The following is a 56,318-nucleotide window of genomic DNA, read 5'->3' on the forward strand; positions in this document are numbered from 1 at the left end:
GGAGTTGTAGGGGGTGGACAGGCTCAGGGTGTCGTAGCCCGCACCGCCGTCGATGACGCTGCCTGCCTGCAGCTTGGTCGGAGCGCTAGCAGAGATCTGATCGCTCTCGTTCCCGCCCTGCAGCGTGACCCGGCCGGTGCCAAGGGCGACCGAGACCCCACCCGCGCTCGGGAAGGCCGTCGATCCACCTGGCGTGGTGGTGCCGTCGCTGAGAGTGACCTTGAGATCCACGCCGTCGCGCAGGGTCAGGCTGGCATAGCTGGAGGTGACGTTGGTGAAGCGCACCTCCTCGAAGCCGGTGAACTGGGCAAGCCCTGCRAGGTCGAAGCTGCCCGGGCCCGTCAGCGCGAGCACGTCGTAGCCAGCTCCGCCATCCAGCTGGTCGCCACCTCCTCGAAGCCGGTGAACTGGGCAAGCCCTGCRAGGTCGAAGCTGCCCGGGCCCGTCAGCGCGAGCACGTCGTAGCCAGCTCCGCCATCCAGCTGGTCGCCCCCGGTGTAGGTCGAGGTCATGCCGCTGTAGACGTAGGTGCTGGCGTTCAGCGTCGTTGCAGTGGCCTGAACGGTCTGGTCGCCAGCCGAGAGCAAGACCACGTCAGTTCCCGTGGTGAGGAGCGTGGTGCCTGCCGGAACAACAGGCTTCGTATGATCGGTCTGAAGGCACGCCNGTAGACGTAGGTGCTGGCGTTCAGCGTCGTTGCAGTGGCCTGAACGGTCTGGTCGCCAGCCGAGAGCAAGACCACGTCAGTTCCCGTGGTGAGGAGCGTCGCCCCCCGATCCATCGTATCGATGGCCGTAGTGACGCGACTGCCAGAACCTGCGTTTCCAGCAGCATCTGTGTAAAGACCAGACGCTAAAGAAATCTCAGCAGAGCCTGTATAGTTCGCGTCGGGCGTAAACACCGCCGTGTATTTCAGCGGATCGATCATTAAGAGACCGCTCAGCTGTCCGTGCGTGGCCGTCACATCGCTCAAGGCAAAGCCGGTCACGACCTCGCTGAACTGGAAAGTGACGATGCCGGATTCACCGGCCAGCAACTGTCCATCGTTGATCCAGACGCGTCCGTGAGGGTCTCGATGGAGCTGGCAAAGAGCTGCTCGCGCTGTGCGCTGGACAGCGTCGTGCCCTTCAGGATGACAGCATCCTGCCCAGTTCCGCCCATGATTTGGAGAGCGGTTTGGTGGCTGCCAACGGTGAAGGTGGTGCCCGTGCTGTTCAGGCTTGTGATGGTGCCGGTGCTGACGCTGGGATACAGGCCTGAAGAGACACTCTTGCCGCTAAGGTCGAGAGCCGCAGCCGTCGTGGCCAGCGTTCCGTTGTATCCCAAGCTGATGCTGGTGACGTCGGCCAAAGTGACAGCGTCCACCTTGACGATGGTCTTGCCGGCTCCTGTGATACCGCCCAACACATTCAAGCTCTCAACATGGCTGAGGCTGATGCTGGTCAGGTCGTAGACGGTGTCGACGCTAGAGGAGGTTCCCGTCGTGGGATTGTAGTTGTAGGGCGCAGACAGGTTCAGGGTGTCGTAGCCCGCACCACCGTCGATGACGCTGCCTGCCTGCAGCTTGGTCGAAGCGCTGGCAGAGATCTGGTCGCTCTCGTTCCCACCCTGCAGCGTGACCCGGCCGGTGCCGAGCGTAACCGAGAACCCACTCGCGCTTGGGAGGGCCGTGGACCCACCTGGCTTAGTGGTGGTCCCGTCGCTGAGGGTGACCTTGAGATCCACGCCATCGCGCAGGGTCAGGCTGGCACTGCTCGAGGTCACGTTGGTGAGACGCACCTCCTCGAAGCCGGTGAACTGGGCAAGCCCTGCGAGGTCGAAGCTGCCCGGGCCCGTCAGCGCGAGCACGTCGTAGCCAGCTCCGCCATCCAGGTGTAGGTGCCTGTAACCGGGCTGTAGACGGAAGAGCCAACGTTCAGCGTCGCTGCGGTGGCCTGAACGGTCTGGTCGCCAGCCGAGAGCGAGACCACGTCAGCTCCCGTGATGAGCAGTGTGGTGCCTGCCGGAAGTGGAGGCTTCGTGTAGGTGCCTGAGGCGTCGGTGACGGTCTCGACCGACCCGGTGAAGATCTGATCGCGCTGGGCCGCAGTGAGCGTCTGGCCTTTGACGACGACGGTGTCCTGCCCAGCCCCACCCTGCACCAGGTAAGCGGTGGCCGCGCTATCGACGGTGAAGGTGGTCCCCGCCGCGNTAGGTGCCTGAGGCGTCGGTGACGGTCTCGACCGACCCGGTGAAGATCTGATCGCGCTGGGCCGCAGTGAGCGTCTGGCCTTTGACGACGACGGTGTCCTGCCCAGCCCCACCCTGCACCAGGTAAGCGGTGGCCGCGCTATCGACGGTGAAGGTGGTCCCCGCCGCATTCGAGCTCTTGATGGTGCCAATGCTGCCGTAGATGCTTTTCGACGTCAGATCGAAGCTGGCAGCCGTGGTCGTGAGAGACGTGTTGGAGCCACTGAGATTGATCGATCTGACACTGCCCAGCGAATCGGCCCCCAGCTCCACGATGGAACCTGAACCAGAAAGGTTGATGCTGGTGACATCGGCCAGAGTAGCAGCGTCCACTTTGACGATGGTCTTGCCGGCTCCTGTGATACCGCCCGACACGCTCAGGCTCTCAACGTGGCTGAGGCTGATGCTGGTCAGGTCGTAGACCGTGTCGACGCTAGGAGAGGCGCCGGGCGTGGGGCCGAAGTTGTAAGGGGTGGACAGGCTCAGGGTGTCGTAGCCCGCACCACCGTCGATGACGCTGCCGGCCTGCAGCTTAGTCGAAGCGTTGGCGGAGATCTGATCGCTCTCGTTCCCGCCCTGCAGCGTGACCCGGCCGGTGCCAAGGGCGACCGAGACCCCACCCGCGCTCGGGAAGGCCGTCGATCCACCTGGCGTGGTGGTGCCGTCGCTGAGGACCTTGAGATCCACACCATCGCGCAGGGTTAGGCTGGCATAGCTCGAGGTGACGTTGGTGAGGCGCACCTCCTCAAAGCCGGTGAACTGGGCCAAGCCGGCAAGGTTGAAGCTGCCCGGGCCCGTCAGTGCGAGCACGTCGTAGCCGGCTCCGCCATCCAGCTGGTCGCCTCCCGTGAAGGCTGAGGTTGTGCCGTTGTAGACGTAAGTGTCAGCGTTCAGTGTTGCCGAGGTGGCCTGAACGGTCTGGTCGCCGGCCGAGAGCAAGACCACGTCAGTTCCCGTGGTGAGGAGCGTCGCCCCCCGATCGATCGTATCGATCGCCGTAGAGACACGACTGCCAGAACCAGCGTTTCCAGCAGTATCTGCATAGAGGCCCGCGGCGACAGAAATCTCGCCAGTGCCTGTATAGTTCGCGTCGGGGGTGAACACCGCCGTGTACTTCAGCGGACTGATCATTGCGAGATCGCTCAGCTGCCCATGGGTGGCCGTCACATCGCTCAAGGCAAAGCCGGTCACGACCTCGCTGAACTGGAAAGTGACGATGCCGGATTCACCGGCCAGCAACTGTCCATCGTTGATTGTCCGTGATGGTCTCGATGGAGCTGGCGAAGAGCTGCTCGCGCTGAGCGCTGGTCAGCGTCGTGCCCTTCAGGATGACAGTATCCTGTCCAGTTCCGCCCACGATCTGGAGAGCGGTCTGATAGCTGTCGACGGTGAAGCTGGTGCCCGTCGTGTTCAGGCTCGTGATGGTGCCAACGCCGGTACCGGGGCTCGGATACAGACCTGAAGAGGCAATCTTGCCGGTAAGATCGAGAGCTGCAGCCGTCGTGGCCAGCGTCCCATTGTAGCCCAAGCTGATGCTGGTGACGTCAGCCAGCGTAGCAGCATCCACCTTAACGATGGTCTTGCCAGTGCCCATGATGCTGCCTGACACGCTCAGGCTCTCAACGTGGCTGAGGCTGATGCCGGTCAGGTCGTAGGTCGTGTCGACGCTCGAGGACATTCCTGTCGCGGGATTGTAGTTGTAGGGTGCAGACAGGCTCAGGGTGTCGTAGCCCGCGCCACCGTCGATGACACTGCCGGCCTGCAGCTTGGTCGAGCCAGTGACGAAAATCTGGTCGCTCCCGTTCCCGCCCTGCAGCGTGACCCGGCCGGTGCCAAGCGTAACTGAGAACCCACCCGCGGTCGGGAATGCTGTCGATCCACTCGGCGTGGTGGTGGTGCCGTCGCTGAGGATGACCTTGAGGTCCACGCTGTCGCGGAGGGTCAGGCTGGCATAGCTCGAGGTGACGTTGGTGAGGCGCACCTCCTCGAAGCCGGTGAACTGGGCGAGGTTTGCAAGGTCGAAGCTGCCCGGGCCCGTCAGTGCGAGCACGTCGTAGCCAGCTCCGCCATCCAGCTGATCGCCGCCCGTGTAGGTATAGGAGCCTGTTGCCGGGCTGTAGACGGAAGAGCCAACGTTCAGCGTTGCCGAGGTGGCCTGAACGGTCTGGTCACCAGCCGATAGAAGGACCACGTCGGCTCCCGTCGTGAGCAGGGTGGTGCCCGCTGGCAGAGGTGGCTTCGTGTAGGTGCCCGAGGCGTCGGTGACGGTCTCGATGGAGCTGGCAAAGAGCTGATCGCGCTGAGCGCTGGTCAGCGTCGTGCCCTTCAGGATCATGGCATCCTGCCCAGTCCCACCCACGATCTGGAGAGCGGTCTGAAAGCTGCCGACAGTGAAGCTGGTGCCCGTGGTGTTCAGGCTCGTAATGGTACCGGTGCTGACGCTGGGATACAGGCCTGAGGAGACGATCTTGCTGGTAAGGTCGAGAGCCGTAGCCGTCGTGGCGAGCGTCCCGTTGTAGCCCAAGCTGATGCTGGTGACGTCGGCAAGACTGGCAGCATCCACCTTAACGATGGTCTTGCCCGCTCCCATGATGCTGCCTGACACGTTCAAGTTCTCAACATGGTTGAGGCTAATGCCGGTCAAGTCGTAGGTCGTGTCGACGCTGGGGGACGCTCCCGTCGTGGGATTGTAGTTGTAGGGCGCAGACAGGCTCAGGGTGTCGTAACCCGCACCACCGTCGATGACACTGCCGGCCTGCAGCTTGGTCGAGCCATTGACGTAGATCTGGTCGCTCCCGCTCCCGCCCTGCAGCGTGACTCGGCCGGTGCTGAGCGTGACTGAGAACCCACCCGCGGTCGGGAAGGCCGTCGATCCACCTGGCGTGGTGGTGCCGTCGCTGAGGGTGACCTTGAGATCCACGCCATCGCGCAGGGTCAGGCTGGCACTGCTGGAGGTGACGTTAGTGAGGTGCACCTCCTCGAAGCCGGTGAACTGGGCGAGGTTTGCAAGATCGAAGCTGCCTGGGCCCGTCAGCGCGAGCACGTCATAGCCAGCTCCGCCATCGAGTTGGTCGCCGCCTGTGTAAGTCGCGGTTCCTGTCGTCGGATTGAAGCTATAGGTACCAGCGTTCAGCGTCGCTGCGATGGCCTGAACGGTCTGGTCGCCATCCAGGGCTAACACCGTGTCCTGACCCGCCGTCAGAACATTTGTGCTGGACATACTTATTCTCCGGAAGCCTTCGACCGACCTCAAAGATGGCTAGCCGCCATCACCACCGGGACGTTCTGAGAGCGCCTAGTGAGGTTGTCGAGTGCCGAAAATGAGAACGGCATCTAAGATCCCATTTACCATACGATAGATGTTTAAAAGTCACGGGTCGTGAGCGCTCCTTGCAGGAGCCGCACCGAATTTAATGTAGATTAAAAGGCTACAGCCAGGGGAGCGGCATTCAGCCTTTGGGCGACTGCTGGTCTGCTCGAAGGCACTGCCCCAATCGCATCAGCCCATTCACTACCAACAACTACGAGAGCGATCAGCAGCTAGCACAAGTAGGAAATTACTGGTCGATCAAAGATAGCGCGATTAGGAGGCGATTAAATGCAGCAAGATCGAAGTAAAACCCGTTCAGCATCTATCAAAATCTGCCCCTTGCAACGATGAACTCAAGCTCAAACCTACAGCGCCAGCGTCCGCTTTGGGTAGTCCGCTTCCAGTCTTGAGCATCATGCATACGGCGACGTTCGCCTGCTCAACGCCCAAAAACCTCACACCTTGAGCTCGGCGAGCTAATGACGCGCGGCTCACGCGACGTGTTAACGGCCTCCACGAGCGATCAATAATAAAACTTTAGAAACGGAGCATCATTTATCATCTTAAAACTCGATAAAAGTACTAATGTAGATCCGCAATAGAGACTTTTTATTGTTGCAACTGGTATATGATATTTTGTGCATTCGAGGTCTAAGTAATTTCTCCCCAACACATGTCTTGAAATTATTCCTAGTTTTTAAGAGAAACTATAGAATCAATACTTATTATCTATATTTTACAGAATCTATCGTATTCAGGCTTCCGTACCATCGCGGCTTACGATTGGCACAAAACAACCGCAAATTAAGGTGTTTCTATATTCCGCATACGGCACGCCTGCATTTTCTTTTTGCGAGTCAGATTTCATAGAAGCGCGCGGAGGACCGTTTTGGCAGAACGAACCCAATTGAGGACGGAATGGTGGGTCTCGCAACCCGATGCAACGCGACGCCAAACGCACAAAGACTTTTCCCAGCATTCTGAAGCCGTTCGTCGCCAAATGTGAGAGGCAATGACTGCATCCGACGCGACCTGGTAGGAGACTGGGGTCGCGGCCGGTCCTGCGGCTTACCGAACAAAAAAAACGATGGTCCTGCACTGGAGCCGATCTGTCGGAGGTTTTCTGGTGAGGGGCTCTCCGCCTCCGTCTCGAGTATGATGATCCGAGTCAGCGCGATGACCGGAGGATGGATGTGAGGACCAACGAGTCCGTGGACGGTCTACGGATCCTGAACGCACCCCGCTGCCACCTCGGCGAGGGGCCTTGCTACGACCCGCGAACCGACACCGCTTGGTGGGTCGACATCCTTGAACGGCGCCTGTTCGAGGCGCCCTTGGCAGGGGGAGGGGCGGCCCGCGTACACGGCTTGCCTATCATGGTGAGCACCGTAGTCGCGGTGGACAAGACACGGCACCTTCTGGCGGCCGAGAACGGGCTCTACTTGCGCGGCCTCGATGATGGTGCGCTTGCGCTGCTCTGCCCTTTGGAGGCAGAGGATCACGGCACCCGCTCCAACGACGGCCGGGTCCACCCCAGCGGCGCCCTCTGGATCAGCACCATGGGGCGGGACGCCGAGTCGGGGCGCGGCGCGATCTACCACGTCGCCGGCACCCAGGTGACGCGCCTCTTCGGTGCTATGACCATCCCGAACGCCATCTGCTTCTCGCCCGACGGCAGAACCGGCTACTTCGCCGACACCAACGTGGGCCTGCTCCAGCGCGTGGCCCTCGATTCCCGCACCGGCCTGCCGACGGGGGAGCCAACGACGCTCTACGATCATCGCGGTGGGGAGGGGGGCCTGGATGGAGCCGCCGTCGATGCCGAAGGCCGGATCTGGTGCGCCCGCTGGGGCGCCGCTTGCATCGATGCCTACAGTCCGGAAGGCGTACGCGTGCGCACGATCCCCCTGCCGGTGACGCGTCCTTCGTGCCCCACCTTCGCAGGCCCCGACTTGGATCGCCTGCTCATCACCAGTGCCTACGAGGGCATGAGTCCCGAGGAGCGGGAAGCTGACCCGGAGCACGGACGCACCCTCGTGGTTGCAGCTGGATGTCGCGGACTGTTGGAGCCGGCTTTCCGGCTCTCGGTCTGAACGGCCACGCCGATCGGGCGGAATAGGCTGTCCGATTCCCGCCTCCTTCGATTCCGGGGGCGGGGACCGGCGCGTCGAGTCAGAGAAGCGGCGTCCCCACCAGTTCCACGGCGCCCGCTGGGCGCGCCCGGCGTCGTTCAATCCGCGCCCAGAGCTAGAGCGAGGCGTTCACGGGCCCGGCTGACGCGGCTCTTCACCGTGCCGGTCCGGCACCCCAGGACCCGGGCGGCCTCCTCGTAGAGCAGGCCGTCGACCATCACGAGGAGGAGGGTCTCGCGGTGGTCGGCCGTGAGGGTGTTCAGGGCGGCCTGGAGCTGGATCAGTTCGACGCGGCGCTCCTGCTCGGGCTCCAGGCTCAGGGTTGCGGCGAAAGCGCCGTCGACATCCTCGACTTCGCGCCGGAGGCGCTTGCGCTGGTTGAGGAACGCGTTGCGCAGAATCGTGAAGAGCCAGGCGATCAGCCGGGTCCCCGGCTCGAACCGCGACCGGTTTTCCCAGGCCCGCATCAGGGTCGTCTGGACGAGGTCGTCGGCCTCGGCGGCGTTCCGGCACTGCGCGAGCGCGTAGCGCCGGAGTTGCGGCACGGCGGCGAGCAGATCGGTCCGGAAGGAATCCGGAACCGGATTGCCCGCCGGCGCCGCCGCCAGGGCCTGCGCCAGCCGAAGCAGAACCTGACCGAGGCGCGAGGTGTCCGCAACAGCATCGGGACATGGGAAGACCGTGCTCAGTCGTCGGCCGATGCGATCCTGGATGTGCCGGGACAATCCCGCTTCATCCGAAACAGGATTTTGGTGTTGGAGATCTGACAGCACGAACGACCGCCCTTGTGTCTGGAGCACGATCCAGATCGCCTGTCGCTTTACGGGACAAGACCGCGTTCAGCTTGTGATTGGGCCATCACGTTCACGTCAATGATCCAGATATACCAGACATTCGGGCTTCGGATGCGGAACTGCGATCCCGCGTTCTTGTTACGAGCGGGACCATTGTGCGGGGCAGCGTCCCCAGGGAGCCACCGTGACCCTCGGCGTCGACAGGCATGAACTTCGGCAAATCATCGCCGGCCTCAGCGAGGGCGTGATCCTGGTCGAGCCCGACCAGACCATCGCGTATGCCAACGAGGCCGCGTTGGCGATGCATGGAGCCGAGACCGTCGGCGAGCTCGGCGAGACCGTGGACGCCTATCGTGAGCGCTTCGCCCTGCGCTACCGCAACAACCACGCTCCGAACCAGTATCCAATCGAGCGCGTGGTCTCGGGTGAGCGCTTCCATGACGTCATCGTCGAGGTGAAGCGCACCGATCGGCCGGACGTCGATTTCGTCCACTCGCTGCGCAGCCTGGTGGCCACCGACCGCGAGGGCAACCCGAGTTGCCTCGCGCTGATCCTCAAGGATGTTTCCGAGCAGTTCGAGGCCGAGGCGCGCTTCGAGGCCACCTTCAACGCCAACCCGGCCCCGGCGGTGATCTGCCGGCTTTCGGACCTGCGTCACGTCAAGGTGAATCTCGGTTTCCTCGAGATGACCGGCTACACCCGCGACGCCGTGATCGGCCGCAGCGTCTACGAGGTCGACGTCCTGGCCAATGCCCGCAGCCGGGATCTGGCGATCTCGCGGCTCAACGAGGGCGGCACCATTCCCCAGATGGAGGCCTGCCTCGACCTGCCGGATGGCGGAAGCCGCTACGTGATCGTGGCCGGCCAGCCCATGGATCTCGGCGACGAGCCGTGCATGCTCTTCACCTTCGCCGACCTCGACCTCCGGCGCAAAGCCGAGACGGCCCTGCGCCAGAGCGAGGAGCGCTTCGCCAAGGCGTTTCGCCTGACACCCGTGCCGACCCTCCTGGCGCGGGCGGAAGGCTTTGCCATCACGGGCGTCAACGAGGCCTTCGCGCGGGTCTTCGGCTACGGCAGCGACACGGTGAGCGGACGCTCGCCTGCGGATCTCGGCCTCTGGGTCCATGAGGCCGCCCGGATCCGGTTCGAGACGGCGGTGGCGCGCACCGGCTACGTGCTCGGACTGGAGGCCTGCCTCAAGCACGAGGACGGCACCAATCTCGACTGCCTGATCTCGGCCGAGCGGGTCGAGATCGGCGAGGAGGCCTTCGCGCTCCTCGTCCTGCAGGACATCACCGACCGCAAGCGCACGGAGCGCGACCTCTTCGAGGCCATCGAGGCGGTGATGGCCGACACCTCCTGGTTCAGCCGCGGGCTGATCGAAAAGCTGGCCAACCTGCGCCAGCCCGGCAGCGACCACCAGGATGCGGTCTCGCCCAACATGACGGTGCGGGAGCGCCAGATTCTGGACCTGATCTGCCAGGGCCTCAGCGACGACGTCATCGCCAAGCGTCTCAACCTGTCGAAGAACACGGTGCGCAATCACTCCGCCGCGCTCTACCGGAAACTCGATGTCCACAAGCGCTCCGAGGCCATCGTGTGGGGGCGGAACAATGGATTTCCAACAGCCGCACCTAGTTAAGAAAACTCATTATACTAGTACGGATAAACCATTGTCTGGCGTCATTCCGATGCCACCTGGGGTGCGGACGAGTGTCGCCCAGCCCGTCCAGGTCATCCCGCGTCAGGGGTCTCGATCCTGACAGTCCTTCAGGAGCGCGCCTTCATGAACGAGCCGAAATCCAGGACCGGGCCCAGGACTGGGACGGAGAAAGAGACTGGGACGGAGATAAAGACCGGGACCGAGAACAAGATTGGGGTGGGGCCGACCTCAGAGACGCTCAAGGGCTCGGTCAAGGAAGCCATCGGCAAGCTGATCGGCGACGGTCGGGTCGAGGCGGAAGGCAAGTCCCAGCAAGACTTCAAGTCCCAGCAAGACCTGACGACGCGGCATGAAGCCGAGCCTCGCCAGAAACCACCGAACTCCGACGTGAAAACAAAGACTGCCCCTAAGTCGTAGCTTTGCCGGAACGTCGCAGACCTTCACCCCATCCACCCGCATCACACACAGGAGACACATCATGGTCGATACCAACCGGATCACCGGCGCCGCACAGGAACTCGGCGGCAAGATCCAGGGCGCCGTCGGCGACCTGACCGGCTCGAACCGGGACTCGGTCGAGGGCCGCGCCCGCGAGGTTCAGGGCACGGCCGAGAACCTCTACGGCCAGGCCAAGGACGCCGTGCGCGATGCGGCCGACCGTGTCGCCGATACGGCGCGCGACGTGGGTGCGCGAGTCCGCGATGCCGTCGACGACGTTGCCGGGTCCGACGGACGCGCGATCAAGGATCGGGCCCGCCACGCACAGGACGCCGCCGGCGACACCTACGAGCGCGCCGAGCGTTCGGTCCGCAATGCCGGCCGCGAAGCCTACGATTACGCCGAGGACGCCTACGAGAACGGCGGCCACACCCTGCGCCAGAGCGGACGCGAAGCCGTTGCCCAGATCGGCGAGCACCCCGTCGCCGCCCTGCTCGTCGCCGGCCTCCTCGGCTACGGCCTCGGCCTCCTCATTCACGGCCGCGATTGATCCGCAGCGCCGCACCCGACCTTCACGGCCGCGCCTGACGCGCGGTCGTGCAGCCCTCCCACCCTCACGCCCCCCCTCGAACGACCGAACTTCTCGGACGACCGACCACCCGGAGTACCTCTACGTGTCCACTTCCCCCATCCTCGCCACCCCCGGCGCCTCGGCCGACACCCGCACCGTCCTGCTGAACCAGGTTTCCTGGGGCGCCATCTTCGCCGGCGCCGTCACCGCCCTGGTGACCCAGGTCATCCTCAACATGGTCGGCGTCGGCGTCGGCCTGTCCAGCGTCGGCCCGGTGGCTGCCGACAACCCGGCCGCCTCGACCCTGTCGATGAGCGCCGGCATCTGGTTCGTGGGCTCCGGCATCGTCGCCTCGCTCGCCGGCGGCTTCATCGCCGGCCGCCTCTCGGGCAAGCCCGTCACCGGTGCGGCTGGCCTGCACGGCCTCGTCTCCTGGGCGGTGACCACGCTCGTGGTGCTCTACCTGCTGACCTCGGCAGCCGGTGGCCTCATCGGCGGCGCCTTCTCGGGCGTGACCAGCACGCTCGGCGGCGCCGGCTCGCTCGTCGGCGGAACCGTGCAGACGGCGGCCCAGGCCGCAGCGCCCTCGCTGTCGAAGATCACGAACCCGCTCGACGGCATCGAGCAGTCGGTCCGCAACCAGACCGCCGGCCAGGACCCGCAGGCCGCCAAGGATGCGGCTGTGGCCGCCATCCGCGCCCTGTTCACGGGTGACCCGGCTCAGAAGGCCCAGGCCGAGAACCGCGCCGCCGACGCTCTCGCCAAGGCGCAGAACATCCCGGTCGATCAGGCCAAGGCCCAGATCCAGGACTACAAGAAGCAGTACGACGAGACCGTCGCCACCGCCAAGGTGAAGGCCGAGGCCGCCGCCGTGGCCGCCAAGTCCGCCGCGACCCAGGGTGCCTTCTACGGCGCGCTCGCCCTGATCCTCGGCGCGCTCGCCGGCTTCCTCGGCGGCCGGATCGGCGCCCCGAAGCTCCACACCCTCGCCGACGCTTACGACGCCCGCCGCGTCTGAGCCCGTCCCCGGCCGGTCCCCGCGACCGGCCGGCCCCTCTGCGAAGATCGCGATTCCTCACATCAAAGGAGCCATCCCATGAGCAGCACCACGGACAAGCTGAAGGGCCTCGCCAACGAAGCCGTCGGAAACCTGAAGGAAGGCGTTGGCAAGGTCACGGGCAACGACAAGCTCGTCGCCGAGGGCAAGGCCCAGGAACTCAAGGGCGAGGCCCAGCGCACCGTTGGAGAGGCCAAGGATGGCGTCGCTTCGGTCGTCGACAAGGTCACCGGCAAGCACTGAGGCGCAGGCAGGCGCCGACCGCACTCACTAAGCGGATTCCTCCGCGCTCCGATGGAGTGGCCTCGCCGCTCCATCCCATCCGAACGATCAGGAGAAACTCATGAATCGCGATCAGTTCCGCGGTGCTTCCCGCAACCTCAAGGGTCGCGCCCAGACTGCCCTCGGCGGCGTTACCGGCGATCCGGGCCGCCAGGTCCGCGGTGCCGTCAACCAAGTCGCGGGCGGCGCGCAATACGCCTATGGCCGCGCCCGCGACCGGGCCGAGGATCTGGCCGAGGACGGCCGTCACCTCGCCCACGAGGTCCGGGACCGGGCCGGAAACCTGATCGAGGACGGCCGCCACTTTGTCGGCGATGCGCGCGACCGGGCCGGAAACCTCATCGACGAGGGGCGCGACTACGCCCGTCAAGCCCGCAGCCGCGGCGCGACCTACGGCCGACAGGCGGCGCGCTACGCCGACGACAACCGGACCTCGGCCCTGCTCGGACTCGCCGCCGTCGCCTTCGCGGTCGGCTGGCTCGCCCGTCCGAAGCGCTGATCTCTAAGGCGCTGATCCCCGCCCGACGATCCTACCACCACGGAGACCATCCCATGATCCGCAAGCTCCTCACCGCCTTCCTGCTCCCGAAGGTCATCGCCTATGTCAGCCGCCGCTTCGGCGGCCGGGCCTCCACCCCGCCGAACCGTCGGGGCTACTGAGCGCCCGCGTTACTGGTCCGCCGCTTTCCCACGAAACCCAGCCTGGAAACCGATCCACGATGAAGCTGACCCTCGCCCTTGCCGCGACCGTCGTCGCCACCCTCGTCGGGCTGCCGGCCCAGGCTTCGCCCACCACGGCTGCGCCGGTCGAGGCGCTGGTACGCGGTGACCTTCCGACCGGCTACGCCCAATACCGTCGCTTCGGTCACCGCCACGGATGGCGCGGCGGACGGGGCTACGGCCGGGGCTACGGTTATCGTCGCGGCTACGGCTATCGCCGCGGACCCGGCGTCGGCGCGGCCGTCGGTGCCGGCGTCGCCGGTCTCGCCGCCGGGGCCATCATCGGCGGCGCCATCGCCAATTCGCAGGCCCAAGCCGCCCCGCGCGGAATCCCCGCCGAGGCGGTGGCCGCCTGCGCCCGCCGCTTCCGCTCGTACGACGCGGCCAGCGGTACCTACCTGGGCAATGACGGCGACCGCCACCCCTGCCCGTAGGCCGGCGCCGAGCACCTTTCGCCTGCCCATAAGGCTGGCGCGTCGCGCTTTGCGCCTGCCCGTTGGGCCGGTGCCTCGCATCCTGCACCTGTCCGGCAAGGTCCGGGCAGGTGGACCTGCCGGTCGCCGAGAGGGAGCGAACGCCGACCGATGAAGTTCGCCAAGTTCGTCCTGCGCCCGGAACTCGTGTTCCTGATGCTCACGGTATGTCTCTGCCTCGCGGCTGGGGTGGCCTACTGGGTCTCGCGAGCCACGGTGCTGACGGTCGCCGTCGCCCCGCGGGACGGCACCGAGCCCGCCTTGATCCATGCCTATGCGGATGCTTTGGCCAAGCGCCACAAGGAAATCCGGCTGAAGGTCCTGGACCTCGACGACGTGCGCGACAGCGCCGCCGCCCTCCAGGAGGGCCGCGCCGACCTTGCCGTGGTGCGTCCGGACGTCGATCTGCCCGATAACGGCCTGACCCTCGCGATCTTGCGCGACCAGGCCATGATCATCGCTTCGCCCGAAGGGTCCGGCCTGACCCGGTTCCCCCAGCTCGACCGCAAGCGCCTGGCCATCCTGGCCCACCGGGACGCCGACCAGGCGCTGATCCGGTCCATGGTCGAGCATTACGGTTTGGTGCTGCTCGACAAGGAGCCCGAGGGACCGGTTCCGCCGCGTCACGTCGTGCTGGTCGAAATGGCAGAGGCCGACCTCGGCGCGGCCTTCACCGCCAAGCGCATCGACGCGGTGGTGTCGGTGATCGCTCCGACCTCGCCGACCGCGCAACGCATCGTCGGGATCGTCCAGCGGGTCAGCCGTACCGGCAGGGTCGCCTTCGTCGATGTCGAGAACGCCGACGCCATCATCGCGCGCCTGCCACGCCTCCAGGCCGTGACAATGCCGGCCGAGACCTTCGGCGGCAGTCCCAAGGTCCCGGCCGAGGATGTCCATACGGTGGGGGCGTCTTATCGCCTGATGGCCCGCGCCAGCCTGTCCCGCCCGGTGGCGGCCGATGTGACCCAGCACCTGTTCGAGATGCGCAGCGGCATGGCCAACGTGACGCCGGCCGCCGACTACCTCCAGGCCCCGAGCTACGACAGCACGGCGGGTGCGACGAGCGCGCGGCTGCCCATCCATCCGGGGGCCGTCGACTTCTTCGAGCGTGAGCAGCAGGGCTTCATCGAACGCTACGAGACCTGGATCTACCTCGTTGCCTTTCTCGGCGGCGGCATCGGCTCGGCGCTCGCCTGGGTCGGCCAGCGCCTGTCGCGCCTGCGCCGCGAGCGCATTGAGGAGGCCACCGACCGCCTGCTGGAGATCCGGCAGGAAGCTCAGGACACCACCGACGCCCCGCGCCTGGAGCATCTGGCCCGCGAGATCGACGATCTGGCCGGCGAGATCGCCAAGCACGCGCTCGAGCGCCCGACCGAGGCCCGCACCCTGTCGGCGGCCGCGATCGCCATCGACGCGGCCCGCTCCACGGTCAAGCGTACCATCGCCGCCAGCCAGTACGCCGCCGAACCGAGCGATCTGGCCGGACGCACGACATCGACGGAAGCCGCCACGGCGGGCTGACGGCGAGACCCCGGGCGCCCCTGCCCGGACCGACCCCGAAACCAACCGATCCCGAAACCAAGTGTTACAGACCCGAAACGGAGACCGACGATGAGCAAGGGCTATCCTTCGATGACCGCGCTGCTGGGTCTGCTGGCCGTGGCCGGCTACCAGAACCGCGACAAGCTCGCCGAAATGCTGAAGGGTCACGACAGCACCCCGACGCAGGGCTCGATCCCGCACCTTCCGAACACCTCCTCGACCAGCACACAGTCCGGCAACACCGGCAGCGGCCTCGGCAATCTCGGCAGCCTCCTCGGCGGCGTCGGTACGGCTGGCATCGGCGGCCTGATCGCCAACGGCCTCAGCGAGTTGGTCGACCATTTCACCAAGGGCGGCCACGGCGAGACGGCGACCTCCTGGGTCAATCACGGCCCCAACCACGACATCCCCGAGGCCGATCTCGAGCGCGCCATCGGCCCGGACACCCTCGACCATCTCACCCAGCAGACCGGCCTGAGCCGTCCGGCCCTGCTGGCGCGCCTCTCGCGGGAACTTCCCTCGGCCATCGACCGCTACGCCGCCGAAGGCCGCAAGCCCGCCTGACGCTTCCCTCCCGACCCGGCCGGCGCCGCGCGGCGCCGGCCGGAAGGGGGCGGATCCACCTCTCATCCCCTCCGATACGTGCGAACGGCCCAGGAGGGGACGCCTCCCGGGCCATGCCCGCCTTCGATGAACGGATCTCCGAACGTGACCAAATTCATGAAGGGCCTGTCCTACGCCCTGGCCGCGGCCGCCCTCTGCACCCTCGTCTTCGTCATGTTCCAGTCGGCGAGCCTTCTCGTCGGCTCGTAATCCGGCCATGGCGTGCTTTGCAGTGGACGGCGCCACAGCCCGGGGAACGGGGGCCCGGCCTCAAGCGACCGGGCCGGCGATCCCGTCGAGGGCCGCACGGGCGCTGTCCGGCAACGTCAGCCCGGCCGCCGCCAGATTCTCGCGGAGGTGCCCACGCGACGCGGTGCCCGGGATCAGCAGGATGTTGGGCGCGCGGGCGAGCAGCCAGGCGAGCGCCACCTGCATCCGGGTCGCGCCGAGATCGGCCGCGACCGCGTCCAGGGTCGCCGACTGGAGCAGCGTGAAGCCGCCGAGCGGAAAGAACGGTACGTAGGCCGTGCCCGAGGCGGCGAGGTCGTCGATCAGCGCGTCGTCGGCCCGGTGCGTGAGATTGTACTGGTTCTGGACGCACACGATCTCCGCGATGGTCCGCCCCTCGGCGACCTGCCGGGCGGTGGCGTTGCTGAGCCCGATCCGGCGGACGAGGCCCTGGCGCTGAAGCTCGGCCAGGGTGGCGAGGGGCGCCGCGATGGAGCCTTCGGCCGGACCGTGGACGTCGAACATGAGACGCAGGTTCACCACGTCGAGGGCCTCGACACCGAGGTTGCGCAGGTTGTCATGGACCGCGCGCGTCAGCGCCTCGGGCGAAAAGGCCGGGTTCCACGAAGCGTCGTCGCCGCGCATCGCCCCGATCTTGGTGACGATCACGAGGTCGTCCGGATACGGATGGAGAGCCTCGCGGATGATCTCGTTGGTGACGTGCGGGCCGTAGAAGTCGCTGGTATCGATGTGGTCGACGCCCGAAGCCACGGCCTCGCGCAGAAGCGCGATGGCCTCGGCCCGGTCTTTCGACGGCCCGAACACCTGCGGGCCGGCCAGCTGCATGGCGCCATAGCCCAGGCGCTTCACGGTGCAGTCCCCCAGGGCATAGGTCCCGGCGCGTGCGATGTCGGTCATGGTCTCTCTCCGTCGTGGTGACGGCGGATGTAGGCCGATGGGGGTTGCGTGATAACATGCCCCAATCGGCACGGGCTGTGCGAAAGGGCGAACAATGGCGGCCGATCTCGGTGACCTCGCGGCCTTCGTGGCGGTCGCCCGTGCCGGTGGCTTCCGCGAAGGCGCCAGGGCGAGCGGCCTCAGTGCCTCCGGCCTCAGCGAAGCCGTGCGCCGCCTGGAAGCCCGGCTGGGCGTCCGACTACTCCATCGCACCACCCGCAGCGTCGCGCCGACCGAGGCGGGCGCGCGCCTCCTCGAGCGGCTGACCCCAGCACTCGGTGAGATCGAAGCGGCCCTCGACGTCGTCAACGGGCTTCGGGATCGCCCGGCCGGCACCCTCAGGCTGAACGTGCCGGTGAGCGCGGCCCGCCTCGTCCTGCCCGGGATCGTGCCTGCCTTCCTCGCCGCCTATCCGGAGATCCGCCTCGACGTGGTGGCGGAGGACAGCTTCGTCGACGTTATGGCGGCCGGGTGCGATGCGGGCATTCGCTACGACGACCGGCTCGAGCAGGACATGATCGCCATCCCGATCGGCCCGCGTCGGCAGCGCTTCGCCACGGCGGCCGCGCCGGCCTATCTCGATCGCCACGGTCGTCCGGCCCACCCGCGCGACCTCCTGGCCCATGCCTGCCTGCGCGGGCGCTTCGCCAGCGGCGCGATGACGGACTGGGAGTTCGAGCGCGACGGAGAGGTGGTGCGCGTCGAACCCGGCGGACCGCTCATCGTCCGGGCCGGGGCCGCCACCGACCTGGCGGTATCTGCGGCGATCGCCGGGACCGGGATCATCACCCTGTTCGAGGACTGGCTGCGCCCGCATCTCGCCAGCGGGACGCTGGAGCCCGTACTCGAATCCTGGTGGCAGCCCTTCCCGGGGCCGTTCCTGTACTATCCGGGCCGTCGCCACCTGCCGGCGCCGCTGAGGGCCTTCGTGGATTTCATCGCCCGGCCTCGCGATCGCCCGTGAGTGGAGCCTTCGAACGCCCGCCGCCGCCGGGTGGTTGCGCTCCGCCAGACCCGGCGGAGCCGGAGGGTCACGGATGTGCGTCGGGATCGCGGGGGCGGCCCCCCGGAACGGTCCGGTCCAGCCGAGCCCTCCCGGCGGAGGGGTCGTGGAGCCGGACGGTGCGTCAGCGGATGCGGGCCAGGAGCGTCGTCACCTGTCCCCGGCGCATCCAGGCCAGGAGGGCGGCGAGACCGAGCAGCACGAGGGCCGGGGCGACCGGTGTCGGCAGGACGAGGATATGGGCCAGCACGGCGCCCACCATAGTGATTCCAAGCCAGATCGCCGCAATGGCGGCCAGGCCGGGGACCAGCAGGGCGACCGCGCCGACGACCTCGACGAGGCCGCTGACGATGCGGAACCCCTGTCCGAGGCCGATCTGATCGAAGATCTGCACCATCATCGGCGCGCCCGCGAGCTTGGCGCCGCCCGCAGCGAGGAACACGAGGGCGAGGAGGACCTGGAGCGACCAGGCGAGGATGTTGCGGCCGCCTGACAGGGGCGTGGCGTGGGCGCTGAGAGTCTAGGACACGGGGGAACTCCGGGAGGCATCGGGGCAGGCCCCAGGGACGAACGGGGCCGGTGGCAATGATCTAGACCCGATAGATCCATCGTTGGAGCCACTCTGATGCGATGCATTCCAACGGCCACGCCGATGGGTCGCGGGAGATCATCGGCCTGGTCCATGCCGTCTTCTGACCGAGGACCTCGCGTGGCGCGCCGTGCAACCATCCGAATCAGCCTGATGGAGCGCCCGAGCGGCGGCGGCGTGGCCGGCGTTGTGGCTGGGCGGGGGCAACGGTCGGACGGAAGAGGCGAGCGCGATGCGCGCGGCCTATCCCGACGTGTGCGGAACCGGGAGGGGCGCGTCGCCCGTCTCGTCCCGGGCGCCGACGAAGCGGCCGAAGATCCGCCCGAGCAGGGCGCCGAGGCTGTCCATCAACAGGAACACCGCCGGCACGAACACCAGAGACAGCAGGGTCGAGACGATCAGGCCCGAGATCACCGCCACCGCCATCGGCGCCCGGAACTCGCCGCCGATGCCGAGCGCCATGACGGAGGGCACCATGCCGGCCGCCATCGCGATGGTGGTCATCACGATCGGCCGGGCGCGCTTGCGGCCCGCATCGACGATCGCGGTGACGCGGTCGACGCCGCGGGCCATCTCCTCGACGGCGAAGTCCACCAGCATGATGGCGTTCTTGGTCACCAGCCCCATCAACATCAGGATGCCGATCACCACCGGCATCGAGATCGGCATGTTCAGGATCAGCAGGCCCAGGATGGCGCCGCCGATGGAGAGCGGCAGCGAGAACAGGATGGTCAGCGGCTGCAGGAACGAGCCGAACAGCAGCACGAGCACCGCGTAGACCATCATGATGCCGGCGCCCATCGCCATCAGGAAGCCCGAGAAGACCTCGCCCATGATCTCGGCGTCGCCGGTCTGCCGGATGGTTACGCCCGGCGGCAGGTTTTTCGCGGTGGGGGTCTCCAGCGCCTGCTGGATCAGGGACCCGAGCGCGTCCGACCCTTCCATGTTGGCCTCGACGGCGACGCGCACCACGCGGTCGTAGCGCTCGATGGCGCCGGGGCCCTGGTCGAGCTCGATGTCGGCGACAGCCGCCAGCGGCACGGCGGCCCCGTTCTTGGCCGGCACCTTGAGGTTCTCGAGACGCGAGACCGCAGCGCGGGCGCTCTCCGGCAATTGCACCCGGATCGGCACCTGCCGGTCGGGCGCGTTGAACTTCGCGAGGTTGAGACCGATGTCGCCGATGGTGCCGACCCGGACGGTCTCCGCGATGGCGTCGGTGGAGACGCCGAGATCGGCGGCCGCACTCTCCTTCGGACGGATGCGGACCTCCGTGCGGTTGAGGGGTGCCGTCGACATCACCGAGACGAGGTGGGGGATCGCCGCCATATCGCGCTGGAGCCGGGCGGCGACCTCGGTGACCACATCGACATCGGGACCGCCGACGACGAGAGCGAGATCGCGCTGGCCGCCGTCGCGCAGGGTCCACGACCGGATGTCGGGTTCCTGCGCCAGGAGGCCGGCGATCTCGGTCTCGATGGCGGCCTGTTTACGGGTACGCTGGTTCTTCGGCGTCAGGTTGACGATGAGGGTGGCAAGCCGAGTCTCCCGCTTGCCGCCGGCCTGGCGACCGCCGTCGACGAAGACCGAGACCACCTCGGGCAGGGCGCGGATGCGGGCTACCACCCGGTCGGAGACCGCGACGGTGTCGGGGAGCCGGGCGCCGGGGGCGAGTTCCACCATGAACAGCGTGCGGGCATTGTCCTGCTTGGGCACGAAGCCCGACGGCAGCAAGCCGGTGGAGGCCAGCGAGCCCGCGAACAGCGCAAGCCCGACGATGAGCGTGATGACGCGGTGGCGCACCGACCAGCCGACGAGGCGGCCATAGGCGCGCATCACCGGGCCGTCCTGCCCCTCCTCGTGGCCGTGGTCGCGTAGAAAGTAGGCGGCCAGCATCGGGGTGATCAGGCGCGCCACCAGCAGCGACATGAAGACCGAGACCGCGATGGTCAGCCCGAACTGCATGAAGTAGCGGCCGGCGATGCCGCCCATGAACGAAACCGGCGCGAACACCGCGATCAGGGTCGCCGTGATGGCGATGACCGCGAGCCCGATCTCGTCGGCGCCCTCGATGGCGGCGCGGTAGGGCGACTTGCCGAGCCGCATGTGGCGGACGATGTTCTCGATCTCCACGATGGCGTCGTCCACCAGGATGCCGGTCACCAGCGTGATGGCAAGCAGGCTGATGCCGTTGAGCGTGAAGCCCATGGCCTCCATGGCCCAGAAGGTCGGGAAGACCGAGAGCGGCAGCGCGAGGGCCGCGATCAGGGTCGCGCGCCAGTCGCGCAGGAACAGGAACACCACCAGCACCGCCAGGGCCGCCCCCTCGATCAGGGTGTGCATGGCCGAATCGTACGAGCCGATGGTGGCGGCGACCGAAGAGTCGATGGTCTCGAACTGGATGTCCGGGTAGGCGGCCTGGAACGTGGCGATGCGTTTCTCGACGCCTTCCGCGACCTCGGCATCGCTGGCCCCCGAGCCACGCGAGACCGCGAAGGCGACCACCGGCTCACCGTTGAAGCGCGCGAAGGTGCGGGGCTCCTCGACGGAATCCTCCAGGGTGGCGAGTTCGTCGAGGCGGACCTTGCGGCCGCCGGGCAGGATGATCGAGGTGGCCTTGAGGTCGCGCAGAGAGCGCGACGCGGCCAGCGTCCGGATCGACTGCTCGCGCCCGCCGACTTCGCCGCGCCCGCCCGCCATGTCGGCGGAGGTGAGGCGGAGCTGCCGGTTGACGTCGGCGGCGGTGATGCCGAGCGCCAGCAGCCGGTCGGGCAGCAGGGTGACGCGCATCTCGCGGGCGACGCCGCCGACGCGCTCGACGCCGCCGACCCCCTTCACGCCCTGGAGCGAGCGGGCGACCTTGTCCTCCACGAACCAGGACAATTCGGCCGGCGTCATGCCGGGCGACCTCACGCCGTAGATCAGGATCGGCAGACCGGTGATCTCGACGCGCTGGATCACCGGCTCGTCGATGGTGCGGGGCAGGTTGATGCGGATCTTCGAGATCGCATCCTTGACGTCGTTGACGGCCCGGTCGGTGTTCACCTCCAGGCGGAACTCCACCGTGGTCACGGACGAGCCTTCCGTGATCGCCGAGGTGATGTGCTTGACCCCGCGCACGCCGGCGATCGAATCCTCGACCCACTTCGTCACCTGGGTCTGCAGCTCGGCGGGGGCCGACCCGCTCTGCGTGATCGTCACCGACACGATGGGCACGTCGACATTCGGCATCCGCGTCACCGCGAGGCTGCGGAAGCTGACGAGGCCGAGCACGATCAGCACCATGAACAGCACGAGGGGGGCGATCGGATTGCGGATCGCCCAGGCGGAAAGGTTCAGGCGCATGGGGCGGCTCGGTGCGGGTTGGGTTCAGGGTTCATGGGCCGGCCGGCGGGAGCGCAACGGACTTCCCGCCTCGGGAAACAGGGCACTCTGAAGAATGGACCCGGCATGGCGGAGCACCGCGAGAGAAATTCGGGCGAGCGGTTGGCGACACGCCCGCCCGATCAGGGCGTGCCCGCCTCAGCGGTCGCGCGCGGGGAGGGGCCCGAAGCCAGGGCGGGCTCCGGCACCGCCAGGGCCACCGGGTGGACCCGGTCGCCGTCGCGCAGGAAGCTGCCGGCCCGGGCCACGACGCGCTCACCGTCGGCGAGCCCGGCGCGGATCTCGATGTCGTCGTCGTCGGACAGCCCGGTGCGGACGGCCCGGGCCTCCACCACGTCGTCCGCGACAACGAGGACGGTGCTGCGCTGAGCCCCTCCATAGAGCACGGAGGCCTGCGGCACGGTCACGCCGCGGGTGCGGGCAAGTTCGACGGCGCCGCGCGCGAAGGTGCCGATGCGCAGGCGCGGGTCCGGATCGAGGCGGACGCGGACCTTGCCGAGGCGCGTCGCCTTGTCGACCTCGGGGTACACGGTGCGCACGCTGCCCGAGACACGGGAGCCGTCGCCGAGTTCGATCCAGGCCGGGGCGTTTTCGCGGAGCTGCGGCAGCTTGGTCTCGAGCACCTCGCCCTCCAGCTCGATCTCGCCCCGGGCGATCAGGCGGAACAGGGGCTCGGCCGAGGCCGAAGCCGCGAGGCCGACGCGGGCGCTGCGGCGGTTGACGATACCGGCCTCCGGCGCGCGGATCTCGGTGCGGGCCAGACGCAGGTTCAGTTCGTCGAGAACGGCGCGGGCCTGGGCGAGGTCGGCCCGTGCGATGCGCAGGCCGTTGCGGGCGAAGGCGCGCTTGCCCTCGGCTTGGCGCAGGGTCGCAGTGCGTCCTTCCATCACGGCGGCGGTGGCGTTGCCGGTCCTCAGGAGCTGTTGCGCCCGCTCGAAGGCAAGGCGTGCCTCGGTCTCGGCGGCCTCCGCCTGTTCGATGCTGCTTTGGGCCTGGGGCACGGCGGCCTCGGCCTTCTCCACCAGGGCGGCCTGCTGGGCGAGTTGCCGGTCGATGAGGTCGTGCGAGAGGCGGGCCAGCACCTGGCCCCGGGCCACGCGCGCGCCTTCCTCCACCAGCACCTCGGTGACCCGGTAGCCCTCGATTTCCGGCGTCACCAGGATCTCGTCGCGCGGGACCAGGGTGCCGGTGACGACCACCGACTCGACGATCTCCCGCCGTCGGGCCTCGACCACGCTGATGGTCGGCACGAGCGTGGATTTCGGCTGCACAGCCCCCGCCGGCGCAGGGCCGGCGAGGGCCGCCGAAGCCGGCAGCGCCAGGGCGAGAAGGGCGAAGCCGAGGCGGGCGAAGTTCATCAGCGGGACTCCATGGCGGGGCATGAGCGGGGCTCCCCGGCTGGGAGAGGCGCGCAGCCGGCGAGCCCTGCCTCGATCAGGGCCTGGAGTTGCGCCACGGCCATGCCCGTATCGAAATCGGGCAGGATGGCGCGGCTCAGGACGATGCCCTTCAGCTGGGGCGCCAGCAGGGCGTAGAGGCCGGACGGGTCGCAGTCCGAAGCGGTGGCGAGGTCGGCGAAGGTCTCCTCGAACCAAGCCCGCGCCTCCGCCTCCGTCTCCGCCGTCAGGGCCGCGATTGCGGGATTGCGGGTTCCCTCGGACCAGATCTCCAGGCGCAGCACCGCCGCCTCGCGGGTCAGCGACCCGAAATACTGTCCGAGTACCCCGAACAGGGCACTGCGCCGGTCGCCCTCCTGCTGGAGGCGCGTCACCAGGAGGGCGCCGCTCTCACGCTCGCGCTCGACCAAGCCGAGGACCAGGGCCTCCTTCGAGCGAAAATAGTGATAGAAATTGCCCGCCGTCATCCCGGCCTCGCGGGCGAGATCCTGCATGGTGGTGCGATGGAACCCGTTGCGCACGAAGCAGGCGCAGGCGGCGTCGAGGATCTGTTCCCGACGCGCGGCCTGTCCGGCGCGGGCATCGATGAGGGTGCCGACCGGCGAGGCCATGCTCAGGAGACCCGTCCGTCCGCAGACGGCGCGACCATCCGGCAGGCGGTGACCGAGGCATCCGCATCGGCGCAGAGACGGGCCTGCCAGCCGACCGAGCCGTTGCCGGTCCAGGCAATCAGGGCGGCCCAGCCGAGCACCAGCACGGCCCCGAGCAGCAGGTGCTCCGGCGCGACGAGTGTCCGCACCCGCCGCACCAGCGCCTGAAACCGGGCATCCTCGTGGGTCCGCTGCATCGCATCCTCCATCCGACCCCATCGTCGTATTGAATGTTCATTCACTGGTCAATGAGCGTTCATTCTGGTCGTACGGAAGGGTACGGCGATGCGGCCTCCAGGCCACAGGCGGGGCCTCTCACGCGCACTGCCGTGTCAACATGCAGCAAGTCCGGGCCGGAACGGCCGATGACGGCGCGGGTTCGACCAGGTCTCCGCGGAGGCTTCCGGTCGGCTTGGTTCGGACATTCGCGACGCGCACGCACTGCCCGTGGCGGCGCGCCTGCCTCCGACCCGTGCCGTCCGCTTCCCCACCAAGGGTATCCGTACCGTGCTGAAGCCTTTTCCCCGCGAAGGTGGTGCCGTCACCCGCACCGACGGCTACCTCCCACTCGAAGCCTACGCGGCCATCGGTGAGGGCCGCTCGGTGGCACTCTCGGGGGCGGATGGCTCCATCGACTGGTGGTGCTGCCCCAATCTCGACTCGCCGCCGCTGTTCGACCGCCTGCTGAGCCCAGACGAAGGCGGCTACTTCGCGATCACCCCGGAGGAGCCGTTCACGGCTGAGATCGGCTATCGCGAAGGCAGCAACGTCCACGAGACCGTCTTCACCACGAAGACCGGGCGCGCGCGGCTCACCGAGAGCCTGAACAGCGGCCCGGCCGGACGCCTGCCCTGGGCGGAGCTGGCCCGCCGGATCGAGGGCCTGGAGGGGCACGTGCGCTTCCGGGTGGCGCTGGTGTTCGGCACCCGGGGCGACACGGCCGCCCCGTACCTGTCGGGCAACAGCAACGGCACCGCCTTCCACGTCGCCGGCATGATGGGCCTGTTCCGGACCAGCGACGGCATCCGGATCGAGGCGGAGAACGACCACGCCATCTTGAGCTTCGTGGAGGTGCGCGCAGGCCAGCGCGAAGTCGTCGCCATCGTGGCGGCCGAGGACCAGCCCCTGGTGGTGGCGCCCATCGAAGAGATCGACCGGCGCATCGACGTGTCGTGCGGGGAGTGGCGGGACTGGACCGAACGGCTCGCCTATCGGGGTCGCTACGCCGAGCAGGTCGAGCGCAGCGCCCTGGCGCTGAAGCTGCTGCTCTACTCGCCCACCGGCGCCATCGCGGCGGCGGCCACGACGTCCCTGCCCGAGGGCATCGGCGGCTCCAAGAACTACGATTACCGCTACGCCTGGATCCGCGATGCCGGCTACGTCATCAAGGCCTTCCTGCGCCTGGGCGCGCAGGCCGAGGCCAACGCCGCCCTGTCCTGGCTGATGCGCCACATCGGCGAGCACGGGGCACAGGTGCTCTACACCCTCGACGGCGGGCGCGTGCCCGGCGAGCGGGAGATCGACCTTCCGGGTTATCGCGGCTCGCGTCCCGTGCGGACCGGAAACCTGGCGACGGGTCAGCACCAGCACGGCATCTACGGCGACATCTTCGAGACCGCAGAGCGCTTCGTCGCCGACGGCAACATGCTCGACCTGCGCACCGGGGCGCTGCTCGCCGAACTCGCCGACCAATGCGCCGAGTCCTGGAAGCTCAAGGATGCGGGCATCTGGGAACTGCCGGATGCCGAACACTACACCGGCTCCAAGATCAGCTGCTGGCAGGCCCTCGCCCGGGCGGTGGAACTCGCCGATGGCGGACACCTTCCGGGGGCGTGCCGGGAGCGCTGGGCGCGTGCCCGCGACCGGGTCGCCGAGTGGATCGATCAGCATTGCTGGTCCGAGGCGCAGCAATCCTACGTCATGCATCCGGGCACCGAAAAGCTCGATGCCTCCCTGACCCTTGCGGTACGATTCCGCTTCGGCAATCCCGTCCGCCTCGCCGCCACCTGCCGGGCCATCGACCGAGCGTTGGGGCGCGGTCCCTACCACTACCGCTACACCGGCGCGGAGGCGGAAGAGGGCTGCTTCCTCGCCTGCACGTTCTGGCTGATCGAGGCCAAGGCCCTGCTCGGGGAGCAGGCGGAGGCGGAAGCCGCCTTCGAGGCCCTGGTGGCGGCTCTCGATCGGAATTCCGGCACCTATGCCGAGATGGCCGACCCCGTCAGTGGAACCTATCTCGGCAACCTGCCGCAGGGGTTGACCCACCTCGCCCTGATCCAGGCCGCCGCCACCCTATCGGGACAGGGTCTGTAGGCCTCGGGACCGAGCGAGAGCTTTGGTCGCAGATCCGCCCCAGGCTCTGCCGCGTTGCCCGGGACCACAGCAGGAGACGGCAGCATGGCCAAGACGGCAGATAAGACGGCGGACAAGACGGCAGACGTCACGACCTACATTCTCAAGCAGGCCCTAGCCGCCCGCGTCGACGACCACGTGGAAATCGCGGTCGAGGCCGAGGACGGCACCACCTTCAAGATCCGGGCGACGGCCGACCAGCTCGATGCCCTCACGGGCGACCTCGAGACGATCCTGGAAGCCGACGACGCGAGCGCCTGACCGATCCCGGGAGCCCGCCCCCGCGGGCTCCCGGTCCCTTGCGACAGCCTCGCTCCCGATAAAGCCTCGCTCCCAAGACAGCCCTGGAAGGCCCGAAAGCCGATGACCATCGACCCCCGTGACGCCGGCCCGCGGCCGCCCTTTCCCGGCGACCAGCAGCAGGAGCGGCCGGGTCTGAGCTCGCGCATGGATCCGGCGCCCGATCACGGCGAAACGAGCTACGTCGGCAAAGGCCTGCTAACCGGCCGCGTCGCCCTGGTGACCGGCGGTGACTCCGGCATCGGCCGGGCCGTGGCGATCGCGTATGCCCGCGAGGGCGCCGACGTGGCGATCTCCTACCTGCCCGTCGAGCAGTCGGACGCCGAAGATACCGCGGACTGGGTCCGCAAAGCCGGGCGCCGCGTCCTTCTGCTGCCCGGTGATTTACGCGATGCGGCCCATTGCCGGACGCTGGTCGAGTGCACCGTGGCGGAACTCGGGGGCCTCGACATCCTGGTCAACAACGCTGCCGCCCAGGTGGTGAACGAAGAACTCGACGATGTGACGCCGGAGGATCTCGAAGGCTCGTTCCGCGCCAACGTGTTCGCGATGCTGTACCTCGCCCAGGCCGCCGTGCCGCACATGAAGCCGGGCTCGGCCATCGTGAATTCCACGAGCCAGCAGGCCAAGATCGCCGACAAGACCATGCTGGTCTACGCCTCCACCAAGGGCGCCATCGCCAGCCTGACCATCGGCCTGTCGAACCTGCTCGCGCCCAAGGGCATCCGGGTCAATTGCGTCGCGCCCGGCCCTGTCTGGACCCCGATCCAGCCCATCGTAAAGAGTCCCGAGCAGATCGCATCCCTCGGCGCCGACACGCCCCTCGGCCGGGCCGGCCAGCCGGCCGAACTGGCCCCCGCCTACGTGCTGCTCGCCTCGCGGGAGGGCAGCTACATGACGGGCGCGCTGGTGCCGGTCACCGGCGGGACCCCGATGTATTGAGGGGAATGGGAAACACGAGTGAAGAACGCGCCGATTGCGCTCTCGGCTGATCCGGCCGACGACCAGGACTTCGACGCGACGGCCGAAGACCTGGACCGGAGACAGCGTACCCGCCTGATGGGTTGGACGCGGACCAGCCTCGGACTGTCGCAGTCGGAGTTCGCCAACCGCTTTCGGGTTCCTGTCGGGACCTTGCGCGACTGGGAGCAGGCGCGGGCGACAGCGCCGGATTTCAGCATTGCCGATGTCCGGCTCATTGGACGCTACCCCGACATCGTGGCCCAGGCGGTGGCCTGAGCCACCGCCCGAATCCATCAGCCCAGAGTTTGTCAGGGATAAGCGGAAACCGGTTATCCCTGACACGACAAACGAAAACCAAAGACTTTAGCGTCCGTCCGCCAGGAACGCTTCGGCGCTCCGCAGACTCATGGCCATGATGGTTAGGGCCGGGTTGGCGGCGAGCGAACTCGGGAAGGTCGAGCCGTCGCAGATCCACAGGTTCGGCACCTCGAAGCTGCGGCCATAGGGATCGACCACCGCGGTGTCGCCGTCGCGGCCCATGCGGCAGGTGCCGATGGTGTGGGCGACGCGCTCCAGGGTCCAGAGATCCGTCGCGCCGGCCGCTTCCCAGACCTGGTTCAGGAATCGGGTGGCGTGCGCGTTGAGGCGCTTTTCATTCTGGCTGTAGCCGAAGCTGATCGCCGCCTTGCGCATCCCCAACGCGTCGACCTCATCGGAGAGCGTCAGCACGTTGGCGTCGCAGGGCAGGGTCTCGCCGTTGATGCCGATGCCGGCCATGTGGTTGTAGCGCGCGAGCTGGTCGGCCAACGCCCGTCCCCAGAGCTTTCGCCCCCGCGCCAGGGAATTGGCGAAGGTGAGCGGGACCACGCCGAGGCTTTGCACGAGATAGCCACCAGCGAAGTCCGCGTCGGCCGGGCGGATCATATCCTCGGTGATGAGCGAGGAGGGATAGCCCTTGTTCATCCGCATCTCGGGCTCGAAGGTGCCCCAGACCTGGGTGGCGACGTGGCCCATGTAGTTGCGGCCGACCTGACCGCTGCCGTTGCAGAGGTCGAGGTGCAGGAGGAGGCGTGCGGATTCCACCGAGCCGGCGCACAGGAAGACGTTGCGGCAGGGCTGGCGACGGTCGACGCCGCCCTGGCGGTAAATCACAGCGGTGACGCGGCCGTCCTTCGACCGCTCGATGCCGTGAACCCGGGCCTCGGCCCGGATCTCGGCGCCGTGATGCACGGCGAGCGGCAGGTAGGTGACGTCCATGCTGGTCTTGGCGCCGGTGCGACAGCCCTGGTGGCAATACCCACAGTTGATGCAGCCGGGCCGGGTCGGGCCATGCTCCTGAGGGAAGGCGCGCGACACGACCGCCGCTGGGGCATCGGCGAATCGCACCCCGAGCGCCGTGCAGGCGTTGGCCATGGCCTGGGCCGGTGCGTTGCGGGCGACGGGGCCGAGCGGGTAGGCACGGGTCTCGTCCCAGGGATAGGAGGCCGGACCGGACACGCCGATGAAGGCTTCGACACGCTCGTAGAACGGCCGCAGCTCGGCATAGTCCAAGGGCCAGTCGACGCCCTCACCGGTCTCGGTGTGGAGGCGCAGATCGCGGGCATCGGCCCGGGGCGTAAAGGCGCCCCAATGCAAGGTCGAGCCGCCGACGCCGGTGCCACTATTGTTGCCGCCGAAGGCTTCGGGCGTCGAGCCGCCGCTGATCCGCTCCTCGGTCCAATAGATCTCGTCGGCCAGTGTCTCGTCGAAGGCGAACCCCTTCGGATCGAAGTTCGGCCCGGCCTCCAGGGCGACGCAGGAGAGGCCGGCCTGGGCGAGGCGTGCCAGCAGGGGCGCACCGCCGGCGCCGGTGCCGATCACCACCGCGTCGACGGTCTCGTGGATTGCATGGCGATGCATCGCATCGAGGTTCATCGGGTGGTCTCCGGAAGCGTGCAGGGTTCCCATGCTTCGCGCTGGCCGATACCGATGTCGCGGAAGCCCGGGAGGGGGTCGGTGTCGCCGCCCGCACCGATGCCGCTGAAATCCATGCGGGCCAGCGCCAATGGGTGGGCCAGATAGGTGCGCGCCACGTCGGCGCGAAGATCCTCGAACCAGAACCCCATCTGTTCGGCATCGAGATCGCCCGAGACCGTGCCGGTCTCCAGGCTTTCCAGCAGAGCATCCTGCTCATTGGCGTCGAGAACCACGAAGGGTTTCGCGTGGGCCGCGCGGGCGGCGGCGTCCAGGGTCCGCAGCGCGAGGCTGTAGGCCTCCGCGTCCGGCGGCAGTTTGGCGAAGCGCCAGCCGTCACCGGCCCCGCTCGCCAGCCGCGCATCGATGCGGGCGGCCAGATCGATGCGGGCCGGCCCATCCTGTGGCAGCACCCGGTCACAGGCGGCCCGCAGGATCGACAGACCGACCGGATCGAGGGCGCGGGGCTGATAGGCCGGGTCGTCCGGCTCCGCCCGCGCCAGCAGTGCCTCGCGCAGGCGGCCGTTCACGCGTTCCGACCGAATCAGGTCCGCATAGGCCTGCGGCAAGGTGGGGGCAGGGGCGGGCGCTTCCTGCCAGGCCGATTCGACCAGGAGCGTACCCACGGCCAGGGCTACGGCCTGTGGGCGCTCAAGAGGAATGAGGTGCCCGGCGCCCTCCAGGGTGACGAGACGGGCCTGGGCAAGGTGCGGAGCCGTCAGGGCAGCCTGGGCGGTCGCGCCGAGATCGGCATCCTCCGAACCGGCCAGGATGACCGCCGGGCTGCGCAGGATACCGATCCGCGCGCACCAATCCTCACGGCTGCCGTGAGCGAGCCAGGCTTTCCAGGCTTCGGGGCTGGCGCGCAGGACATCCGCCACGGTCCGGTCCATCAGGGCCTGATCGAGGGGAGCGCCGACATTCTGAGCGACGAAGGCGTCCGCCTCCCGCGCGCGCGTGGCTGAATCAGCATCGATCCAGGCGATCATCGCGGCGCGCTTGTCCTCGGACATCGGCTCGGGGGAGGGCGGCGAACCGGCCATCAGCACGAGGCCTCCGAGGCCTTCGAGACCGGGTGCGCCATCCTCCGCGTGCCGGGCGACCGCGAGAGCGACCTTGGCGCCCATGCTGTTGCCGGCCAGCAGCCATCGGGCCGGGGCGTCTGCCTGGATCCGGGCCGCCACGCCGTCGGCCATCGCGCCGACGTCTCGGCCGGGACCGCTCCCGTCGGCGCCGAAGCCGGGCAAGTCCAGGGCGACGCAGTCCACCGCACCCGCGAGGTGCTCCGCCACCGCGTCGAAGGTTGCGGCGCTGCCGCCGAGATAGTGAAGGCAATAGAGAACCGGCCGGCCGGATGATGTGTTAGACATGCGCTGCAAAGAGCGCACGACGTCGTCCCTTCAAGTCAGCCGGGACGCGGCGTTCGGCAGCATCCCCCGGTTGGAACGAACCTCGGCCGGACGTAAAGCTCCCGCCAAGAGCGCATGGGCTGAAGACAGAGACGGAGCGCAGGGCGGGGCAACCCCTCGCGCATCACCGGATGCAGGAGGCCTGCAGCGACGCGAACACCCGCAGGCTCGCTTCGAGATCGGCGGTGCTGACCTCGGAAAAGATTTCGGCCCGCAGGCGCACGAGATCGGCTTCCATGCGGGCGACCACGGCCGTCCCGGCGGTGGTGAGGCTGAGCACCTTAGCCCGGCGGTCGGTGGGATCCTCTCGGCGGACCGCGAGGCCCGCTTCGCAGAGTTGGTCGAGGAGGCGCACCAGGGATGGCCCCTCAATGCCGACGGCCTCCGCTAGGGCGTTCTGACGCGGCGCGCCATTGAGGCGACCGATCATGATCAGCGGAACCGCCGTGGCGTCGGAGAGACCATGCGCCTCCATGACCGTGTTGGCCGCGCGGCGCCAGTGCCGGCCCGTCAGCAGAAGCGTGTGGGTGTAGGCGAGGCGGAGCTGGTCCAGAGTTCTGACGGGCGGCTTTCGGGCAGACACGCGCGAGGCTCCTGTGCGCACCGACCGTGGACGATCCGGCCCTCTTTTCGTTTGCGTATTATTAGGATGCAAGCCGTTTGATCGCAAGCGGACATCGTCGTATCAGAGCAGCAGCACACGTCCCGTCGCCCGGATGCTGCCGTCGCCCGGATGCTGCCGCCGTCCGGATGCCCCCGGCGGCCCCCGCCGTGGCCGGCGCCGCACCGGCTCTTGATTGATCCGACGAGACGTAAGTAAGGACTGACGATGAGCGCCCCCGACGATCTTCCCTTCGCCACCCAGCCGCATGCCTCGCCCGTCTCGCCGGAACGCCGGGCCGAGCTTCTGGTCGATCCCGGCTTCGGGCGGGTGTTCACCGACCACATGGTGACGATCCGCTACGTCGAGGGACGCGGCTGGCACGACGCACGGGTGGAGGCGCGTGCCCCGATCCAACTCGATCCTGCGGCGGCGGTGCTGCACTACGCCCAGGAGATCTTCGAGGGCCTGAAGGCCTATCGTACGGCGGATGGCGGCGCGGCCTTGTTCCGACCGGAGGCCAATGCCCTGCGCTTCCGCCGCTCGGCCGAGCGCCTGGCGATGCCGGCGCTGCCCGATTTGGTCTTCGTCGAGTCGGTCAAGCAGCTCGTCAGCGCCGACCGCGACTGGATCCCGTCGAGCGAGGGCGGCAGCCTCTACCTCCGCCCCTTCATGATTGCCAGCGAGGTCTTCCTCGGCGTCAAGCCGTCCTCGGAATACCTCTACCTCGTCATCGCCTCGGCGGTGGGCGCCTACTTCAAGGGCGGATCCGAAACTGTGACGGTGTGGGTCTCGCAGGACCAGACCCGCGCGGCCCCCGGCGGGACGGGTGCCGCCAAGTGCGGCGGCAACTACGCCGCCAGCCTGCGCGCCCAGGCTGCGGCGGTGGAGCACGGCTGCGCCCAGGTGGTGTTCCTCGACGCGGTCGAGCGCCGCTGGGTCGAGGAGCTCGGAGGCATGAACATCTTCTTCGTCTTCGACGACGGCTCGATGGTGACCCCGCCGCTGAGCGACACCATCCTGTCGGGCATCACCCGCGACTCGATCCTGACGCTGGCAAAGGCCGACGGCATCGCGGTCGCCGAGCGGCCCTATTCCATCGACGACTGGAAGGCCGATGCTGCCAGCGGCCGCCTGCGCGAGGTTTTCGCCTGCGGCACCGCCGCAGTGATCACGCCGATCGGTACCGTGCGCAGCCCGGACGGCGAATTCTCCGTCTCGGACAACGTCGCCGGTCCGGTGACGAAGCGCCTGCGCTCGGCCCTGGTCGACATCCAGCGCGGCAACGCTCCCGATCCCCATGGCTGGGTCACGCGGGTCTACTGAGCCACGGACGGGAAACGGGTCTCGGCGCCACGCCGAGGCCTCTTGCCCCTTGGGGAAGAGGCGGGCCGGGCGGGCGCCGTGAGCGTCAGGGCAGCGCGGCCCGCTTGCGCAGGATCAGATCGCCCCGGAACAGGAATTTCTGGGCGCGCTTACCGGTGTCCACCTCCGTGGTGAAGACGTTGCCGCGGCTGTCGACCGCGAGGTTGTGGACCCAGTGGAAATCGCCCGCCATGCGGCCGTTGCGGCCGAAGGCGCCGAGCACCTCGCCGGTGTCGCGGCTGAGCGTCCGGACCTCGTTGTTGGCCCCGTCCGCGTTGAGGAGGTAGCTCTGCTCGGCATCGGGCCAGAGCGCCAGCTCCCAGACCGAGCCGTTGGCGCGGGTGCTCTTCTCGACGAAGAACTCCTTCACGAAGCTGCCGTCGCGGCGGAAGACCTGGACCCGGTCGTTGGTGCGGTCGCAGACGTAGACCAGCCCGTCCCGGGCGATCTGGACGCAGTGGACGGGGTTGCGGAACTGCTGCGTGGGCGCGGCGGCCGGGTCGTAGGCCGGGAGAGTCTCGTCGGTGGGCGGCTTCCCGTAGGCGCCCCACATCCGCTTGAACGCGCCGGTCTCGGCATCGAACACGATGACCCGGTGGTTGAAGTAGCCGTCGGCGACGAAGAGTTCGTTGGTCTCAGGGTCGACCTGCATCGCCGCGGGCTTGCCGAGGCGGCTGGTGTCGAGGCTGTTGGTCTGCGGCCCCTGCTTGCCGATCTGCAGCACGAACGTCCCGTTGGGCGTGAACTTCAGGATCTGCCCGTCGGTGTCGCCATTGCCGGCGAGCCAGACGAAGCCCTTGTGGTCGATGTGGATGCCGTGCTCGTTCTGGGGCCAGTCGTAGCCTTCGCCGGGGCCGCCCCAGCTGCGGATCAGGGTGCCGGCCTGATCGAACACCAGCACCGGGGGCGCGGGATGGCAGCACTTGGTGCGGGGCGGATTGAGGCTCGCGGCCTTCTCGTCGTCGGTGAGGCTGCGCGGGCGCTGAACCACCCAGACGTTGTCCTGTGCGTCGACGGCCACGCCCGAAGCCTGCCCCATGATCCAGTTGTTGGGCAGCGGTTTCGGCCAGGCCGGATCGACCTGGAAGGTTAGCGGGTCCGCGAGCGCGCTCCCCGCCCACGCGAATGCCAGCGCGGCCAGACCAAGCCGAAGCCTCATGCCATCCTCCCGATGTGATCTCTTCTTGCACACAGTATTCGCCGCCGTCCGAGCGGCGTCCAGTGGCGGCGCGGCCGCGGGTTGTGGCGGACCGAATTCTGTCACGGGTGTCCGTAGGCCTGGATACCGGGGTGATCAGGCGCCCCGAGCGGGCGGCATTCCGGGTGGGTCTCGCAGGACGGCTTCCCACAGGATCGCGGCCCGCTCCCAGGTCAAAGCGTGCCGCTGCAGGAGGGCGCCGGCACTGAGCTCCGACCACAGGTCGTCGTTGACCGCGAGAGCGACGACGGCGTCGGCGAAGTCCGCATCGCTCGCCGCGATCCACCCGTTCACCCCGTGCTGCACCCGCTCGGCCAGCGCTCCGATGCCGGCGGTCACCACGGGCAGCCCCATGGCCTGCGCTTCGGCGGCGGCGAGGCAGAAGGTTTCGTCGGGGGAGCCGGGACAGACCATGGCCCGCGCCCCGGCATAGAACGCGGCCAGGGCGGCGGCTCCGACCCGCGGGTGGAACACGACCGGACCACTTTCCTCAGGTGAATCGGGCTGTTCCGACCCGAAAAGCCCTTCCGATCCAAAAACATGCAACGTCGCGCCCGAGGCGACCAGGGGCGCGGCGTTGCGCCAGAGCCGGAGCATCCGGTCGAGGCCGCGTTGGGGCTGCGAGGCGTAGACGAAATCGCGGCTGTGCCCGCGGGTCGGCTCGGGCGTGCGGAAGACCGGGGAGACCCCGTGCGGGATGACGTGGCGACGCCGGAACGGGTAGAGCGGCGACATCGTCCGGGCTGCCAGGCTGCCGACGAAGACCGCCTCGGGCCGCAGGGCCAGGAAGGGCCGGAGGTATCCCTTGCGGATGGATTTCTCGACGTTCAGGGGATTGTGAACCCAGACGATGCCTCGCCGCCCGGGGAAGGCCCTGAGGGGACGCGGATCGTTGCTGGTGACGATCGCGTCCGCCGCGCAGTCCGCTGCCGCCTCCAGGGGGATGTTGCGGATGCCGTCGCGCACCACCGTCCCGATCCGGCGCGTAGCCAGGGTCACGGCCCACCCGCGCCGGGCGAGCGCCTCGGCGAGGGCGATGTTCGTACTCTCGATGCCGCCGAGACCGACCTCCGCGGGGGTGTCGAGCCCGAAGGCGACCGGCGTCGCGCAGATGAACAGGATCCGGCGCATCGACATCTCCAGGGGACGGGTTCCGGACCGGTTTCGAGGCGGTTGAGGGGAAACTCCCGGACGGATCAGAGCCCGAGGTCCCGGCACCGCTGCCCGAGCCATGAGGCGGCGGGCGGCGGGGCATCCCGGCCGATCGACCACAGCTTGCCGCGCCACGCATGCACCACCACGGTCTCGGGCAGGATCCGCGCGCGCGCCGCCCGGTCGTCCGCCTCGGCGAGGAGATGGGCGTCGTCGTCGCCGAGGGGATAGAAGACTGCGCGCGGCTGGGCATGGCCCTCGAGGCCGAGCTGGCGCACGAAGTAGGTGAGGGCGCGCGGACCGATCGCCAGGCGCTCCGGATGGACCGGGATGCGCTTGCCGATCAGGAGTTCGAGGCTGCGCTTGACCCGGATATGGCCGGTCGCCCACGGGGCCCGGATCGGCACCGTGGAAATGGCGTCCCAGTAGCGGGCGACGAGCTCCGAGTTGGGCGGCGCCGACAGGATCGCGTTGTTGAGGCGGCTCCGGTTGAGCCACCCGAACAGGTAGCCGGCCTCGCCGCTGGACGGGTCGAGGGGACGCTGGAATACGCAGTCGAGGTCCGACCAGACACCCTTGCCATCGCGGATCAGGCTGAGGCGCAGGTAATCGGCGTAGAAGGCGAGGACGCCGCGGCGGCGGTAGAGGTCCGCCATGACGTTCGGGCCGATCCCCTCGCGGGCATCGATCACCGTGCCGGGAAGCCCCTGCCGCCGCAGGCCCGCCACGTCGTGCGAGTAGATGTGCAGCGGGTGCCCGGCCGCGACGATCGAAGCCGCGCTGAGCCGTTCGAGCCAGGTCACCGGCCCTTCCCAGTAGGTCACGACGGTCTGTCGGGGGGTGCCAGGCGCGACGGTGGCTCGACTCATTTCCGCTCGCCCTCCCGGCCTCGCGCCGCATCCCGGAACCTGGATGCCGGGCGCTGCTCTATCGCGACCCCCGCGGCGCGACCACCGCTAAATCGGCCGGTGTGTCAGGGAAGGGCCAGGATCCGCTCGCGCAAGGGCGCGTCGGCGTAGCCGTCGGGCGTCAGGCCGTGCGCGGCCTGAAAGGCCCGGACCGCCGCGCGGGTTCGCGGGCCGATCTTGCCGTCGGGGGTTCCGGCGGGGAAGCCCCGCTCCGCCAGGCGGGCCTGAAGCGCCTGCACGTCGGCGGGGGTCGGCATCGAATCGCCGCGGGGCCAGTCCCGGGTGAAGCCGGGAGCGCCGCGCAGGCGGTCCGCCAGATGGGCGACGGTGAGGCCATACGCCAGCGCCGTGTTGTAGCGCAGGATGATCCGGAAGTTGGGCTGGAGCAGGAAGGCCGGGCCGCGCGCACCGGCGGGCAGGATCAGGGTTGCCGGCACGATGTCGTCCGGGAGGGGCTGGACCGGGTCGACCCCGAGCCGGCGCCACGCCGCGAGGCTGCGTTCGGTGGTCTCGTCCGCGAGAGCATAGTCGAAGGTGTCCGGCAGGCGCGCCTCGCTGCCCCAGCGTTCTCCGGAGCGCCAGCCCATGGCCTTGAGGTAATTGGCCGTCGACGCGAGGGCATCCGGGACCGAGGTCCAGATGTCGCGCCGGCCGTCACCGTCGAAATCCACCGCGTAAGCTTGATACACCGTCGGCATGAACTGCGTGTGGCCCATGGCGCCGGCCCAGGACCCGGTGAGCGGCTCGGGCGGAAGATGATCCTGCGCATGGATCTGCAAGGCCGCGATCAATTCCGAGCGCCAGTAGGGCGCGCGCGGCGTCTCGGCACAGGCCAGCGTCGCCAGGGAGCGCAGGACCGAACGGACGATGCCGGGGTTGTCGAGGACGCGGCCGTAGGTCGATTCCACCCCCCAGAACGCCGCGAGGGTGAAGCGGTCGACCCCGTAGCGGGCCTCGATGGCCGCGAAGGTGGCGGCCCAGTCTGCCAGCTTGCGCTGGCCCTCGGCGATGTGCGCCTCGGTGACGGCGGCATCGAGGTAGGACCAGATCGGCGTGACGAATTCCGACTGGTTTCCGGTGGCGGCCGCCACCGCGGGGTCGGGAGCGAGTGTGCGCAGTCGGGCCGCCACGGCCGGGGGGACGCCGCGCGTTTCGGCCTCGGCCGCGATCGCATCCGTGCAGGCGGTATACGCCGGAGGTCGCGTCACGGTCACAGGGGTTTGCCCCGCATCCGGCGCCCCGGCCTCGCCCGACGCGGCACGCGTCGCCAGGACCAGCGAGAGGACCAGCGAGAGGACGAGCGAGAGGCCCGGCCCGGGGGTCGGCCGAGACGCAGGTCCGGAGCGTTGCCGGCGACACCGCATGCAGGGGTTCCTTCGATGCCGGAGTGGGCCGCCAGGGTAGCGGCGCGGGCCCGGGGGCGGAAGACCGGAACCGGGAGAGATTGACCGGCGCCATCAACCGGCCGTTTCGATTTGGGGCGCTAGGGTCGGACGATCGGTGACGCGCGGATCACCGCCCGGCGACGGATTGGTCCGGGATCGCCGCGATGGTTCGGATTGGTGAAGGGTACCCGAATGCCGAAGGATGCTTGACCGCGATCCGACCCGCCGCGCCAGGAGTCGCCGATGCTGGTCGCCCTGATCCTGTTCCTCGGCGGCCTGGCGGTCGGCCTCGCTGGCAGCATCCGCCTGATCTTCGGGATCTCGGCGGTGGTGCTCGCCCTGTCGGGGCTGGTCTGGCTGGCCCGGGGCGAGGTCGGCGTCGTCGGCGCCCTCGTGCTGTTCGCCCATCTCACCGCGCTGCAGGCGGGCTACCTGACGGGCGCCTATCGTCGCTACGGCGACGAGGAGCCGTGAGCCGCTCTGGAGAAGACCTGAGGCTCACCAGAACCAGATCGGCGCCGGGCTGAGCGCAAGGATCGGCACCCACAGCAGCGCGGCGGTGACGCAGGCGATCAGGACCACGGCCAGGGAAGGGCGCCGGCCCGATGTGGAACGGCCTGTATTGGAATGGGACATGATCGTTGCGGCCCAGGACAGGAGACGGTTTGTCTTGGTCGAAACTGCAGGGGGTGGGCCGTCCCGCGGGAGAAACCGGCCGAATGCCGGATCGCATCGCCGGACACCGTCACGTAACCAAGCGCGGCGAAGTGATGCCGCCGGTCCGGATCGCAGGCAAAATTGCCGCAATGTGTCTCGACTTCCCGACCGGTTTGTCGCCTTGCTCCGCGCAAGGGGAAGTCATCGTGCCTGCGAGTCCGGCATCCGGAGGCGCAGGGCCAGGGAGTTTTGACATGATCGGACGTGGGTATCGGACGCCGTGGATCGCGGCGGCCTTCACGGCGCTCGTCTGCGCGACGGGTGGGGCGAACGCGGCCCAGTGCGGCAACACCGCCGCCGGCTTCGAGGCCTGGAAGCGGGAATTCTCCGAGGAGGCGCGCGGCCGGGCCAGCGCCGCCAGCCTCGCTACCCTGATGGGCACGTCCTACTCGACGGCGACGATCTCGGCCGATCGCGGCCAGAAGAGCTTCAAGCTCTCGCTCGACCAGTTCCTGGCCAAGCGCGGCGGTAACACCATCGTGTCGCGCGGCCGCGCCCTGAAGGCGCAGAACGCCGCCCTGTTCGCGTCGATCGAGCAGCGCTACGGCGTGCCGCCCGGTCCGCTCCTGGCGATCTGGGGCATGGAGACCGGCTTCGGCGCGGTAAAGGGCAACGTGAACACCCTCTCGGCGGTCGCGACCCTCGCCTACGATTGCCGCCGCTCGGCCTACTTCACCGACCAGCTCTACGCCGCCCTGACCCTGGTCGATCGCGGCGTCCTCAACGCCGGCACCCGGGGCGCGGCCCATGGCGAGGTCGGCCACACCCAGTTCCTGCCCAAGAACGTGCTGAACTACGGCGTCGGCGGCAGCCTCGACAACTCGTCCAACGCCCTGAACTCCACGGCGAACTTCCTCAAGGGCCATGGCTGGCGTGCCGGCGCCGGCTACCAGCCGGGCGAGCCCAACTTCGCCGCGATCCAGGGCTGGAACGCCGCCTCGGTCTACCAGCGCGCCATCGCGCTGCTCGGCCAGCGCATCGACGGGAACTGAGCGCGCGCCGGTTCATTCGGCCGGCGACCTGCCGCGGTGCAGGGACCATCCGGAGCGGTCGCCCCCTCTCCCGCCCGGCAGAGGGTAAAGAGGGAAGACCCCGCGCCCCGATGAGACCTGCTGCAGGGCACCCGGGAGCGATCCGGGTGTCGCGCCGTCGAGGGTGGCGGGGGCCGCCGCCGGCCTCCGGCCTCGAGGCGTCCGCTTCAGTGGCCCAGCCCCGCGACGTCGTCGGTGCAGAGCATCAGGTCGCTGGCTCCGGCGACCACGCCGGCCAGGGCGCGGAGATCCTGTGGTTCGCGCGGGCTCGCGGCCACGCGGCCGGCATCGCGCTTGAGGGCGCGGTTGCAGCCGCAGGAGGGCAGGCCGCCGTCGGGCGTGCAGGCATCGTGCTTGCGGCAGGCGGCATCCAGGGCGTCGATCGGCGTGACCTCCATGCCGTCGTTGCCGGGGCCGCAATAATGCCCGTGGATCAGCAGGGTCGGGCGTGGGGTCTGCCGGGGCAGGGGCGCGTCCGGCGGGACGGGCACTCCCGGCCGCTCCAGTCCGCGTCCGCTCGGTCCCGGCTCCTCCGATTGCAAGCCGTTCGATCCGGGATGTTGCGGGACGATCAGGTCCTGTGCGGCGGCGGGGGATGGAGCGAGGGCGAAGGACGGTGCGAAGGACGGGGCAAAACAGGGGGCGAGCGTCAGCGCTCCGAGGAGCAGGGCAAGCGTCAGGGTCCGCATGGCGGGTCTCCGGTCGTCGGATCGGGGGAGGGCGAGCGTCGGATTCGGGCGCGGCGCGATCAGCGGCCGGGCGCGTGGTCAGGCGTCGGGAGCGTGGGGGGCGGATCAAGTCGGCCGCCGCGGCGAGCGGATGCGCCCGTCAGGCCGGCGTGGCGCCCCGGATACGCGTCTCGGCCCGGACCCGGCCGGACGGGATCGCGAATCTGCTCACGCTGGAGCCGGCCGCGTGCGGAAGGATGGTCATGGAAACGGTCTCGCATGTCGGCGGGATGGGTCGGGTGCGCGCAGCCCGCATCCGCCATCCGGTAGTCCCCTCGGACGGGACAACCCTATCGGAACCGCTCCGTTCCATATGTCTGGCACCGAACGCGAGCGAGACCGTCCCGACGCGATCCGGCCCCGCTGTACTCCGGATCTTGCCCCCAGATCTCGCCGCCAGATCTTGCCCCCAGATCAAGCGCTGAATCGGACCGATCGCCGGACCAACCCGGGCCGGATACGAGTCAGCGGGAGCGGACCGAGCCTGTGATCGGGAGCGAAACGGGAAACGCATCCGTTCCCTTTGTCCGGGACGGCCGCCCCTCAGCAGGCCGCGACGTTGACCGCGAGGCCCCCCAGCGAGGTCTCCTTGTACTTGGCCTGCATGTCGTGGCCGGTCTGGCGCATGGTCTCGATGACCTCGTCGAGGGTGACGCGGTGGATGCCGTCGCCGCGCAGGGCCAGGGAGGCCGCCACCACCGCCTTGTTGGCCCCGAAGGCGTTGCGCTCGATGCAGGGGATCTGCACCAGGCCGCCGATGGGGTCGCAGGTCATGCCGAGATGGTGCTCCATCGCGATCTCGGCGGCGTTCTCCACCTGGGCCGCATGGCCGCCGAGGAAGGCCGCCAGCCCCGCCGCCGCCATGGCGGCGGCCGAGCCGACCTCCCCCTGGCAGCCGACCTCGGCGCCCGAGATCGAGGCCCGGGTCTTGATCAGGCCCCCCACCGCCGCCGCGGTGAGCAGGAATTCCCGCGACCGCGCATCCGACCAGTCGGGGCAGAAATCGCGGGCGTAGCGCAGCACCGCCGGGATGATGCCGGCGGCGCCGTTGGTCGGCGCCGTCACCACCCGGCCGCCGGCCGCGTTCTCCTCGTTCACCGCCAGGGCGTAGAGGCTGATCCAATCGACGATCTCGTGGGCGGCGCGGGTGTTGCGCAGGCGCCCCTCCGTCAGGTCGTCGTGCAGGCGCCGGGCTCGCCGGCGCACCTTGAGGCCGCCGGGCAACTCGCCGTCCTGGCGCAGGCCCCGGTCGATGCAGGCGAACATCGCGTCGCGGATGGCATCGAGGCCGGCCTCCACGGCCGCGGGGGTGCGGGCGCCGCATTCGTTGGCGAACTGCACCTCGGCGATGGTGCGGCCCTCGGCGACGCAGAGGGCGAGGAGGCCGGCCGCGCTGGCATAGGGCACGGGGCAGGCCGCCTCCGCATTGGGGGCCGCCTCGGCCTCGGTCACCACGAAGCCGCCGCCGACGGAATAGTATTCCTCGCTGTCGAGGACGGCCCCGTCGCCATCGAGCGCGCAGAAGCGCAGGCCGTTGGTGTGCAGGGGCAGCAGATCGGTGAAATTGAAGGTGAGGTCGGCAGCCGGGTCGAAGGCCGGCCCCCCGGGTCCGAGCCGCTTCTCGGCGTCGAGCACCGCCACGTGGCCGGCGACCCCGTCCGGGTCGACGGTGTGGGGCTCGTGATCGAGGAGCCCGAGGAAGATGGCGGTGTCGGTGCCGTGCCCGCGCCCGGTCCAGGCCAGGGAGCCGAAGATCTCGGCCCGGATGCGGGCGAGGCCGGGCAACCCGCGCGTCCGCGTGCGGAACCGGCGCGCCGCCACCATCGGGCCGATGGTGTGGGAGCTCGACGGGCCGATTCCGATCTTGAAGAGGTCGAAGGCGCTGATCATCGGCTCTCGCGGTGCGCTGGGGCCCGACAGCCGGGCACGATCCGCGCCAGCGCGCGCCGCCGGCGGGCCGGTGGGCGGTCACGTCGCAGGGCAGGGCGGGGCAGGGCGGGAACCGCCTGATACACCGCCCGGCGCCGGACGGACAGGCGGGTTGGACATTGGGGGTTGGCGACCGGGGGCGGGCGCCTGGGCCGGTGCGTCGGGGACGGGCACGCTCCCTCTCCGCGGGCTCCTGGATTCACGGCATCTCACCACGACGCGGCCCTGCTCCCCAGCGGATCTCGGGCCCGCCCGCGATCCGTCGAGCCTGTGGGGCGGCGTTGGAGCTGGGGGTGGCCCCGCCAGCCTCCGCCGGCTGAGGGTCACCCAACCACCGCCACGCCGAACCTCTCCCCACCACACGGGGGAGAGGGACGCGGTCTGCCGGCAAGATCAGGTGTGTGAATCGAGACGCGCAGAGGCGGACGGGCAACGGGCGGGTGGAATCGGCGCGGTGCGAAACGGGCAGGCGGTCGGGGGCGCAGCCCCCCCCGACTCACGCGGCCGCGCGGGCCTGCTCGCGTCGATTGGCCGGGCTGGCCAGGAGGTCGGTGATCAGGGCGACGAGCTGGTGGCCGTGATAGGGCGTGCGCAGGCGCAGGGCGCCCGGCTCCAGGGCCTCGCCGTCGAGGCGGCGCGGCGAGCGGACGGTGTAGATCACCCCCACGGTCGGATCGAGGCAGCGGGCCACGCCCGCCAGGGACAGCCCGTCCACCGTGTCGCGCACGTCGGCATCGGTCACCAGCACGTCGACCCGGCCCTCGTCCGGCCGGGCGAGCAGCAGGCTCTCGACCTCGCCGGCGGTGCGGGCGCCGAGCACGTCGTAGCCCGACATCTCAAGGCAACTCGTGGTGATGGAACGGGTCAGCTCGTCTCCGGCAAGGAGAACCACGAGCGGTCGTCGGGACGCGGCCAGCATGGACGGTGTTCCTGGATGAAAGTCCTGGGTGAACCGAGATCGGAGACTTCGGCGATCCCTTGGAGATGGAGCCAAACGTAAGGGGCGATGAATTAACGCGTGCTTAAACGACCGGTTTCGCGAAGCAATGTCATTTTGAAGGACAAGCTTACAAGATCGGCAAATTTTCGATATTGCCCACCTTATCAGCATTCAGCTGCCCAGAAAGGCGCCGGAACAAGCAATCCGGCCCCGGCAACTGAATTCGGCATCCCGGCAGCGCCCGCAATCCGGGCATCGTCGGCGCCGGATCAGCCCTGTCCCGCGCCCCGGACCTGCCCGGAAGGCGCGCGCATGACCGGGCCGCAGCGGCGCGCCGGTCCCCGAACAGCCCCACGACACAAACCTTCGGCGCCGGTCGCGTTCGGGGGAACGGGTTTTCGCCGGAGGCCTGAAAAAAGCCGTTTGCTTCCTTTGACGCGGACACGCGTCCGGGCAATTCTAGACGAGGAACAGCAAGCACCAACAAAGACCAAGTCCAGGCCTCGGCGTCACGGAGACGTGAGGCAATCATGTCGACGCCTCGTCTTTTGTATTCAATTCGAAAACCCAACCTGCCGGGCCGCCGACCTTGCGCGCCCGCTGAAAACGCATGGATCCGAACATGAGCTTCCAACCGCCGCACCACGACGACAGCGATCCGATCCGCTTCGCCTACTGGGTGCCCAACGTCTCGGGCGGCCTCGTCATCAGCAAGATTCCCCAGCGCACGAGCTGGGACGGCCCCTACAACCGCCGCCTCGCGCAGATCGCCGAGGCCGCCGGGTTCGACTACGCCCTGACGCAGATCCGCTTCACCGCCGGATACGGCGCCGAGTATCAGCATGAATCCGTCGCCTTCAGCCACGCGCTGCTGGCCGCCACCAGCACGCTGAAGGTCATAGCCGCGCTGCTGCCCGGCCCGTGGAACCCGACGCTGGCCGCCAAGCAGATCGCCACGATCAGCCAGCTTTCGGAAGGCCGCATCGCCGTCAACGTGGTCTCGGGCTGGTTCTCGGGCGAGTTCCGCGCCATCGGCGAACCGTGGCTCGACCACGACGAGCGCTACCGCCGCTCGGAGGAGTTCATCCGCTCCCTGCGGGGGATCTGGACCCAGGACAACTTCACCTTCCGGGGCGATTTCTACCGCTACAGCGACTACACCCTGCGGCCGAAGCCGGCCGACCCGCAGCCGGAGATCTTCCAGGGCGGCTCCTCGCGCGCCGCCCGCGACATGGCCGCCCGCGTCTCCGACTGGTACTTCACCAACGGCAACACGCCGGAGGGCCTGCGGGCCCAGGTCGACGACCTCCAGGCCAAGGCGAAGGCCAACGGGCATGCGGTGAAGGTGGGCGTCAACGCCTTCGTCATCGCGCGCGACACCGAGGAAGAGGCACAGGCCGTCCTGCGGGAGATCATCGACCAGGCCGATCCGGACGCCGTGAAGGCCTTCGGCCACGAGGCGAAGAACGCCGGCAAGGCCTCGCCGGAAGGGGAGGGCAACTGGGCGAAATCGAGCTTCGAGGACCTCGTCCAGTACAATGACGGCTTCAAGACCAACCTGATCGGCACGCCGGACCAGATCGCCGCGCGCATCGTGGCGCTCAAGGATGCCGGGGCCGACCTGGCGCTGCTGGCCTTCCTGCACTTCCAGGAGGACGTGGCCTATTTCGGCGAACATGTGATCCCGCGGGTGCGCGCCCTGGAGGCGGCCCGCCGCGAACGGGCGCGGGCCGCCTGACGCGCGGCCCTCCGCCGAACCGCCCCCGATCCGGAGACACGCCATGACCATCGCCGTCAGCCCGAACATCGCCGCCAGCCAGACATCACGGGAGACCCATCGCTGGCCCACCGGGGCGCCCGGTCCCGAGCGCCCCGCCGCCCCGGCCCACATCGTCCGCGACGACGCCGAGGCCCTGCGGATCGCCCACGCGCTGGCGGAGGGGTTCCGGGCCGGCGCTTCGGAGCGCGACCGCACCGGGCGCCGCCCCCTGGCCGAACTCGACGCGTTCTCGCAGAGCGGCCTGTGGTCGATCAACGTGCCGCGGGCGCAGGGCGGGCCGGGGCTGTCGTACCGGACCGTGGCCCAGGTCATCGCCATCGTGTCGGCGGCCGACCCGTCGATCGGCCAGATCGCCCAGAACCACCTCGGCATCGTGGCGGCGATCGACACGGTGTCGGACGCGGACCAGAAGGCGCTGCTGTTCGGGCTGGTGCTGGCCGGCACCCGCTTCGGCAACGCCTTCTCGGAAATGGGCACGCCGCGTGCCGCCGACTTCAAGACGCATTTCGTCGAGGACGGCGACCACGTCGTGGTCCAGGGCACCAAGTTCTACGCCACCGGCGCGCTGCTGGCCCATCTCGTGCCCATCGTGGCCCTCGATGACGCGGGCCGAGCCTGGTACGCCATCGCCGAACGCAACGCCCCGGGCCTCACCGTGATCGACGACTGGTCGAGCTTCGGCCAGCGCACCACCGCCAGCGGCACGGTGCGGATCGACGGCGTGCGGGTGCCCAAGACCCATCTGGTGCCGGCCTGGAAGGGCTACGCCGCCCCGAGCGCCGACGGGGCCATCTTCCAGATCATCCAGGCGGCCGTGGATGCGGGCATCGCCCGGGCGGCGCTCGCCGAGACCATCGAGTTCGTGCGCACCCGGTCGCGCCCCTGGGTCGACAGCGGCCTGGAGCGGGCCTCCGACGACCCCCACACCATCCGCATCGTCGGCGACCTGACCATCCGGCTGCACGCGGCCGAGGCGCTGCTCGACCGGGCGGGCCTTGCCCTCGACGCCGCCGTGGCGGCACCGCAGGCCGACACGGTGGCGGCGGCGCAGCTGGCGGTGGCGGAGGCCAAGGTGCTCACCACCGAGGTAGCTCTGAGCACGACCAACACCCTGTTCGAGCTCGCCGGCACCCGCTCGACCCTGGCCGAGCACAACCTCGACCGGCACTGGCGCAACGCCCGTACCCACACCCTCCACGACCCCGTGCGCTGGAAATACGCGATCGTCGGCAATCACGCCCTCAACGGCGTGAACCCGCCCTTCCACGCCTGGAGCTGACGCGGGGGAACCGGACGGAGCGCGGCGGCGCCCCGCCGCGCCGTCGTGCGCCTCGGCAACCCAGGTGCTTTTTGACGCGGGAGAACCGGGCTTCGACGCGGAAAAACGGAGCTTGTGTACGCAAACAGCGTCTGGAGATCGCGCGGGCGTGATCCATGTGCTGTCCATGAACTTCATCCCCCTTCATCGACATCTTCAGGACTGCTCGGCCCCCGACCCGGCGAGGATTCTGGCGGCGGCCCGGGCGGTGGCGGACCGGGCCGGCGAGCGCGCCGACGCCCTCGACCGCGCGGGCGGGTTTCCGGCCGAAGACGTGGCCCACGCATACGAGGCCGGACTGCTGGCGGCGCCGCTGCCGGTGTCCCTCGGCGGCGCCGGCCTCGACGCGCCCGAGCGGGCGCCGGTCCTCGCCGACGTCCTGGCGCGGGTCGGGCGCGGCAGCCTCGCCCTCGGCCGACTCTATGAGGGCCACGTCAACGCCCTGCTGCTGATCCTGCGCTACGCCGACCCGGCGGTGGCCGAGCGCCTCGCAGGCGACGTCCGGGCCGGGCACCTGTTCGGGGTCTGGAACACCCAGCCCCAGACCGGCGGCCTCAGCCTGGAAGACGTGCCGGGCGTGGAAGACTTGCAAGGCCCGGAAGGCTCGGAAGGCTTGGAAGCCCCGCAAGGAGCCGGGGCCGGCTGGCGGCTGCGCGGGGTCAAGTCGTTCGCCTCCGGGGCCGGATCGGTCACCCGCCCCCTCGTCACCGCGCGCCGGCCGGACGGGCGCCAGCAGATGCTGGTGGCCAACCTCGTGGCCGGGACCCGGGCCGACCTGTCCGGTTGGCAGGCCCACGGCATGCGCGCCTCCACCTCGGGCATCCTCGACTTCACCGGCCTGCCCGCCGATCCGGGCGGCTTCGTCGGCGGACCGGACGCCTACTTCGCCGAGCCGCACTTCTCCGGCGGGGCCTGGCGCTTCGCCGCGGTGCAGCTCGGCGGCATCGAGGCGGTGTTCGACGCCCTGCGGACCCATCTCCGGGCCACCGGGCGCGGCGGCGACCCGCACCAGGCCGCCCGCCTCGGGGAGGCCGCGATCGCGGTGGAAACGGCGCGCCTGTTCGTGGCCCGGGCGGCGGTGCTGGCCAGCGACCCGGCGGCGGAGCCCGAGCGGGTGATCGCCTACGTCAACCTCACCCGTCTGGCGGTGGAACGGGCCGGGCTCGACGTGCTGGAGCGGGCCCAGCGCTCGGTCGGGCTCGCGGGCTTCCTCAGCCCGCATCCCCTGGAGCGCCTGGCACGGGACCTGGCGACCTACCTGCGCCAGCCCGGGCCGGACCGGGCGCTCACCGCCGCGGCGGCCCATATCCTCGCCGAGGCGCGGCCGGCGGACCTCCTGTGGCGCGATCCCCCCGGGATGCTTGCGCCCGAGGCGCGATCGGCGGGTGTTTGAGGTGCAGCGCGGTCCGCGCATGATGGCGTCCGGACCACCGATTCCCCTCCCGTCCGCTTCAGGCTCGGGGCCGTGCGTACCATCGGCGAGGCTTTCATGACCGGCTCCATCCCGACACGCGCCACCCGGACATTGCCGGCGGATTATTTCACCGACCTCTACGCCGCCAATCCCGATCCCTGGGACTTCACCACCTCGCCCTACGAGCACGCCAAGTACGCCGCCACCCTGGCGGCGCTCGGCCGGCCGACCTACGCCGAGGCCCTGGAGATCGGCTGCTCGATCGGCGTCATGACCCGGCGCCTCGCCGATCGCTGCGGGCGCCTGCTCGCCCTCGACGTGGCCGAGAGCGCCCTCGACACCGCCCGCGCGCGCTGCGCCGACAGCCCGCAGGTCGACTTCCTGCGGGCGGCGGTGCCGGATGAATGGCCGCCCGGCCGGTTCGACCTCGTGCTGCTGTCGGAGGTGCTGTACTTCTTCACCCCCGAGGACCTGTCCCGGATCGCCCAACATCTCACCGCGTCGCTGAAGCCCGGGGGCGAGGTCGTCCTGGTGCACTGGCTCGGTGAGACGGACTTTCCCCTCAGCGCCGATGCGGCCGTGGAAACCCTGATCGGGCTGACGGCGCCCGGCCTGACGCCCCGCCACCAGAGCCGCACCGAGCGCTACCGCCTCGACGTGCTGCAGGGGCCTCCGGTTTCGGCCCCGCAGGCCCCCGCGTGAGGCGGGCGCCCCCGGCAGAGGCTCCGGACCCGTCCCTAGTCCATCGCCACGCCGCCTGGGTGCGGCTGACCCACTGGCTCAATGCCGCCGCGTTCCTGGCCCTGCTGGTCAGCGGCGTCGCGATCCTGCTCGCCCTGCCGCGCCTGTTCTGGGGCGAGACCGGGGCCAACGGGGCGCCGGCCGCCCTCGACCTGCCGCTGCCGGTCAACCTCGAACAGACGGGCTGGGGCCGCAACCTGCACTTCCTCGCCGCCTGGGTGCTGGTGCTCAACGGGATCGTCTACGGCATCGTCGCCTTCGTGGGCGGCCACTTCGCCCGAGACCTCGTCCCCGACCGGGACCAGCTCGCTCCGCGCCACCTCGCCCGCGAGATCGCCGACCATGTCCGCCTCCGGCCGGCGCGCGGCCGCGAGGCCCTGCGCTACAACGCCCTGCAGAAGTTCGCCTACCTGGCGGTGCTGTTCGGCCTGTTTCCCCTGATGGTGCTCACCGGGCTGACCATGTCGCCGGGCGTCACGGCCGCCTATCCGGAGCTGTTCACCCTGTTCGGCGGCCGGCAATCGGCGCGCACGCTGCATTTCCTCACCGCCTGCCTGCTGGTGGCGTTCCTGGTGGTGCACGTGGCCCAGGTCTTCGTCGGCGGGGCCGGCAACCTGATGCGCTCGATGATCACCGGACGCTTCCGCGTTCCCGGAGACGATTCCCGAGTTCCTTCCCGAGTTCCTTCCCGAATTCCTGCTGCGGAGCCCCCCGATGCGTGACCTCTCGCGCCGCCGCCTCCTCGCCGGTTCGGGCACGCTGCTGGGCGCCGGGCTGCTCGGCGGCTGCGAGGCGCCGGCCCTGTCGCGGCTCGCCACCCCCTACGACTGGAGCAACGGCCTGACCTTCGCGGTCCAGCGCTGGCTCCAGCGCCACCAGCCCCTGGTGCGCGAGTTCGGGCCGGAGGCGATCTCGGCGGTGTTCCCGACCATCAACACCACGGACCCGGACCATTCCGATTACCGGCGCTCCAAGGCCCTCGGATTCACGGATTGGCGGCTCCCGGTCGGCGGCCTCGTCGAGCGCCCGGGCGCGTTCTCCCTCGCCGACCTCCGGGCGATGCCGGCCCGGGCACAGATCACCCTCCACGCCTGCGAGCAGGGCTGGTCGGCCATCGCCAAGTGGACGGGCGTGCCGCTGGCCCACCTGCTCGCCACGGTGGGCCTGAAGCCGGAGGCCCGCTTCATCGTGGTGCGCAGCGTCGATGGCTGGTGGGACAGCTACGACCTGTTCGATGCCCTCCATCCGCAGACAATCCTGGCCTACGGCATGAACGACGCCCCCCTGCCGGTGGCGCACGGCGCCCCGGTCCGCCTGCGGGTGGAACGCCAGCTCGGCTACAAGAGCCTGAAATATCTCAGCGCGATCGAGGCGGTGGACCGGGTCGACGGCCTCGGCCAGGGTCGCGGCAGCATGGTCGCCGAACTCGGATTCCCCTGGTACGCGGGCATCTGAAGCCGAAGAACCTGCCTTCATGGCAGGCATAAGGCTCTGCCTTCATGGCAGGCATTCTGCCCAAGCGCGTTGCATTTTCGGAGCCGGTCTGTCAGTTTTTCGCTGGTATACCAGAGATGCCTACCCGCATCGTCGGCGATGGCCGACCCTGAAGGCGGACGGCGCGAGAATGTGGGGTGTCAGATGTCGCATGGGGTTGGCCCTGAACGCCGGACCGGAATCCCTGTCGGTGGTGTCCCTGCCGGCGTTCCTCTCGGATCATCCCTGAGCGCCCGGGTGTTCCGGCCGATCCTGGCCGGCGCGACCCTGCGCGAGCGGCTGATCGGCTGCCTCGGCGCGCTCATCGGCATCGCCCTCACGGGGCTCGTCAGCGGCTGGATCGTCGGGGAGGGGCCGCACATCCCCCTGATCGTCGCGCCCATGGGCGCGACGGCGGTGCTGCTCTTCGCCGTACCGGCCAGCCCCCTGGCCCAGCCCTGGCCGATCATCGGCGGCAATACGATCTCGGCCCTGATCGGCGTCACGGCCGCGCATTTCATCTCCAACCCGGTCCTGGCCATCGGGGTCGGCGTCTCGCTGGCCATCGCCGTGATGTCGTTCACCCGCTGCCTGCATCCGCCCGGCGGAGCCGCCGCCCTGACCGCCCTGATCGGCGGCCCCGCCATCGCCTCGTCCGGCTTCCTGTTCCCGTTCGTCCCGGTCTGCCTCAACTCCCTCATCCTGGTCGGGCTCGGCATCGCCTTCCATCGGGTCTCGGGGCGGACCTATCCGCACGTCGCACCCGCCACCCCGGTCAACCCGCACGGCACCGCCGACGCGCCCGCCCCGGTGCGGGTGGGCTTCAACGTCCGGGACGTCGACGCGGCGCTGCTGACCCTCAACGAAACCCTCGACATCGACCGCACCGACCTCGACCGTCTGCTGCGGGAGGTCGAGGCCCAGGCCCTGCAGAGGACCCACGGAACCCTGACCTGCGGGGCGGTGATGTCCCGCGACGTGATCACCCTCGGCCTGCACGAATCGCCCGAGCGAGCCCGCGACCTGCTGCTCCGGCACAACATCCGGACGCTGCCGGTGGTGTCGGAATCCGGCCAGCTCGTCGGCACGGTCGGTCTGCGCGAGCTGTCGCTGCGGAGCGAGGGGCGTTCGGGGCAAAATCCCGTGCCGGAGCTGGCGCGGGTGATGTCGGAGGCGCGGACGGCCGAGCCGGACGCGCCGGTGCTCAGCCTGGTCGAGGTCCTCACCAACGGCCATAGCCATGCGGTGGTGGTTACCGCTCCGGACGACCGCATCCTCGGAATCGTCACCCAGACCGACCTGCTCGCGGTCCTGACGCGCCTTGTCTCGGCGAAGGCGTTCGAGGCGCCGGACGCGGCGCTCCGGGGAGCGGCCCTGCAGCCGGCTTCCTGAGCCGGGTCCGGGTTCCTGAAGCGGGACCGGCCTTCCGAGCGGGGACGTCTGGCCCGCTTGTTGCACGCCTCGGCTCCCGGCGCGCCGGATGCGCCCGCAGGTCCCGCCGATGCCAGACACGCTGCACGAGACGCCCGTTCTGCTCCACCTGCTGCATGCCGCCCTGATGGTGGCCAGCATGATGCTGACTTGGCAGGTCCACCGCCTCCGCACCGCGTCGCCTGCACGAACGTCGGCCGGGACCAGGGCGCCGGTGGGCCGGTCTTAGGACGGTCCGTCCGAAGAAGGCCGCTCAGGCGTTCAGCCCGCCGGCCTCCACCACGAAGCGCGCGATGGCGTCCGCCCCGTGGCCGTCGCGCAGAGACGAGAACACGTAGGGCCGGGTGCCGCGCATCCGCTTCGTGTCCGATTCCATGATGCCGAGATCGGCGCCGACCAGGGGCGCGAGGTCGGTCTTGTTGACGATCAGAAGATCCGAGCGGGTGATGCCGGGGCCGCCCTTGCGGGGGATCTTCTCGCCGCCCGCCACGTCGATGACGTAGAGGGTCAGGTCGGCGAGTTCCGGCGAGAAGGTCGCCGCGAGGTTGTCGCCGCCCGACTCGATCAGGATCAGGTCGAGCTTCGGGAAACGCCGGCGCATCTCCGCCACCGCCGCGAGATTGATCGAGGCATCCTCGCGAATGGCCGTGTGCGGACAGCCGCCGGTCTCGACGCCCATGATCCGCTCCTCGGGCAGCGCCCCCGCCACGGTGAGGAGGCGGGCATCCTCCTTGGTGTAGATGTCATTGGTGATGGCGCAGATTTCGTAGGTGTCGCGGAAGCGCTTGCACAGCTGCTCCATCAGGGCCGTCTTGCCGGAACCGACGGGGCCGCCAATGCCGACGCGAAGCGGGCCGTTGAGAGACGTCATCGCACATTCCTCATGCGGGGGGCTCAGGACCGGAAGATCCGGGAATACTGGGTCTCGTGCCGGAACGAGCCAAGGTCGAGATTCAGGGTGGCGCTGCCGAGATCGTCGCGGGTGAGCGCCGGAATGGTGGCGGCGAGCGCCGTCACCCGCGGCGTCAGGGCGGCGACGATCCGCGTGCCGGCGCTCTGGCCGATGGGCGCGCAGCGCAGGGCCGCCGAGACCAGGTTCTGCAGGAAGGCGAGGCCGAACCCGGCCAGCACCGGCGCCAGGGCCATGCGGTGGGCGCCGGCCGCGAGCCCGACGGCGACGGGGTAGGCGACCGCGCCGGGCAGGCCCGCGGCGAGACGATCGAGGCCCGGCGTGCCCCAGGCCGCCACGGTGGCGTCGAGGAAGCTGCGGCCCTGCTGGCTCGTCTCCAGGTGCAGTTCGCGCGAGGGGGCCAGGGCCAGGGCGAGGTCGTTGACCTCGGACAGCCTCGGCGCGTCTCCGGCCGACGCCGCCGCATGGGCTTCGGCCAGGAGGATGAGGTCGTTGCGGCCCGAGCCGTGCTCGATCACGTCGGCGAGCCAATCCGTCAGCGAGGCCTCGTCGCCGACCTCGCCGCTCTCCACCGCGCCCTCGAGCCCGTGCGAATAGGCGTAGGCCCCCACCGGATAGCCCGGCGACAGCCACGCCATCAGGCGCAGGGCCTCAATCATGAGCGTGCGGATGGTCGTGCAAGTGGTCGTGCAAGTGGTCGTGCGGGTGGTCGTGCGGGTGGTGACCATGATGGTGGGCGTGGTGATGCTGACTTGCGGCCTCGCCCGCATAGGCGCCGCCCTCCGGCCGGAACGGGCGCTGGACCGGTTCGGCGCTGCCGCCCAGTCCACGCACCATCTCGGCGAGCACGTGGTCGAAGCCGATATAGACCGCGTCGGTGCCGATCTCGGCCGGGATATGCCGGTTGCCGATGTGCCAGATCAGGCGCTTGAGGGCGTGATCGTCGGCCGCCCGGATCTCCAGCAGCGGCTCCGGCGCGGCCTCGACCCAGACCAGCCGGCCATCCTGCAGCACCAGGGCGTCGCCGTCGTCGAGGACGGTCGGCTCGGGCAGGTCGAGCAGGAAGGACAGCCCGCCCGCGGCGCGCATCGCCATACGCCGGCGGTGCCGGTCGCCATGGTCGAGGACGATGCGGTCGACGATCTCGCCGGACAGGGCATCGCGGCGCTGGACGTGGGTGGCGCGGATCATGGGGCGTGGGACGATACGGTGCAGGTGGTCACGGGATCGGCAGAGTTCATCAGGTGAAGCGAGGCTCGAGAGGGCCGGGATAGAAGCTGTCTTCCAGGATCTGCGCCAGGGTGTAGGGACAGGCCTGCGGAAATGTCTGTTCCGCCAGCCCGGTCTCGCTCGCCGCGCGGACGCGCGCCAGGTGATAGGCCTTGGCCAGGACCCTCTCCGGCCAAGCCCGGAGGCTTGGGCTGACATCGAGAAGACCTTCGATCTGGAGACGCTGCTCGACCATCGAGGCGCGCCAGCCGTACTTCCGATGGTCCGGCTGGAATTCCCATTTCAGCAGGTGCTGGAGCAGCACGGCGAGGCGGTTCCGGATCTCGGATTTTTGCGATCCACCCAAGCTCTCGATTTCCTCGGCAAGATGGTACCAGTCGATGCGGTGCCGGTCGCTGGCTTGCTGGTCGCCGGCTTGCTGGCCACCGGCTTGCCGCCCCCCCGTGCGCAGAAGGGCGGCCTGATCCTGCGTCCACAGGTAGAGGTCGGTCTCGTAGAGGTCGTGCCCCTGGGATGGGCTGAGGGCCGCCTTGGACATGTGGGACTCCGCGCGCGTCGACCGCATCCTACCTCAAAACAGGAAGTAGCGCTGCGCCATCGGCAGCACCTCGGCGGGCTCGCAGACCAGGAGTTCGCCGTCGGCGCGGACGTCGTAGGTCTCGGGGTCGACCTCGATGTGCGGGGTAGCGTCGTTGAGGATCATGCTCTTCTTCGAGATGCCGCCGCGCACGTTCTCGACGGCGACGAGGCGCTTCTGCACCCCCAGCCTTTCGCCCAGGCCATCCTCGATCGCCGCCTTCGACACGAAGGTCAGGGCGGTGGCGAAGGGCACCCGGCCGTAGGCCCCGAACATCGGCCGGTAATGCACCGGCTGCGGCGTCGGGATCGAGGCGTTGGGGTCGCCCATCGGGGCGGTGGCGATGGCCCCGCCCTTGATGACGAGATCGGGTTTCACCCCGAAGAAGGCCGGATTCCACAGGACGAGATCGGCGAGCTTGCCCGGCTCCACCGAGCCGATCTGGCCCGAGACGCCGTGCGCGATGGCCGGGTTGATGGTGTACTTGGCCACGTAGCGGCGGGCGCGCAGGTTGTCGTTGCCGGAGGTGTCGCCCGGCAGGGCGCCGCGCTGGCGCTTCATCTTGTCGGCCGTCTGCCAGGTGCGGATGACGACCTCGCCGACCCGGCCCATGGCCTGGCTGTCCGAGGACATCATCGAGAGCGCGCCGATATCGTGCAGGATGTCCTCGGCCGCGATGGTCTCGCGCCGGATGCGACTCTCCGCGAAGGCGAGGTCCTCCGGGATGGCCGGGTCGAGGTGGTGGCACACCATCAGCATGTCGAGATGCTCGTCGATGGTGTTCTTCGTGTAGGGCCGCGTCGGGTTGGTCGAGGACGGCAGCACGTTGGCCAGCCCCGCCACCTTGATGATGTCCGGCGCGTGGCCGCCGCCCGCCCCCTCGGTGTGGAAGGCGTGGATGGTCCGCCCCGCGAAGGCCCGGATCGTGTCCTCGACGAAGCCGGATTCGTTGAGCGTGTCGGAGTGGATCATCACCTGCACGTCGTGGAGGTCGGCGACGGTGAGGCAGGTGTCGATGGCCTGGGGCGTGGTCCCCCAATCCTCGTGCAGCTTCAGCGCGCAGGCCCCGGCGCGGACCATCTCCACCAGGCTCTCGGGCCGCGCCGCGTTGCCCTTGCCCGCGAAGGCGAGGTTCATCGGGAAGGCATCCGCCGCCTCGATCATTCGGGCGAGGTGCCACGGCCCGGGGGTGCAGGTGGTGGCGAAGGTGCCGTGCGCCGGCCCGGTGCCACCGCCCAGCATGGTGGTGATGCCGGAGCACAGGGCCTCGTCGATCTGCTGCGGACAGATGTAGTGGATGTGGCTGTCGAACCCGCCGGCCGTGAGGATCTTGCCCTCGCCGGCGATCACCTCCGTGCCGGGGCCGACGACGATGTCGACGCCGGGCTGGATATCCGGGTTGCCGGCCTTGCCGAGCTTGGCGATCCGGCCCTTCACGATCCCGACGTCGCACTTCACCACGCCCCAATGGTCGAGGACCACCGCGTTGGTGATGACGGTGTCCACCGCCCCGTCCTGGTTGGTGACCTGGGATTGCCCCATGCCATCGCGAATCACCTTGCCGCCGCCGAACTTCACCTCCTCGCCATAGGTGGTGTGGTCGCGCTCGACCTCGATCACGAGGGACGTGTCGGCGAGCCGGATCCGGTCGCCCGTGGTCGGGCCGAACATGTCGGCATAGGCGGCCCGGGGCAGGGCGGCGCGGGGGGGCATGTTGGCCATGGTGTCAGAGCGCTCCCATCACGTCGCCGCGGAACCCGTACACGGTGCGGTTTCCGCCGAGCGGCACCAGCACGACCTCGCGGGTCACGCCGGGCTCGAAGCGCACCGCCGTGCCGGGGGCGATGTCGAGGCGCTGGCCGCGCGCCGCCTCGCGGTCGAAGGTCAGGCCGGGATTGACCTCGTAGAAGTGGTAGTGCGAGCCGACCTGGATCGGCCGGTCGCCGACATTCGAGACCGTCACCAGGGTGCGGGGCGCACCTTCGTTGAACACGATCTCGCCGGGCAGGGTGGTCACGGTGCCGGGCACCTCCGCCGAGGCCGCGCCCCGGATCGGGTGGTGCACGGTGACGAGCTTGGTCCCGTCCGGGAAGGTGGCTTCCACCTGGATGTCGTGGATCATCTCGGGCACGCCGTCCATGCATTGTTCGGCGGTGAGCACGTGTCCGCCGGCCTGCATCAGCTCCGAGACCGAGCGCCCGTCGCGGGCGCCCTCGACCACGAAGTCGCTGATCAGCGCCACCGCCTCCGGATAGTTCAGCTTCACGCCCCGGCCGAGCCGGTTGCGGGCCACCTGCGCGGCCATGGCGAGGAGGAGCTTGTCCTTTTCGCGAGGGGTCAGGAGCACGGGAGAGACCTCGGGGGTTGGGCGCGGGCCGGTCAGCCGCCGGTGAAGGCAAGGACCGTGCGCGGTGAGGGTTCGGCGCGGCAAGCTCGCCGCAGTCAGCGCGGCGCGCATGGATGCATTCCGGCGCCGCGAGTGCAAGGACCCCGA

At 69.2% G+C, this 56,318-nt stretch carries 53 protein-coding genes and 2 pseudogenes; 26 read left to right on the forward strand and 29 right to left on the reverse strand.

Features of this window, described 5'->3' with window-relative positions; genetic code table 11:
- From ASF60_RS22550 to ASF60_RS22575, 5 genes and pseudogenes are all read right to left on the reverse strand, one after another.
- A partial coding sequence (locus tag ASF60_RS22550) for a hypothetical protein (protein ID WP_056190450.1) occupies window positions 1-354 on the reverse strand: 354 nt, incomplete at its 3' end.
- Window positions 355-667: 313 nt separating this feature from the next.
- Window positions 668-1,036: pseudogene (locus ASF60_RS26325) on the reverse strand (Ig-like domain-containing protein); the annotation flags it as partial.
- Window positions 985-1,848 carry a hypothetical protein gene (locus ASF60_RS22560; RefSeq protein ID WP_056190454.1) on the reverse strand — a complete coding sequence of 288 codons (864 nt, stop codon included), beginning with the start codon at window positions 1,846-1,848 and terminating at the stop codon, window positions 985-987. The pseudogene ASF60_RS26325 and the gene ASF60_RS22560, both read right to left, overlap by 52 nt.
- 343 nt (window positions 1,849-2,191) lie before the next feature.
- Window positions 2,192-3,468 (reverse strand): annotated as a pseudogene (locus tag ASF60_RS26330) (Ig-like domain-containing protein); the annotation flags it as partial.
- A complete protein-coding gene (locus tag ASF60_RS22575; protein ID WP_056190460.1) occupies window positions 3,455-5,449 on the reverse strand; it encodes a beta strand repeat-containing protein in 1,995 nt (664 codons plus the stop codon). The gene ASF60_RS22575 and the pseudogene ASF60_RS26330, both read right to left, overlap by 14 nt.
- Before the next feature lie 1,277 nt (window positions 5,450-6,726).
- On the opposite strand from ASF60_RS22575, the gene ASF60_RS22580 reads away from it, so the two are divergent.
- Window positions 6,727-7,632 carry an SMP-30/gluconolactonase/LRE family protein gene (locus ASF60_RS22580; protein ID WP_056190462.1) on the forward strand — a complete coding sequence of 302 codons (906 nt, stop codon included), beginning with the start codon at window positions 6,727-6,729 and terminating at the stop codon, window positions 7,630-7,632.
- A gap of 137 nt (window positions 7,633-7,769) precedes the next feature.
- Here the strand turns inward: ASF60_RS22580 and ASF60_RS22585 are convergent, their stop codons facing one another.
- The gene (locus ASF60_RS22585; RefSeq protein WP_056190464.1) at window positions 7,770-8,396 is read right to left on the reverse strand and encodes a sigma-70 family RNA polymerase sigma factor; all 627 of its coding nucleotides are present in this window, start codon (window positions 8,394-8,396) and stop codon (window positions 7,770-7,772) included.
- A gap of 253 nt (window positions 8,397-8,649) precedes the next feature.
- On the opposite strand from ASF60_RS22585, the gene ASF60_RS22590 reads away from it, so the two are divergent.
- The 9 genes from ASF60_RS22590 to ASF60_RS22630 all read left to right on the forward strand — a co-directional run bounded on the left by ASF60_RS22590 (window position 8,650) and on the right by ASF60_RS22630 (window position 15,775).
- Entirely contained in the window at window positions 8,650-10,107 is a 1,458-nt protein-coding gene (locus ASF60_RS22590) for a helix-turn-helix transcriptional regulator (protein WP_056190466.1), read from the forward strand.
- Between the two features lie 144 nt (window positions 10,108-10,251).
- Window positions 10,252-10,545 (forward strand): CsbD family protein, encoded by a 294-nt coding sequence (locus ASF60_RS25915; protein WP_056190468.1) that lies wholly within the window; start codon window positions 10,252-10,254, stop codon window positions 10,543-10,545.
- Between the two features lie 61 nt (window positions 10,546-10,606).
- On the forward strand, window positions 10,607-11,116 hold the full coding sequence (locus ASF60_RS22600) for a CsbD family protein (protein ID WP_056190470.1): 510 nt from the start codon (window positions 10,607-10,609) through the stop codon (window positions 11,114-11,116).
- Between the two features lie 124 nt (window positions 11,117-11,240).
- Window positions 11,241-12,155 (forward strand): hypothetical protein, encoded by a 915-nt coding sequence (locus ASF60_RS22605; RefSeq protein WP_056190473.1) that lies wholly within the window; start codon window positions 11,241-11,243, stop codon window positions 12,153-12,155.
- A 78-nt stretch (window positions 12,156-12,233) separates the two neighbouring features.
- On the forward strand, window positions 12,234-12,437 hold the full coding sequence (locus ASF60_RS22610; RefSeq protein ID WP_056190475.1) for a CsbD family protein: 204 nt from the start codon (window positions 12,234-12,236) through the stop codon (window positions 12,435-12,437).
- A 100-nt stretch (window positions 12,438-12,537) separates the two neighbouring features.
- Window positions 12,538-12,975 carry a CsbD family protein gene (locus ASF60_RS22615; protein WP_056190477.1) on the forward strand — a complete coding sequence of 146 codons (438 nt, stop codon included), beginning with the start codon at window positions 12,538-12,540 and terminating at the stop codon, window positions 12,973-12,975.
- A 220-nt stretch (window positions 12,976-13,195) separates the two neighbouring features.
- Window positions 13,196-13,630 (forward strand): BA14K family protein, encoded by a 435-nt coding sequence (locus tag ASF60_RS22620; RefSeq protein WP_056190479.1) that lies wholly within the window; start codon window positions 13,196-13,198, stop codon window positions 13,628-13,630.
- A gap of 150 nt (window positions 13,631-13,780) precedes the next feature.
- On the forward strand, window positions 13,781-15,190 hold the full coding sequence (locus ASF60_RS22625; protein ID WP_056190481.1) for a TAXI family TRAP transporter solute-binding subunit: 1,410 nt from the start codon (window positions 13,781-13,783) through the stop codon (window positions 15,188-15,190).
- A 90-nt stretch (window positions 15,191-15,280) separates the two neighbouring features.
- Window positions 15,281-15,775: a YidB family protein gene (locus tag ASF60_RS22630; protein ID WP_056190483.1), complete on the forward strand. Its 495-nt coding sequence runs from the start codon at window positions 15,281-15,283 to the stop codon at window positions 15,773-15,775.
- Between the two features lie 309 nt (window positions 15,776-16,084).
- Here the strand turns inward: ASF60_RS22630 and ASF60_RS22635 are convergent, their stop codons facing one another.
- A complete protein-coding gene (locus tag ASF60_RS22635) occupies window positions 16,085-16,960 on the reverse strand; it encodes an aldo/keto reductase family oxidoreductase (protein ID WP_056190484.1) in 876 nt (291 codons plus the stop codon).
- Between the two features lie 94 nt (window positions 16,961-17,054).
- Between ASF60_RS22635 and ASF60_RS22640 the strand changes: the two genes are divergently transcribed.
- On the forward strand, window positions 17,055-17,963 hold the full coding sequence (locus ASF60_RS22640; RefSeq protein ID WP_056190486.1) for a LysR family transcriptional regulator: 909 nt from the start codon (window positions 17,055-17,057) through the stop codon (window positions 17,961-17,963).
- Window positions 17,964-18,126: 163 nt separating this feature from the next.
- Here ASF60_RS22640 and ASF60_RS22645 read toward each other — a convergent pair whose 3' ends face one another.
- The 5 genes from ASF60_RS22645 to ASF60_RS22665 form a co-directional block, all read right to left on the reverse strand.
- Complete coding sequence (locus ASF60_RS22645) at window positions 18,127-18,498, reverse strand: DoxX family protein (protein ID WP_056190488.1); 372 nt, start codon at window positions 18,496-18,498, stop codon at window positions 18,127-18,129.
- Between the two features lie 336 nt (window positions 18,499-18,834).
- Window positions 18,835-21,933, reverse strand: coding sequence for an efflux RND transporter permease subunit (locus tag ASF60_RS22650; protein WP_056190491.1), 3,099 nt, complete (start codon window positions 21,931-21,933; stop codon window positions 18,835-18,837).
- A gap of 161 nt (window positions 21,934-22,094) precedes the next feature.
- A complete protein-coding gene (locus ASF60_RS22655; protein ID WP_443136791.1) occupies window positions 22,095-23,354 on the reverse strand; it encodes an efflux RND transporter periplasmic adaptor subunit in 1,260 nt (419 codons plus the stop codon).
- Window positions 23,330-23,980, reverse strand: coding sequence for a TetR/AcrR family transcriptional regulator (locus ASF60_RS22660; RefSeq protein WP_056190495.1), 651 nt, complete (start codon window positions 23,978-23,980; stop codon window positions 23,330-23,332). The genes ASF60_RS22655 and ASF60_RS22660 overlap by 25 nt, the downstream gene beginning before the upstream one ends.
- Window positions 23,981-23,982: 2 nt before the next feature.
- On the reverse strand, window positions 23,983-24,216 hold the full coding sequence (locus tag ASF60_RS22665) for a hypothetical protein (RefSeq protein WP_156634374.1): 234 nt from the start codon (window positions 24,214-24,216) through the stop codon (window positions 23,983-23,985).
- 250 nt (window positions 24,217-24,466) lie between these two features.
- Between ASF60_RS22665 and ASF60_RS22670 the strand changes: the two genes are divergently transcribed.
- The 4 genes from ASF60_RS22670 (at window position 24,467) to ASF60_RS22685 (ending at window position 27,910) form a co-directional block, all read left to right on the forward strand.
- On the forward strand, window positions 24,467-26,332 hold the full coding sequence (locus tag ASF60_RS22670; RefSeq protein WP_244478547.1) for a glycoside hydrolase family 15 protein: 1,866 nt from the start codon (window positions 24,467-24,469) through the stop codon (window positions 26,330-26,332).
- Window positions 26,333-26,416: 84 nt separating this feature from the next.
- Entirely contained in the window at window positions 26,417-26,632 is a 216-nt protein-coding gene (locus ASF60_RS22675; RefSeq protein WP_056190499.1) for a hypothetical protein, read from the forward strand.
- 102 nt (window positions 26,633-26,734) lie between these two features.
- The gene (locus ASF60_RS22680; RefSeq protein ID WP_056190500.1) at window positions 26,735-27,613 is read left to right on the forward strand and encodes an SDR family oxidoreductase; all 879 of its coding nucleotides are present in this window, start codon (window positions 26,735-26,737) and stop codon (window positions 27,611-27,613) included.
- An 18-nt stretch (window positions 27,614-27,631) separates the two neighbouring features.
- Window positions 27,632-27,910: a helix-turn-helix domain-containing protein gene (locus tag ASF60_RS22685; protein WP_056190502.1), complete on the forward strand. Its 279-nt coding sequence runs from the start codon at window positions 27,632-27,634 to the stop codon at window positions 27,908-27,910.
- 87 nt (window positions 27,911-27,997) lie between these two features.
- On the opposite strand, the gene ASF60_RS22690 is transcribed toward ASF60_RS22685, so the two are convergent.
- The 3 genes from ASF60_RS22690 to ASF60_RS22700 all read right to left on the reverse strand — a co-directional run bounded on the left by ASF60_RS22690 (window position 27,998) and on the right by ASF60_RS22700 (window position 31,579).
- Window positions 27,998-29,548, reverse strand: coding sequence for a GMC family oxidoreductase (locus ASF60_RS22690; RefSeq protein WP_056190505.1), 1,551 nt, complete (start codon window positions 29,546-29,548; stop codon window positions 27,998-28,000).
- Entirely contained in the window at window positions 29,545-30,957 is a 1,413-nt protein-coding gene (locus ASF60_RS22695; protein ID WP_056190507.1) for an alpha/beta hydrolase, read from the reverse strand. The genes ASF60_RS22690 and ASF60_RS22695 overlap by 4 nt, the downstream gene beginning before the upstream one ends.
- A 163-nt stretch (window positions 30,958-31,120) precedes the next feature.
- Window positions 31,121-31,579, reverse strand: a complete 459-nt coding sequence (locus ASF60_RS22700; protein ID WP_244476820.1) for a MarR family winged helix-turn-helix transcriptional regulator — start codon at window positions 31,577-31,579, stop codon at window positions 31,121-31,123.
- A gap of 246 nt (window positions 31,580-31,825) precedes the next feature.
- Here ASF60_RS22700 and ASF60_RS22705 point away from each other — a divergent pair, with 246 nt between their 5' ends.
- Complete coding sequence (locus ASF60_RS22705) at window positions 31,826-32,923, forward strand: branched-chain amino acid aminotransferase (RefSeq protein ID WP_056190509.1); 1,098 nt, start codon at window positions 31,826-31,828, stop codon at window positions 32,921-32,923.
- Window positions 32,924-33,008: 85 nt separating this feature from the next.
- Here the strand turns inward: ASF60_RS22705 and ASF60_RS22710 are convergent, their stop codons facing one another.
- From ASF60_RS22710 to ASF60_RS22725, 4 genes are all read right to left on the reverse strand, one after another.
- Window positions 33,009-34,121, reverse strand: coding sequence for a hypothetical protein (locus ASF60_RS22710; RefSeq protein WP_056190512.1), 1,113 nt, complete (start codon window positions 34,119-34,121; stop codon window positions 33,009-33,011).
- A 135-nt stretch (window positions 34,122-34,256) separates the two neighbouring features.
- Window positions 34,257-35,291 carry a glycosyltransferase family 4 protein gene (locus ASF60_RS25010; protein WP_162241344.1) on the reverse strand — a complete coding sequence of 345 codons (1,035 nt, stop codon included), beginning with the start codon at window positions 35,289-35,291 and terminating at the stop codon, window positions 34,257-34,259.
- Between the two features lie 65 nt (window positions 35,292-35,356).
- On the reverse strand, window positions 35,357-36,181 hold the full coding sequence (locus tag ASF60_RS25015; protein WP_162241345.1) for a hypothetical protein: 825 nt from the start codon (window positions 36,179-36,181) through the stop codon (window positions 35,357-35,359).
- Between the two features lie 104 nt (window positions 36,182-36,285).
- On the reverse strand, window positions 36,286-37,584 hold the full coding sequence (locus ASF60_RS22725; RefSeq protein WP_082508150.1) for a lytic murein transglycosylase: 1,299 nt from the start codon (window positions 37,582-37,584) through the stop codon (window positions 36,286-36,288).
- Window positions 37,585-37,848: 264 nt separating this feature from the next.
- Between ASF60_RS22725 and ASF60_RS22730 the strand changes: the two genes are divergently transcribed.
- Entirely contained in the window at window positions 37,849-38,079 is a 231-nt protein-coding gene (locus ASF60_RS22730) for a hypothetical protein (protein WP_056190518.1), read from the forward strand.
- A 24-nt stretch (window positions 38,080-38,103) separates the two neighbouring features.
- Here ASF60_RS22730 and ASF60_RS24875 read toward each other — a convergent pair whose 3' ends face one another.
- A complete protein-coding gene (locus ASF60_RS24875) occupies window positions 38,104-38,241 on the reverse strand; it encodes a hypothetical protein (protein ID WP_156375973.1) in 138 nt (45 codons plus the stop codon).
- A gap of 275 nt (window positions 38,242-38,516) precedes the next feature.
- Here ASF60_RS24875 and ASF60_RS22735 point away from each other — a divergent pair, with 275 nt between their 5' ends.
- Window positions 38,517-39,314, forward strand: coding sequence for a lytic murein transglycosylase (locus ASF60_RS22735; RefSeq protein ID WP_056190520.1), 798 nt, complete (start codon window positions 38,517-38,519; stop codon window positions 39,312-39,314).
- Between the two features lie 206 nt (window positions 39,315-39,520).
- Here ASF60_RS22735 and ASF60_RS22740 read toward each other — a convergent pair whose 3' ends face one another.
- The 3 genes from ASF60_RS22740 to ASF60_RS22750 all read right to left on the reverse strand — a co-directional run bounded on the left by ASF60_RS22740 (window position 39,521) and on the right by ASF60_RS22750 (window position 42,929).
- Window positions 39,521-40,042, reverse strand: coding sequence for a hypothetical protein (locus ASF60_RS22740; protein ID WP_056190521.1), 522 nt, complete (start codon window positions 40,040-40,042; stop codon window positions 39,521-39,523).
- A 582-nt stretch (window positions 40,043-40,624) separates the two neighbouring features.
- Window positions 40,625-41,971, reverse strand: a complete 1,347-nt coding sequence (locus ASF60_RS22745) for an L-serine ammonia-lyase (protein WP_056190523.1) — start codon at window positions 41,969-41,971, stop codon at window positions 40,625-40,627.
- 535 nt (window positions 41,972-42,506) lie between these two features.
- Complete coding sequence (locus ASF60_RS22750; RefSeq protein ID WP_056190525.1) at window positions 42,507-42,929, reverse strand: hypothetical protein; 423 nt, start codon at window positions 42,927-42,929, stop codon at window positions 42,507-42,509.
- Window positions 42,930-43,572: 643 nt separating this feature from the next.
- Here ASF60_RS22750 and sfnG point away from each other — a divergent pair.
- From sfnG to ASF60_RS24880, 8 genes are all read left to right on the forward strand, one after another.
- Window positions 43,573-44,688: a dimethylsulfone monooxygenase SfnG gene (sfnG, locus tag ASF60_RS22755; RefSeq protein ID WP_056190705.1), complete on the forward strand. Its 1,116-nt coding sequence runs from the start codon at window positions 43,573-43,575 to the stop codon at window positions 44,686-44,688.
- Between the two features lie 43 nt (window positions 44,689-44,731).
- Complete coding sequence (locus ASF60_RS22760; RefSeq protein WP_056190527.1) at window positions 44,732-46,009, forward strand: SfnB family sulfur acquisition oxidoreductase; 1,278 nt, start codon at window positions 44,732-44,734, stop codon at window positions 46,007-46,009.
- A gap of 166 nt (window positions 46,010-46,175) precedes the next feature.
- A complete protein-coding gene (locus ASF60_RS22765; protein ID WP_082508161.1) occupies window positions 46,176-47,441 on the forward strand; it encodes an acyl-CoA dehydrogenase family protein in 1,266 nt (421 codons plus the stop codon).
- Between the two features lie 96 nt (window positions 47,442-47,537).
- Complete coding sequence (locus ASF60_RS22770; protein WP_056190708.1) at window positions 47,538-48,164, forward strand: class I SAM-dependent DNA methyltransferase; 627 nt, start codon at window positions 47,538-47,540, stop codon at window positions 48,162-48,164.
- Window positions 48,161-48,925: a cytochrome b/b6 domain-containing protein gene (locus ASF60_RS22775; protein WP_056190529.1), complete on the forward strand. Its 765-nt coding sequence runs from the start codon at window positions 48,161-48,163 to the stop codon at window positions 48,923-48,925. The genes ASF60_RS22770 and ASF60_RS22775 overlap by 4 nt, the downstream gene beginning before the upstream one ends.
- The gene (locus tag ASF60_RS22780; protein ID WP_056190530.1) at window positions 48,918-49,658 is read left to right on the forward strand and encodes a molybdopterin-dependent oxidoreductase; all 741 of its coding nucleotides are present in this window, start codon (window positions 48,918-48,920) and stop codon (window positions 49,656-49,658) included. The genes ASF60_RS22775 and ASF60_RS22780 overlap by 8 nt, the downstream gene beginning before the upstream one ends.
- A gap of 219 nt (window positions 49,659-49,877) precedes the next feature.
- Window positions 49,878-51,068 carry an HPP family protein gene (locus tag ASF60_RS22785; protein WP_443136793.1) on the forward strand — a complete coding sequence of 397 codons (1,191 nt, stop codon included), beginning with the start codon at window positions 49,878-49,880 and terminating at the stop codon, window positions 51,066-51,068.
- 109 nt (window positions 51,069-51,177) lie between these two features.
- Window positions 51,178-51,336, forward strand: a complete 159-nt coding sequence (locus tag ASF60_RS24880) for a hypothetical protein (protein ID WP_156375972.1) — start codon at window positions 51,178-51,180, stop codon at window positions 51,334-51,336.
- A 24-nt stretch (window positions 51,337-51,360) separates the two neighbouring features.
- On the opposite strand, the gene ureG is transcribed toward ASF60_RS24880, so the two are convergent.
- The 6 genes from ureG to ASF60_RS22815 are packed head-to-tail and all read right to left on the reverse strand — an operon-like array spanning window position 51,361 to window position 56,171.
- Window positions 51,361-51,978: an urease accessory protein UreG gene (gene ureG, locus ASF60_RS22790; protein ID WP_056190534.1), complete on the reverse strand. Its 618-nt coding sequence runs from the start codon at window positions 51,976-51,978 to the stop codon at window positions 51,361-51,363.
- A 23-nt stretch (window positions 51,979-52,001) separates the two neighbouring features.
- On the reverse strand, window positions 52,002-52,676 hold the full coding sequence (locus ASF60_RS22795) for an urease accessory protein UreF (protein WP_056190536.1): 675 nt from the start codon (window positions 52,674-52,676) through the stop codon (window positions 52,002-52,004).
- The gene (locus tag ASF60_RS22800) at window positions 52,669-53,208 is read right to left on the reverse strand and encodes an urease accessory protein UreE (RefSeq protein ID WP_056190538.1); all 540 of its coding nucleotides are present in this window, start codon (window positions 53,206-53,208) and stop codon (window positions 52,669-52,671) included. Before ASF60_RS22800 ends, ASF60_RS22795 begins: the two co-directional genes overlap by 8 nt.
- A 49-nt stretch (window positions 53,209-53,257) precedes the next feature.
- Complete coding sequence (locus ASF60_RS22805; protein WP_056190540.1) at window positions 53,258-53,785, reverse strand: DUF29 domain-containing protein; 528 nt, start codon at window positions 53,783-53,785, stop codon at window positions 53,258-53,260.
- A 33-nt stretch (window positions 53,786-53,818) separates the two neighbouring features.
- A complete protein-coding gene (gene ureC / locus ASF60_RS22810) occupies window positions 53,819-55,546 on the reverse strand; it encodes an urease subunit alpha (protein ID WP_056190542.1) in 1,728 nt (575 codons plus the stop codon).
- A gap of 4 nt (window positions 55,547-55,550) precedes the next feature.
- Complete coding sequence (locus ASF60_RS22815) at window positions 55,551-56,171, reverse strand: urease subunit gamma (protein ID WP_056190544.1); 621 nt, start codon at window positions 56,169-56,171, stop codon at window positions 55,551-55,553.
- Between the last annotated feature and the right edge of the window lie 147 nt (window positions 56,172-56,318).

Origin of the sequence: Methylobacterium sp. Leaf113 (assembly GCF_001423325.1) — a bacterium.
GTDB lineage: Bacteria > Pseudomonadota > Alphaproteobacteria > Rhizobiales > Beijerinckiaceae > Methylobacterium.

Bases quoted from the DNA above. Each gene is read 5' to 3' on its own strand.
- ASF60_RS22780 (WP_056190530.1), top strand. From the start codon at position 48,918: ATGCGTGACCTCTCGCGCCGCCGCCTCCTCGCCGGTTCGGGCACGCTG.
- ASF60_RS22680 (WP_056190500.1), top strand. From the start codon at position 26,735: ATGACCATCGACCCCCGTGACGCCGGCCCGCGGCCGCCCTTTCCCGGC.
- ASF60_RS22620 (WP_056190479.1), top strand. From the start codon at position 13,196: ATGAAGCTGACCCTCGCCCTTGCCGCGACCGTCGTCGCCACCCTCGTC.
- ASF60_RS22695 (WP_056190507.1), bottom strand. From the start codon at position 30,957: ATGTCTAACACATCATCCGGCCGGCCGGTTCTCTATTGCCTTCACTAT.
- ASF60_RS22610 (WP_056190475.1), top strand. From the start codon at position 12,234: ATGAGCAGCACCACGGACAAGCTGAAGGGCCTCGCCAACGAAGCCGTC.
- ASF60_RS22725 (WP_082508150.1), bottom strand. From the start codon at position 37,584: ATGCGGTGTCGCCGGCAACGCTCCGGACCTGCGTCTCGGCCGACCCCC.
- ASF60_RS22705 (WP_056190509.1), top strand. From the start codon at position 31,826: ATGAGCGCCCCCGACGATCTTCCCTTCGCCACCCAGCCGCATGCCTCG.
- ASF60_RS25010 (WP_162241344.1), bottom strand. From the start codon at position 35,291: ATGCGCCGGATCCTGTTCATCTGCGCGACGCCGGTCGCCTTCGGGCTC.
- ASF60_RS22575 (WP_056190460.1), bottom strand. From the start codon at position 5,449: ATGTCCAGCACAAATGTTCTGACGGCGGGTCAGGACACGGTGTTAGCC.
- ASF60_RS22660 (WP_056190495.1), bottom strand. From the start codon at position 23,980: ATGGCCTCGCCGGTCGGCACCCTCATCGATGCCCGCGCCGGACAGGCC.
- ASF60_RS22675 (WP_056190499.1), top strand. From the start codon at position 26,417: ATGGCCAAGACGGCAGATAAGACGGCGGACAAGACGGCAGACGTCACG.
- sfnG (WP_056190705.1), top strand. From the start codon at position 43,573: ATGAGCTTCCAACCGCCGCACCACGACGACAGCGATCCGATCCGCTTC.
- ASF60_RS22750 (WP_056190525.1), bottom strand. From the start codon at position 42,929: ATGCTGGCCGCGTCCCGACGACCGCTCGTGGTTCTCCTTGCCGGAGAC.
- ASF60_RS22630 (WP_056190483.1), top strand. From the start codon at position 15,281: ATGAGCAAGGGCTATCCTTCGATGACCGCGCTGCTGGGTCTGCTGGCC.
- ASF60_RS25915 (WP_056190468.1), top strand. From the start codon at position 10,252: ATGAACGAGCCGAAATCCAGGACCGGGCCCAGGACTGGGACGGAGAAA.
- ASF60_RS22740 (WP_056190521.1), bottom strand. From the start codon at position 40,042: ATGCGGACCCTGACGCTTGCCCTGCTCCTCGGAGCGCTGACGCTCGCC.
- ASF60_RS25015 (WP_162241345.1), bottom strand. From the start codon at position 36,181: ATGAGTCGAGCCACCGTCGCGCCTGGCACCCCCCGACAGACCGTCGTG.
- ASF60_RS22650 (WP_056190491.1), bottom strand. From the start codon at position 21,933: ATGCGCCTGAACCTTTCCGCCTGGGCGATCCGCAATCCGATCGCCCCC.
- ASF60_RS22745 (WP_056190523.1), bottom strand. From the start codon at position 41,971: ATGATCAGCGCCTTCGACCTCTTCAAGATCGGAATCGGCCCGTCGAGC.
- ASF60_RS22770 (WP_056190708.1), top strand. From the start codon at position 47,538: ATGACCGGCTCCATCCCGACACGCGCCACCCGGACATTGCCGGCGGAT.
- ASF60_RS22795 (WP_056190536.1), bottom strand. From the start codon at position 52,676: ATGATTGAGGCCCTGCGCCTGATGGCGTGGCTGTCGCCGGGCTATCCG.
- ASF60_RS22665 (WP_156634374.1), bottom strand. From the start codon at position 24,216: ATGCAGCGGACCCACGAGGATGCCCGGTTTCAGGCGCTGGTGCGGCGG.
- ureC (WP_056190542.1), bottom strand. From the start codon at position 55,546: ATGGCCAACATGCCCCCCCGCGCCGCCCTGCCCCGGGCCGCCTATGCC.
- ASF60_RS22800 (WP_056190538.1), bottom strand. From the start codon at position 53,208: ATGATCCGCGCCACCCACGTCCAGCGCCGCGATGCCCTGTCCGGCGAG.
- ureG (WP_056190534.1), bottom strand. From the start codon at position 51,978: ATGACGTCTCTCAACGGCCCGCTTCGCGTCGGCATTGGCGGCCCCGTC.
- ASF60_RS22580 (WP_056190462.1), top strand. From the start codon at position 6,727: ATGGATGTGAGGACCAACGAGTCCGTGGACGGTCTACGGATCCTGAAC.
- ASF60_RS22625 (WP_056190481.1), top strand. From the start codon at position 13,781: ATGAAGTTCGCCAAGTTCGTCCTGCGCCCGGAACTCGTGTTCCTGATG.
- ASF60_RS24880 (WP_156375972.1), top strand. From the start codon at position 51,178: ATGCCAGACACGCTGCACGAGACGCCCGTTCTGCTCCACCTGCTGCAT.
- ASF60_RS22710 (WP_056190512.1), bottom strand. From the start codon at position 34,121: ATGAGGCTTCGGCTTGGTCTGGCCGCGCTGGCATTCGCGTGGGCGGGG.
- ASF60_RS24875 (WP_156375973.1), bottom strand. From the start codon at position 38,241: ATGTCCCATTCCAATACAGGCCGTTCCACATCGGGCCGGCGCCCTTCC.
- ASF60_RS22600 (WP_056190470.1), top strand. From the start codon at position 10,607: ATGGTCGATACCAACCGGATCACCGGCGCCGCACAGGAACTCGGCGGC.
- ASF60_RS22640 (WP_056190486.1), top strand. From the start codon at position 17,055: ATGGCGGCCGATCTCGGTGACCTCGCGGCCTTCGTGGCGGTCGCCCGT.
- ASF60_RS22635 (WP_056190484.1), bottom strand. From the start codon at position 16,960: ATGACCGACATCGCACGCGCCGGGACCTATGCCCTGGGGGACTGCACC.
- ASF60_RS22655 (WP_443136791.1), bottom strand. From the start codon at position 23,354: ATGCCCCGCCATGGAGTCCCGCTGATGAACTTCGCCCGCCTCGGCTTC.
- ASF60_RS22805 (WP_056190540.1), bottom strand. From the start codon at position 53,785: ATGTCCAAGGCGGCCCTCAGCCCATCCCAGGGGCACGACCTCTACGAG.
- ASF60_RS22735 (WP_056190520.1), top strand. From the start codon at position 38,517: ATGATCGGACGTGGGTATCGGACGCCGTGGATCGCGGCGGCCTTCACG.
- ASF60_RS22765 (WP_082508161.1), top strand. From the start codon at position 46,176: ATGAACTTCATCCCCCTTCATCGACATCTTCAGGACTGCTCGGCCCCC.
- ASF60_RS22730 (WP_056190518.1), top strand. From the start codon at position 37,849: ATGCTGGTCGCCCTGATCCTGTTCCTCGGCGGCCTGGCGGTCGGCCTC.
- ASF60_RS22690 (WP_056190505.1), bottom strand. From the start codon at position 29,548: ATGAACCTCGATGCGATGCATCGCCATGCAATCCACGAGACCGTCGAC.
- ASF60_RS22760 (WP_056190527.1), top strand. From the start codon at position 44,732: ATGACCATCGCCGTCAGCCCGAACATCGCCGCCAGCCAGACATCACGG.
- ASF60_RS22615 (WP_056190477.1), top strand. From the start codon at position 12,538: ATGAATCGCGATCAGTTCCGCGGTGCTTCCCGCAACCTCAAGGGTCGC.